This is a genomic window from Parafrankia elaeagni, assembly GCF_000374165.1.
In the GTDB taxonomy this organism is placed as follows: domain Bacteria; phylum Actinomycetota; class Actinomycetes; order Frankiales; family Frankiaceae; genus Parafrankia; species Parafrankia elaeagni.
In genome coordinates, this window is sequence record NZ_KB893715.1 from 1 (window position 1) to 57,671 (window position 57,671).

General features: G+C 69.0%; 48 protein-coding genes and 2 pseudogenes (1 of these 50 running past the window's edge). 23 read left to right on the plus strand and 27 right to left on the minus strand.

Going from position 1 to position 57,671, the window contains the following annotated elements:
* On the minus strand, positions 1 to 728 hold a 728-nt coding region (locus B207_RS33220; protein ID WP_035740403.1), incomplete at its 3' end, for a histidine kinase.
* Positions 729 to 1,041: 313 nt separating this feature from the next.
* Here B207_RS33220 and B207_RS33225 point away from each other — a divergent pair.
* From B207_RS33225 to B207_RS41235, 6 genes are all read left to right on the plus strand, one after another.
* Positions 1,042 to 1,131 (plus strand): potassium-transporting ATPase subunit F, encoded by a 90-nt coding sequence (locus B207_RS33225; RefSeq protein WP_018636294.1) that lies wholly within the window; start codon positions 1,042 to 1,044, stop codon positions 1,129 to 1,131.
* Positions 1,131 to 2,840, plus strand: coding sequence for a potassium-transporting ATPase subunit KdpA (gene kdpA / locus B207_RS0109520; protein ID WP_018636295.1), 1,710 nt, complete (start codon positions 1,131 to 1,133; stop codon positions 2,838 to 2,840). Before B207_RS33225 ends, kdpA begins: the two co-directional genes overlap by 1 nt.
* A 2-nt stretch (positions 2,841 to 2,842) precedes the next feature.
* Positions 2,843 to 5,068: a potassium-transporting ATPase subunit KdpB gene (gene kdpB, locus B207_RS0109525; protein ID WP_018636296.1), complete on the plus strand. Its 2,226-nt coding sequence runs from the start codon at positions 2,843 to 2,845 to the stop codon at positions 5,066 to 5,068.
* A 3-nt stretch (positions 5,069 to 5,071) separates the two neighbouring features.
* Entirely contained in the window at positions 5,072 to 5,968 is an 897-nt protein-coding gene (locus B207_RS0109530; RefSeq protein WP_018636297.1) for a potassium-transporting ATPase subunit C, read from the plus strand.
* Positions 5,969 to 6,035: 67 nt separating this feature from the next.
* Positions 6,036 to 6,746, plus strand: coding sequence for a response regulator (locus B207_RS0109535; RefSeq protein WP_026310877.1), 711 nt, complete (start codon positions 6,036 to 6,038; stop codon positions 6,744 to 6,746).
* Between the two features lie 418 nt (positions 6,747 to 7,164).
* Positions 7,165 to 7,437 carry a hypothetical protein gene (locus B207_RS41235; protein WP_230204938.1) on the plus strand — a complete coding sequence of 91 codons (273 nt, stop codon included), beginning with the start codon at positions 7,165 to 7,167 and terminating at the stop codon, positions 7,435 to 7,437.
* Positions 7,438 to 7,751: 314 nt separating this feature from the next.
* On the opposite strand, the gene B207_RS33230 is transcribed toward B207_RS41235, so the two are convergent.
* Positions 7,752 to 8,414: a TetR/AcrR family transcriptional regulator gene (locus tag B207_RS33230; protein ID WP_018636300.1), complete on the minus strand. Its 663-nt coding sequence runs from the start codon at positions 8,412 to 8,414 to the stop codon at positions 7,752 to 7,754.
* A gap of 141 nt (positions 8,415 to 8,555) precedes the next feature.
* Positions 8,556 to 9,236 (minus strand): transposase, encoded by a 681-nt coding sequence (locus B207_RS38150; protein ID WP_154675246.1) that lies wholly within the window; start codon positions 9,234 to 9,236, stop codon positions 8,556 to 8,558.
* A gap of 265 nt (positions 9,237 to 9,501) precedes the next feature.
* Here B207_RS38150 and B207_RS43140 point away from each other — a divergent pair.
* A pseudogene (locus tag B207_RS43140) lies at positions 9,502 to 10,756 on the plus strand (IS110 family RNA-guided transposase).
* A gap of 224 nt (positions 10,757 to 10,980) precedes the next feature.
* Here B207_RS43140 and B207_RS0109565 read toward each other — a convergent pair.
* The 8 genes from B207_RS0109565 to B207_RS0109600 form a co-directional block, all read right to left on the minus strand.
* A complete protein-coding gene (locus B207_RS0109565; RefSeq protein WP_018636303.1) occupies positions 10,981 to 12,123 on the minus strand; it encodes an acyl-CoA dehydrogenase family protein in 1,143 nt (380 codons plus the stop codon).
* 7 nt (positions 12,124 to 12,130) lie between these two features.
* Positions 12,131 to 13,330: an acyl-CoA dehydrogenase family protein gene (locus tag B207_RS0109570; RefSeq protein WP_051102474.1), complete on the minus strand. Its 1,200-nt coding sequence runs from the start codon at positions 13,328 to 13,330 to the stop codon at positions 12,131 to 12,133.
* A gap of 8 nt (positions 13,331 to 13,338) precedes the next feature.
* Positions 13,339 to 14,826, minus strand: a complete 1,488-nt coding sequence (locus B207_RS0109575; protein ID WP_018636305.1) for a dihydrolipoamide acetyltransferase family protein — start codon at positions 14,824 to 14,826, stop codon at positions 13,339 to 13,341.
* A complete protein-coding gene (locus B207_RS0109580) occupies positions 14,819 to 15,805 on the minus strand; it encodes an alpha-ketoacid dehydrogenase subunit beta (RefSeq protein ID WP_018636306.1) in 987 nt (328 codons plus the stop codon). Before B207_RS0109580 ends, B207_RS0109575 begins: the two co-directional genes overlap by 8 nt.
* Before the next feature lie 4 nt (positions 15,806 to 15,809).
* Positions 15,810 to 16,889 carry a pyruvate dehydrogenase (acetyl-transferring) E1 component subunit alpha gene (pdhA, locus tag B207_RS0109585; RefSeq protein ID WP_018636307.1) on the minus strand — a complete coding sequence of 360 codons (1,080 nt, stop codon included), beginning with the start codon at positions 16,887 to 16,889 and terminating at the stop codon, positions 15,810 to 15,812.
* Positions 16,890 to 17,120: 231 nt separating this feature from the next.
* Positions 17,121 to 17,951 (minus strand): crotonase/enoyl-CoA hydratase family protein, encoded by an 831-nt coding sequence (locus tag B207_RS0109590; RefSeq protein WP_018636308.1) that lies wholly within the window; start codon positions 17,949 to 17,951, stop codon positions 17,121 to 17,123.
* 30 nt (positions 17,952 to 17,981) lie between these two features.
* A complete protein-coding gene (locus tag B207_RS0109595; RefSeq protein WP_018636309.1) occupies positions 17,982 to 19,172 on the minus strand; it encodes a thiolase family protein in 1,191 nt (396 codons plus the stop codon).
* 64 nt (positions 19,173 to 19,236) lie between these two features.
* Complete coding sequence (locus tag B207_RS0109600; RefSeq protein WP_018636310.1) at positions 19,237 to 20,376, minus strand: acyl-CoA dehydrogenase family protein; 1,140 nt, start codon at positions 20,374 to 20,376, stop codon at positions 19,237 to 19,239.
* Positions 20,377 to 20,937: 561 nt separating this feature from the next.
* Here B207_RS0109600 and B207_RS33240 point away from each other — a divergent pair.
* The 3 genes from B207_RS33240 (at position 20,938) to B207_RS0109615 (ending at position 25,538) form a co-directional block, all read left to right on the plus strand.
* Positions 20,938 to 23,778 carry a branched-chain amino acid ABC transporter permease/ATP-binding protein gene (locus B207_RS33240; protein WP_018636311.1) on the plus strand — a complete coding sequence of 947 codons (2,841 nt, stop codon included), beginning with the start codon at positions 20,938 to 20,940 and terminating at the stop codon, positions 23,776 to 23,778.
* 32 nt (positions 23,779 to 23,810) lie between these two features.
* Positions 23,811 to 24,506 (plus strand): ABC transporter ATP-binding protein, encoded by a 696-nt coding sequence (locus tag B207_RS0109610; RefSeq protein WP_018636312.1) that lies wholly within the window; start codon positions 23,811 to 23,813, stop codon positions 24,504 to 24,506.
* A gap of 270 nt (positions 24,507 to 24,776) precedes the next feature.
* Positions 24,777 to 25,538 (plus strand): SDR family NAD(P)-dependent oxidoreductase, encoded by a 762-nt coding sequence (locus tag B207_RS0109615; protein ID WP_018636313.1) that lies wholly within the window; start codon positions 24,777 to 24,779, stop codon positions 25,536 to 25,538.
* Between the two features lie 107 nt (positions 25,539 to 25,645).
* On the opposite strand, the gene B207_RS0109620 is transcribed toward B207_RS0109615, so the two are convergent.
* The 9 genes from B207_RS0109620 to B207_RS0109665 all read right to left on the minus strand — a co-directional run bounded on the left by B207_RS0109620 (position 25,646) and on the right by B207_RS0109665 (position 36,345).
* Positions 25,646 to 26,221, minus strand: coding sequence for a 3-phenylpropionate/cinnamic acid dioxygenase subunit beta (locus B207_RS0109620; protein WP_063820901.1), 576 nt, complete (start codon positions 26,219 to 26,221; stop codon positions 25,646 to 25,648).
* 85 nt (positions 26,222 to 26,306) lie between these two features.
* Positions 26,307 to 27,704, minus strand: a complete 1,398-nt coding sequence (locus B207_RS0109625) for an aromatic ring-hydroxylating oxygenase subunit alpha (RefSeq protein ID WP_018636315.1) — start codon at positions 27,702 to 27,704, stop codon at positions 26,307 to 26,309.
* Between the two features lie 256 nt (positions 27,705 to 27,960).
* Complete coding sequence (locus B207_RS0109630) at positions 27,961 to 28,806, minus strand: fumarylacetoacetate hydrolase family protein (RefSeq protein WP_018636316.1); 846 nt, start codon at positions 28,804 to 28,806, stop codon at positions 27,961 to 27,963.
* Between the two features lie 755 nt (positions 28,807 to 29,561).
* Positions 29,562 to 30,347, minus strand: a complete 786-nt coding sequence (locus tag B207_RS0109640; protein WP_018636318.1) for an enoyl-CoA hydratase/isomerase family protein — start codon at positions 30,345 to 30,347, stop codon at positions 29,562 to 29,564.
* Positions 30,348 to 30,451: 104 nt separating this feature from the next.
* Entirely contained in the window at positions 30,452 to 31,963 is a 1,512-nt protein-coding gene (locus tag B207_RS0109645; RefSeq protein ID WP_035740422.1) for an IS1634 family transposase, read from the minus strand.
* A 380-nt stretch (positions 31,964 to 32,343) separates the two neighbouring features.
* The gene (locus B207_RS36780; RefSeq protein WP_195905269.1) at positions 32,344 to 32,982 is read right to left on the minus strand and encodes a TetR/AcrR family transcriptional regulator; all 639 of its coding nucleotides are present in this window, start codon (positions 32,980 to 32,982) and stop codon (positions 32,344 to 32,346) included.
* Positions 32,983 to 33,127: 145 nt separating this feature from the next.
* Complete coding sequence (locus B207_RS0109655) at positions 33,128 to 34,042, minus strand: VOC family protein (RefSeq protein ID WP_018636321.1); 915 nt, start codon at positions 34,040 to 34,042, stop codon at positions 33,128 to 33,130.
* Positions 34,043 to 34,283: 241 nt separating this feature from the next.
* On the minus strand, positions 34,284 to 35,414 hold the full coding sequence (locus tag B207_RS33250; RefSeq protein ID WP_018636322.1) for a DMT family transporter: 1,131 nt from the start codon (positions 35,412 to 35,414) through the stop codon (positions 34,284 to 34,286).
* Positions 35,401 to 36,345: a quinone oxidoreductase family protein gene (locus tag B207_RS0109665; protein ID WP_018636323.1), complete on the minus strand. Its 945-nt coding sequence runs from the start codon at positions 36,343 to 36,345 to the stop codon at positions 35,401 to 35,403. Before B207_RS0109665 ends, B207_RS33250 begins: the two co-directional genes overlap by 14 nt.
* Positions 36,346 to 36,569: 224 nt before the next feature.
* On the opposite strand from B207_RS0109665, the gene B207_RS0109670 reads away from it, so the two are divergent.
* From B207_RS0109670 to B207_RS0109720, 11 genes are all read left to right on the plus strand, one after another.
* Positions 36,570 to 37,733 (plus strand): acyl-CoA dehydrogenase family protein, encoded by a 1,164-nt coding sequence (locus tag B207_RS0109670; RefSeq protein WP_026310883.1) that lies wholly within the window; start codon positions 36,570 to 36,572, stop codon positions 37,731 to 37,733.
* A gap of 55 nt (positions 37,734 to 37,788) precedes the next feature.
* Positions 37,789 to 38,736 (plus strand): VOC family protein, encoded by a 948-nt coding sequence (locus tag B207_RS0109675; protein ID WP_154675248.1) that lies wholly within the window; start codon positions 37,789 to 37,791, stop codon positions 38,734 to 38,736.
* A gap of 16 nt (positions 38,737 to 38,752) precedes the next feature.
* A complete protein-coding gene (locus tag B207_RS0109680) occupies positions 38,753 to 39,532 on the plus strand; it encodes an SDR family oxidoreductase (protein WP_018636326.1) in 780 nt (259 codons plus the stop codon).
* 7 nt (positions 39,533 to 39,539) lie between these two features.
* Complete coding sequence (locus B207_RS33255; RefSeq protein WP_154675249.1) at positions 39,540 to 40,361, plus strand: SDR family NAD(P)-dependent oxidoreductase; 822 nt, start codon at positions 39,540 to 39,542, stop codon at positions 40,359 to 40,361.
* Between the two features lie 261 nt (positions 40,362 to 40,622).
* A complete protein-coding gene (locus B207_RS0109690; RefSeq protein WP_018636328.1) occupies positions 40,623 to 41,849 on the plus strand; it encodes an ABC transporter substrate-binding protein in 1,227 nt (408 codons plus the stop codon).
* Positions 41,850 to 42,017: 168 nt separating this feature from the next.
* Complete coding sequence (locus tag B207_RS33260; RefSeq protein ID WP_018636329.1) at positions 42,018 to 44,111, plus strand: ABC transporter permease; 2,094 nt, start codon at positions 42,018 to 42,020, stop codon at positions 44,109 to 44,111.
* Positions 44,108 to 44,986: an ABC transporter ATP-binding protein gene (locus B207_RS0109700; RefSeq protein WP_018636330.1), complete on the plus strand. Its 879-nt coding sequence runs from the start codon at positions 44,108 to 44,110 to the stop codon at positions 44,984 to 44,986. Before B207_RS33260 ends, B207_RS0109700 begins: the two co-directional genes overlap by 4 nt.
* A complete protein-coding gene (locus B207_RS0109705) occupies positions 44,983 to 45,783 on the plus strand; it encodes an ABC transporter ATP-binding protein (RefSeq protein WP_230204939.1) in 801 nt (266 codons plus the stop codon). Before B207_RS0109700 ends, B207_RS0109705 begins: the two co-directional genes overlap by 4 nt.
* A gap of 142 nt (positions 45,784 to 45,925) precedes the next feature.
* Positions 45,926 to 46,459 (plus strand): alpha/beta hydrolase fold domain-containing protein, encoded by a 534-nt coding sequence (locus tag B207_RS0109710; RefSeq protein WP_154675258.1) that lies wholly within the window; start codon positions 45,926 to 45,928, stop codon positions 46,457 to 46,459.
* 81 nt (positions 46,460 to 46,540) lie between these two features.
* Positions 46,541 to 47,917 carry an aromatic ring-hydroxylating oxygenase subunit alpha gene (locus tag B207_RS0109715; RefSeq protein WP_018636333.1) on the plus strand — a complete coding sequence of 459 codons (1,377 nt, stop codon included), beginning with the start codon at positions 46,541 to 46,543 and terminating at the stop codon, positions 47,915 to 47,917.
* A 3-nt stretch (positions 47,918 to 47,920) separates the two neighbouring features.
* Complete coding sequence (locus B207_RS0109720) at positions 47,921 to 48,508, plus strand: aromatic-ring-hydroxylating dioxygenase subunit beta (protein ID WP_018636334.1); 588 nt, start codon at positions 47,921 to 47,923, stop codon at positions 48,506 to 48,508.
* Between the two features lie 162 nt (positions 48,509 to 48,670).
* Here the strand turns inward: B207_RS0109720 and B207_RS0109725 are convergent, their stop codons facing one another.
* Positions 48,671 to 49,648: a VOC family protein gene (locus B207_RS0109725; RefSeq protein WP_230204941.1), complete on the minus strand. Its 978-nt coding sequence runs from the start codon at positions 49,646 to 49,648 to the stop codon at positions 48,671 to 48,673.
* Between the two features lie 474 nt (positions 49,649 to 50,122).
* On the opposite strand from B207_RS0109725, the gene B207_RS0109730 reads away from it, so the two are divergent.
* A complete protein-coding gene (locus B207_RS0109730; RefSeq protein WP_018636336.1) occupies positions 50,123 to 50,437 on the plus strand; it encodes a UGSC family (seleno)protein in 315 nt (104 codons plus the stop codon).
* 12 nt (positions 50,438 to 50,449) lie between these two features.
* Positions 50,450 to 51,820, plus strand: a pseudogene (locus B207_RS36785) (UGSC family (seleno)protein); the annotation flags it as partial.
* Positions 51,821 to 51,965: 145 nt separating this feature from the next.
* Here the strand turns inward: B207_RS36785 and B207_RS0109740 are convergent.
* The 6 genes from B207_RS0109740 to B207_RS33285 form a co-directional block, all read right to left on the minus strand.
* Positions 51,966 to 52,274, minus strand: coding sequence for a putative quinol monooxygenase (locus B207_RS0109740; RefSeq protein ID WP_018636338.1), 309 nt, complete (start codon positions 52,272 to 52,274; stop codon positions 51,966 to 51,968).
* Positions 52,275 to 52,448: 174 nt separating this feature from the next.
* Positions 52,449 to 53,510, minus strand: coding sequence for an aldo/keto reductase (locus B207_RS0109745; protein ID WP_026310886.1), 1,062 nt, complete (start codon positions 53,508 to 53,510; stop codon positions 52,449 to 52,451).
* A 47-nt stretch (positions 53,511 to 53,557) separates the two neighbouring features.
* A complete protein-coding gene (locus B207_RS33270; RefSeq protein ID WP_018636340.1) occupies positions 53,558 to 54,778 on the minus strand; it encodes a cytochrome P450 in 1,221 nt (406 codons plus the stop codon).
* Positions 54,779 to 54,912: 134 nt separating this feature from the next.
* On the minus strand, positions 54,913 to 55,761 hold the full coding sequence (locus B207_RS33275; protein ID WP_230204952.1) for an LLM class F420-dependent oxidoreductase: 849 nt from the start codon (positions 55,759 to 55,761) through the stop codon (positions 54,913 to 54,915).
* Between the two features lie 268 nt (positions 55,762 to 56,029).
* Positions 56,030 to 57,046: an NADPH:quinone oxidoreductase family protein gene (locus B207_RS33280; protein WP_035740407.1), complete on the minus strand. Its 1,017-nt coding sequence runs from the start codon at positions 57,044 to 57,046 to the stop codon at positions 56,030 to 56,032.
* An 85-nt stretch (positions 57,047 to 57,131) separates the two neighbouring features.
* Positions 57,132 to 57,671, minus strand: partial view of a fumarylacetoacetate hydrolase family protein gene (locus tag B207_RS33285; protein WP_018636343.1) — the 3' portion only. 426 nt of this gene lie beyond the right edge of the window; the window shows 540 of its 966 coding nt (coding positions 427-966); the start codon falls outside the window, past its right edge; it ends in the stop codon at positions 57,132 to 57,134.

Genomic DNA, 57,671 nt, shown 5'->3' on the forward strand with positions numbered 1-57,671 from the left:
TCGGGCCCGCCGGTGAGCGCCACGACGACCCGTTCGCGGGTCTCCCAGGTGCCGCCGATGCCGTGGTCGGCGCGGTAGCGGTCGAGCTGGTCGTCGACCTTGCCGGCGAGCCAGAGCAGGGCGAGTTCGCGCAGCGCGGTGAGGTTGCCGACGCGGAAGTAGTTGGCCAGGGCGGCGTCCACCTTCTCGGGCCCGTAGACGTTGCCGTGGGCCATCCGGCGGCGTAGTGCCTCGGGGGCCATGTCGACGAGTTCGACCTGGTGGGCGCGGCGGACGACGTCGTCGGGGACGGTCTCCCGCTGCGGGACGCCGGTGATGGTCTCGACGACATCGTTGAGCGACTCCAGGTGCTGGACGTTGACGGTGGAGATGACGTCGATGCCGGCGGCGAGCAGTTCCTGGACGTCGAGCCACCGCTTGGTGTGACGGCTGCCCGGGACGTTGGTGTGCGCCAGCTCGTCGACGAAGGCGACCTCGGGATGTCGGGCGAGGACGGCGTCGAGGTCCATCTCGGTGAACGATCCGCCCCGGTGCTCGAGGATCTGCCGGGGGATGATCTCCAGGCCGTCGAGCATGGCGGCGGTGCGTGGCCGGCCGTGGGTCTCGACGAAACCGATGACGACGTCGGTGCCCCGGTCGGCGCGTCGGTGGGCCTCGTCGAGGGCGGCGTAGGTCTTGCCGACGCCCGGTGCGGCGCCCAGGTAGATCCGCAGGGTTCCTCGTGTCACCCGCCCATGGTGCGGTCGGCGGCACTCTGCCGGAAGGCCTTGTGGCTGCCTCATCCGGCAATTTTCATGATCGCTGTTAGTGTTCTGTGAGAAAGTGCCGCGTCGCTGTTAGAAACCTGTGAGAGATCACCAAAATCGGGACCGGTCGCGCTTTACTGGCGAGGCCGCGCGCCCGACCGTCCGTTCACGGCGGTATGGGCCGGATCGGCCGTCGTCGCTGAAGGGGAGGACTCGTGCTCGACGTGGTGTATGTGGCGCTGACACTGGGGTGTTTCGCGCTGCTGGCGCTTGTTCTGCGGGGGGTCGAGCGGCTGTGACCGCGGAGAACATCGCCGGTCTCGTTCTGGCGATCGGGCTGGGTATCCTGATGGTCGCGGCTTTGCTGTTCCCGGAGCGTTTCTAGTGTCGACCTCGACTGCTGGCATTCTGGTCGTTCTGCTGCTGGTCGCCGCGCTGGTGGTGACGTACCGGCCGTTCGGCGACCACATGTACCGGGTGTACGCGAGCGAGAAGCACCTGCCGGTGGAACGGGCGGTCTACCGGCTGACCGGGGTGAATCCGAACGCAGGTCAGCGGTGGACCGTCTACGCCCGCAGCGTGCTGGCGTTTTCGCTGGTGTCCGTGCTGTTTCTGTACCTGATGCAGCGGGTCCAGGGCCATCTGCCGTGGGATCTGGGCTTCTCCGGGGTCTCACCGGCGCTGGCCTGGAACACCGCCGTGAGTTTCACGACGAACACGAACTGGCAGGCGTACTCCGGTGAGTCGACGATGTCGCACCTCACCCAGATGGCCGGCCTGGCGGTGCAGAACTTCGCCTCGGCCGCTGTCGGCATCTCGGTGGCGATCGCGGTGGTCCGCGGCTTCGCGCGCCGCCGGGCGCCGGTCGCGGCCGGGCCGGGCAGCATGGACGGCGTCGTGGGCACCGGTGACGAGATCGGCAACTTCTGGGTCGATCTGACCAGGACGATCGTGCGGATCCTGCTGCCGATCTGCGTCGTCGGCGCGGTCGTGCTGATCACCGGCGGGGTGATCCAGAACCTGCACGGCAACCAGGTCGTGCCGACTCTGGTTGGCGGCGAGCAGGCGATCACGGGTGGGCCGGTGGCCAGCCAGGAGGTCATCAAGGAGCTGGGTACGAACGGCGGCGGTTTCTACAACGTCAACTCCGCCCACCCTTTCGAGAACCCGACGGCGTGGACGAACCTGTTCGAGATCTACCTCCTGCTCATGATCGGTTTCTCGCTGCCCCGCACCTTCGGTCGGATGGTGGGCGATCGCCGCCAGGGCCTGGCGATCGTCGCGGCGATGGCGCTGATCGCGCTGAGCAGCCTCGCGGTGAACATGGCCTTCCAGAGCGCGCACCACGGCACCGTCCCCGAAGCGGTCGGTGCGGCCACCGAGGGCACGGACGCCCGTTTCGGCGTCGCGAACTCGGCGCTTTTTGCCACTGCCACGACGTTGACATCGACCGGCGCGGTGAACTCCTTTCATGACTCCTACACGAGTCTTGGTGGCGCCACGCTGTTGTTCAACATGATGCTGGGCGAGGTCGCGCCGGGAGGTGTCGGTTCGGGCCTGTACGGAATGCTGGTCCTCGCCGTGGTGACGGTGTTCGTCGCCGGGCTGATGATCGGGCGCACCCCGGAGTACGTCGGGAAGAAGATCGGCACGCGGGAGATGAAGTTCGCGTCGCTGTACTTCCTGACCACACCGATCATCGTGCTGCTCGGCACCGGCACCGCCATGGCGATGCCCGGCCAGCGGGCCGGCATGCTCAACTCCGGCGCGCACGGCCTGTCCGAGGTTCTCTACGCGTTCACCTCCGCGGGGAACAACAACGGGTCGGCCTTCGCCGGAATCACGGTGAACACCACCTGGTACAACACCGCGCTGGGCCTGGCCATGATGTTCGGACGTTTCCTGCCGCTCATCTTCGTGCTCGGCCTGGCGGGATCGCTGGCCCGGCAGGCACCGGTACCCGTCACGGCCGGAACGCTGCCCACCCATCGGCCTCAGTTCGTCGGGATGCTCGCCGGCGTCACGCTGATCATCGTGGCGCTCACCTTCTTTCCCGCGCTGGCTCTCGGGCCCCTCGCGGAAGGGATCCACTGACCATGAGCACCACCACTCTCACCGCGCGCGCGGACTCCGCGGACGGCAGGCACCAGCCTTCCCCAGGCCAGCCACGCCGCGTCGGCGGCGGCCTGCTCGACCCGAAGCAGATGTGGACATCCCTGCCCAGCGCGCTGCGCAAGCTCGACCCCCGCACCCTGTGGCGCAACCCGGTGATGCTGATCGTCGAGGTCGGCGCCGCCTTCACCACGGTCCTCGCGATCACCGACCCGTCGACGTTCGGCTGGCTGATCACGGTCTGGCTGTGGCTGACCGTCGTGTTCGCCAACCTGGCCGAGGCCGTGGCTGAAGGCCGTGGGAAGGCGCAGGCCCAGGCACTGCGTCGAGCGAAGACCGACACGCTAGCCCGCCGGCTCGTCGGCTGGCGGCAGGGCCAGCCCGTCGAGACCACGGCCGAGGAGCTGGTTCCCGCCCCCCGGCTGGCTCAGAACGACCTCGTGGTCGTCGAGGCGGGGGAGTTCATCCCCGGTGACGGGGACATCGTCGAGGGCATCGCCAGCGTCGACGAGTCGGCGATCACCGGTGAGTCGGCGCCGGTGATCCGCGAGTCCGGCGGCGACCGGTCCTCGGTGACCGGTGGGACGAGGGTGCTCTCCGACCGGATCGTCGTGCGGATCACGCAGAAGCCGGGAGAGAACTTCATCGACCGGATGATCGCCCTCGTCGAGGGGGCGAACCGGCGCAAGACGCCGAACGAGATCGCGCTCAACATCCTGCTGGCCGCGCTCACCGTCATCTTCCTGCTGGCGGTGGCGACGTTGCAGCCGCTGGCGATCTACTCGAAGGCGCAGCAGCCCGCGCTGCCGGACACCTCGACGCTGACGGGCGACGGGATCACTGGGATCGTGCTCGCGTCGCTGCTGGTCTGCCTGATCCCGACCACGATCGGTGCGCTGCTCTCCGCGATCGGTATCGCCGGGATGGACCGGCTCGTCCAGCGCAACGTGCTCGCCATGAGCGGCCGGGCGGTCGAGGCCGCCGGTGATGTCAATACTTTGCTGCTCGACAAGACCGGCACCATCACCCTGGGGAACCGGCAGGCGAGTGCCTTTCTCTCGGTCGGCGACGTGAGCGAGGCCGAGCTGGCGGATGCCGCGCAGCTCTCGTCGCTCGCCGACGAGACGCCGGAGGGCCGCTCGGTCGTCGTGTTCGCGAAGGAGCACCACGGCCTGCGGGAACGCACTCCCGGGGAGCTGCGGCACGCCACGTTCGTGCACTTCACCGCCCAGACCAGGATGTCCGGCGTCGACCTCACCGCCGAGCCTGGGCAGGGCACGGCGCCTGCCGCCGCGGCGGGCGGACGGCAGGTCCGCAAGGGTGCGGCCAGCGCGGTCACCCGATGGGTGCGGGAGAACGGCGGTCACGTCCCGGCCCAGGTCGGCGAGATCGTCGACGGCATCTCCGCCTCGGGTGGCACCCCGCTGGTCGTCGGTGAGGTCACCGATACCCCTGCCGGCCCGGTCGCGCGGGTGTTGGGGGTCATCCAGCTCAAGGACGTCGTGAAGTCCGGGATGCGGGAGCGCTTCGACGCCATGCGGCGGATGGGTATCCGCACCGTCATGATCACCGGGGACAACCCGCTCACCGCGAGGGCGATCGCCGAGGAGGCGGGGGTCGACGACTTCCTCGCCGAGGCCACCCCGGAGGACAAGCTCGCGCTGATCCGCCGGGAGCAGGCCGACGGCAAGCTGGTCGCGATGACCGGCGACGGCACCAACGACGCACCCGCGCTCGCGCAGGCAGACGTCGGAGTGGCGATGAACACCGGCACGTCGGCCGCGAAGGAGGCCGGCAACATGGTCGACCTCGACAGCAANCCGACGAAGCTGATCGAGATCGTCGAGATCGGCAAGCAGCTGCTCATCACCCGCGGGGCGCTGACGACCTTCTCCATCGCCAACGACGTCGCCAAGTACTTCGCGATCATCCCGGCGATGTTCGCCGGGGTCTACTCCGGCCTGGACACGCTCAACGTCATGCGGCTGGCCAGCCCCGAGTCGGCGATCCTGTCCGCGGTCATCTTCAACGCGCTCGTCATCGTCGCGCTGATCCCGCTCGCCCTGCGCGGCGTGCGCTACACCGCCGCCAGCGCCTCGAAGCTGCTCAGCCGCAACCTTTATCTCTACGGCCTGGGCGGGATCGTCGTCCCGTTCATCGGCATCAAGGCCATCGATCTCCTCGTCCAGTTCATCCCGGGAGTGGGCTGAACCATGTCATCGCTTCCATCCTGGATTCGTCAGCATCTGGCCGCGCTGCGGGCGCTGCTCGTCCTCACCGTGCTCCTCGGCCTCGCGTACCCGCTGGCGATCCTCGCCATCGCCCAGATTCCCGGTCTGAAGGACAACGCGGACGGGTCCTTCGTCACCAACGCCGCGGGCCAGCGCGTCGGCTCTTCCCTGATCGGCCAGTCGTTCACCGACGCCGACGGCAACGCGCTGCCCGTCTACTTCCAGAGCCGGCCCTCCGCCGCTGGTGACGGCTACGACCCGACCTCCACCTCCGCGTCCAACCTCGGGCCCGAGGACGTGGTCGACAGCATCGACGATCCGGCCACCCCCGACGAGGACGAGAGGGGGCAGAGCCTGCTGACCCAGGTCTGCGCACGCAGCCTGGCGATCGGCGAGCGGGAGGGCGTCGACGGCAGCCGCAAGTACTGCACCGCCTCCGGCGTCGGCGCCGTCCTCGCCGTCCACCACGCCGGCCCCGGCTTTGACGGTGCCGCCACCCGCGTGGTCAGCGTCAACGAAGCCTGCCCCACCACCCCGTTTCTCGCCACCTACCAGGGAGTGGCCGTCGACTGCCGCACCCCCGACGACGACATCGCCGCCGGCGAGCGGATCCTCGTCCGCGGTGACGCCCCGGACAGGCCGGCCGTGCCCGCCGACGCCGTCACGGCCAGCGGCAGCGGCCTCGACCCGCACATCAGCCCGGCCTACGCCGACCTGCAGATCCCCCGGATAGCCCGGGAGCGGGATCTGTCCGAGGCCGAGGTCCGTGACCTGGTTGAGGAACACGGCACCGGACGGGCGCTGGGTTTCATCGGAGAACCGAACGTCAACGTCGTGGAACTGAACCTCGACCTCGACCGCGCCACGGCGGCCCCCTGAGCCGGCTCAGAGTCCGGTGGTTGGATGCGCCGGGAGGAGTACGCGGCACGCAGGTAGGAGCGGGCTGATGGGAAGCGGACCTGATCCACACCACGGTGGCCGCGTGCTGTTCGTCCAAGACGAACCGCAGCTGCTGCGAGCAATGCGCATCACGCTGCACGCCAAGGGATACGAGGTCCGCACGGCGGTCGACGGCGGGCACGCCCTGACCGAGGCCGCCGCGCACCCGCCTGACATCGTCGTCCTCGACCTGGGTTTGCCGGACATGGACGGCATCGACGTCATCCGCGGCCTGCGCGGCTGGACCAGCGTCCCGATCATCGTCCTGTCCGGCCGCACCTCCGGACACGACAAGATCGCGTCCCTGGACGCCGGGGCCGACGACTACATCACCAAGCCTTTCTCCGTCGAGGAACTCCTCGCCCGGCTGCGCGCCGTCAGCCGGCGAGGAGGCGGCGGCCGCGCAGGATCGATGGCCGACGTGGGCGACTACCGCGTCGACTTCGTGGCCAAGTCCGTCACCTCCCGAGACGGCGGCCACGAACCCGTCCATCTGACACCGACCGAGTGGCGGCTGCTCGAAGCCCTGCTCAGCAACCCGGGAACGCTCGTCAGCAGCCGGGCCCTGGTCACCCAGGTCTGGGGGAAGGCCTACGCGGACGACACCTCGTCCCTGCGTCTGTACATCAACAGGCTGCGACGCAAGCTCGAACCGGACCCCACCCGCCCTCGCTACCTCACGACCGAACCCGGGATGGGTTACCGCTACCAGCCGTAGACGGGCCGACGGCCGATAACGCCCCCACCGTCGGCCCGCCAACCACCGCACACCAAGGTCGTCCGGCTATCTTGCCTTTCCTGCGGCTGCTGATCCGGGATGGTTCGGCGGGCGCACTTTCGGCATGTCTCAGACGGTGATGTTAGAAGCCTGTTGAAATTCTCCACGCGGGTGTGAGAGCTCCGTGAGAAGCCCTTTCCTTCCCCTCTCCGCGGGCAGTCCCCGGCGCCGCTGGCGCTCGGGCAGACCCCGGCGGCCGTGCCGCGCGTAGTTCACAGTGCCTGCGTCCGTGTCGACGGTGATCCGCCCGTGGTGCAGCACCCGGCAGGATGAGGCGGTCTCAGATGGTCAGTGCATCAGTCCTGGTAGAAGGGTGATCTGCTGATCGGAGGGCTGGATGCGGGGTGGGGAGTTGACCTTGGAGGATTGGGAGCCGATCTCCAGGGGGCTGGTGGCGGAGTTGTCGCATCGGGCGATCGGGGTGCTGCTGAATCGCAGCCAGTTGTGGCCGTTCCGTGAGGTGACATGGAACGGCGGCAACGCGAACTACCGGGCGGCGGACGTGCAGAAGCTTGGCACGCGGGCCGTCGCGCGCTGGCTCGACTGGGAGCGCGTCGACTGGCTGGTGACCGCGCTCGACCCGCAGGACGACCGGTTGGTGCCGTACCGGCGGGTGACGCGGATCCGGTGACGCCGCCGCGCCCGCCAGCGCGACGGCTGAGGGTCTTTCCCTCTGGGCTCACGAACGCCCGGTTCACGGTTGTCGGCCATGAAAACTTATGTGAAGATTGACAAGATCTCACAGAGGCCGGCGGGGTTGGCGGCCGGAAGGGCTGGCAGTGATGCGGGCATTCGGTCAGACGACAGCGGACCTCGCTCGGCAGGGGGTCGAGCTGCTCTCGTGGGCGTTATTTGTACAGTCCCCGGCCGCGAGGAGTTCGCTGAGTTCAGCGAACTCAGCGAACTCAGCGAACTCAGCGAACTCAAATTGATTGTGGGTCGAAACTACCATGGTGGTGTCTGGAATGCTGGAACCAGGTCGGTCTTGGGTGGTGAACCCGTGGCAGCCGGAGTGGAGGTATCCGGAGCGGGCGCCGAATTCGGCGGCTGCGCTGCTGTGTCCGGGGTGAATATCGCGACTATTGTGTCGATTACTTCTTGGGCCTTCCGTGTGGGAATAAAAACTACGGACGTCGTCAGTCGCAGGAGAATTTCTGCCAGATCCTCCTCGCGGATGATGCCGGACTGCACCGCCGGTATCTCTTTGACCACAGGCTTGAGGAGCTCCGTCACCAGCTGGATGAACGACGGAAAGTGCTCCCGGATGAACGGTAGTGCAAAATTCGGCTCGGCCTCCGCCACCATGGCCACCTCGGGATGTAGATCGTGGTATAGAAGAATCGCCCCGCTCAGCACCCGAAAGCGATGCCTAGGGTCCGGATCTTCTTCTACCGCCGAGTTGATGGTATCGATGAGGGAATCCTGGACGTACTGTCCCAGTGCCGTTAGCAGATCATCCTTGCTTTTGAAGTATCTGTAGAGAGTGCCTCGGGAAACCCCGGCGGTGTCGCATACGTCACTCAAGGACAGTCGCTGGGGTCCGCGTCGCGCGATGGTCTTCATCGCGGCCTCGAGGATCCGGATGTCTGTCTCCTTCGAGCTCGCCACGGACCAGCGTCTCCCATCCTTGATCGGTACGGCGCCTGGCTGGCTAGCCGCGCCGTATGGCCTCCGGGCTGTACCCCAGTCCCGTTGACTGCCCCGAGTGTATTAAAGGTCGGGCGGATCAGAGGTCCTGGACATAGCGGTTCACTTGCGGTTAGGGCGGACGCCGGCGGGGCTAGTGCTGAGTCGAAAATAACTCAGGGTGAGGCTGTGAGGGTGACCTGGTGGCCGAGCTGTTGGAGTTGGTGGACGAGTTTGCGGGTCTGGTGTTCGGGGGCCTGGCGGCGTTGATGGTAGTCGGGGCCGAGGTCGCGGTAGGTGGATCTGGTCATGGAGCAAGCTCCAGGCGATCACGAGCATGGTGTGGGAGACCGCGACGCGGGCGCGCTTGCTGTCGCGGTGGGTAGCGATGCGCCGGTAGTGGGCGGACAGGTAGGTGGCCTTCGACCGAGAGGCGGAGGAGGCAGCTTCCCCGAGGGATCCGCGTAGCCAGGTGTCGTCGCGGCGGGTGCGGTCGGCGTGGTGCTTGCCGGCGGACTCGTTGTTTCCCGGACACAGGCCCGCCCAGGAGGCGAGGTGGCCTGCGATCGGGAACCGGGCCGTTCCTCCGCCGGTCTCGGCGATGATGATCTGCGCGATGCGGGCGTTGATCCCGGGGATGCCGTCGAGGCGGTCGACCGCCTCGACGAACGGGGCGATCTCGACCTCGATCCGGGCGGTGAGGTCGGTGATGGTGGTGGTCGCGCTGTCGATGCGGTCCAGCATGGTGGTGCAGAGGAAGACGGGGCCTGATACGACAATGAGGTGACCGGTGCCCTCAGGCAAGCATGATCGGTTTGAAGTGGACACTCAGGCCGAGGGCGGTTGGCTTCCTTGGTGATGCGGCGCAGGCACGTTCAGGGTTGCGTTTGGTGAAGTGCTCGGCGCCGAGGCCGCGGTGGGGACCTTGTCGGCTCTCTCTGGTGCGGATGAGCCCGTGTTTGAGTATGGCGGCGGAGGACTGGGGCACTTGTTCCTGCTGCCGTGAACGCGTTCCTCGGTTTCCGTGTTCAGGCTTCCCCGGGTAACGCACCTGAAGGGTGTTTCCTGGTTGGGAAGGGAGGTAGAGACGGAGGTAGTGTTCCCGCGCTGCGCGGGACTCGACGTCCATCGGGACACGGTGGCCGCGGCGGTGCGGATCCAGCCCGGAAAGGATCCGCGAAAGTCGAGGTCCGAACGTTCACCACGACCGGGGGTTCGCTGGGGCTCCTCGCGGACTGGCTGGCCCAGAACAAGGTCGCGGTCGTGGGAATGGTATCCACAGGGGTTTACTGGAAACCAGCTTTCCACATGTTGGAGGACCAGTTCGAATGCTGGCTTCTCAACGCCGCTCATGTGCGTAACGTACCGGGTCGGAAAACGGATGTGGCGGACGCCGCGTGGCTCGTGGATCTCGTCGTGCATGGCCTGGTCCGCCCGTCGTTCGTCCCTCCGAAGCCGTTCCGGGACCTGCGGGACCTCACCCGGGCGCGGCGTACGGTCGTGGAGGAGAAGACCCGTGAGGTGCAGCGGCTGGAGAAGCTGATGCAGGACGCCGGGGTGAAACTGACGTCGGTGGCCTCCCAGCTGCTGGGTGTGTCCGGCCGGGCGATCCTGGAGAAGATGATCGCCGGTGAACGGAACCCCGAGTACCTGGCCGAGCTGGCCCGGGGCCGGCTGCGCGGGAAGATCCCGGCGCTGACCGAGGCGTTGGCCGGAACGTTCCGCTCCGGCCAACACGGTTTCCTCGCAGCCCAGCTGTCGGAACGCATTGACCTGTGTGACGAGCAGATCGAGGAGCTCGACCACCGGATCGAGGTGATGATCACCCCTTTTGCGCAGACGGTGGACCGGGTGACGACGATCCGGGGGTGGGCAGGGTCACCGCGATCGTGCTGCTCGCCGAGGTCGGGATCGACATGTCCCGGTTCCCGACCGCGGCGCAGCTGGCGTCCTGGGCGGGGATCTGCCCGGGGAACCACGCCTCGGGTGGGAAAGGCCTGTCCGGTCGTACCCGTCACGGGAACAAGTGGTTACGTACCGCGTTGACGGAGGCGGCGTGGGCCGCGGCCCGGAGCAGGAACACCTACCTGGCGTCGCAGCATGCCCAGGTCCGGGGCCGCCGCGGGATCCAGAAGGCGATCGGGACGACCCGCCACGACATTCTCGTCGCCTACTGGCACATCGTCGCCGGTAACACCGTTTATCGCGACCTCGGCGGCGACTGGCACACCCGTCGCCGCCGGAAGCCGGAGAAACGAAAGAACACCCTCGTCGGCGACCTCGAAAAGCTCGGCTACACCGTCACGATCGAACCCGCAGCCTGACCCCAGACCCCCAGGTCAGCATCCGGCACGCGCGGACCAGCCAGCACTGGGTCCCCGCGCGATCCCGCACGCCCCGACCCAGCCCCTCCGTGGTCCGGTAATTCACTCCTCAGCACACTCCCACCCGCTGAATTCCAAGCTCTGATCGCCGCCATCAGCACAGGTCATGGCCTCCTGCTTCACCTACCACCCTGATCCAGCAAACCACCGCCGACTGGACCTGTTCAGGCCGAGGAGGTGATGAGAGGCCAGTACCCGCTGCGTCCCGCCGCGATCACCCGGTTTCCCAGCCCCGCGAGCCACTCTGCCTCGGTGCCGGCCTCGTCCCGCCAGGCCCAGAGCCGCATGGTCGTCAACCGCAAGGGATGCTCCTCGGTCACCCCGATGGCTCCGTGTATCTGATGCGCGATCCGAGCGATCACTCCCGCCGACCTGGTGGCCGTTACCCTGGCCGCAGCGACGGCGACGGTAGCCTGAGGGCTGGCGAACCCGCCGAGCAGACATTGCGTGACGGCGGCGTCGGCGGCGGCACGCAGCGCTGCCACCTCGGCGGCCATCTCCGCGACCTGATGCTGGACGGCCTGGAATCGCGCGATCGGACGGCCGAACTGCTCCCGTTCCCTCGCGTAGCGAAGGGTCAGATCAAGCGCCCGCATCGCCGCCCCGGCAGACAGCACGACGCGGGCGAGCGCCGCCCGGTGGCGCAGCGAGGTCGCCGCGTCCGTCGGCCCCCGGGCGAGATCCGCGGAGTCGATGACGCAGTCGACATGCAGAGAACCGCGGGGCTCCCCCGCGAGATTCGCCCCGGGAACGACGGTGCAGGCAGTGGGATCGATCGAGAGCACGACCGGGTGCTCGCCGAACGCGGCGGTCGGTTCGCCGTCGGCGGAGCGCGGCGCCGGCGCGAGAACCGCGACCCGGGTCGCCAACCCGGCGCCCGGCACCCGGGTCGCGGTTCCCGTGACGCGGAAGCGGTCGTTGCCCTCGGCCGACACCGTCATGTTGGTCTGATCGGTTGTGGCGGCGGTGAGCGGTCCACGCGGCACCGGCAGTCCCGCTGCCGCCAGCAGCCAGCCACCGAGCAGGCAGGTTTCCGCGACCGGTACCGGTGCGCTGAACTCGCCCGCCACGCCCAGCAGGGCCGCGGCCTCGCGCAGAGTGCCACCAGAACCTCCGGCGGACTCGTCGACCGAGATCAGCGTCAGGCCGGACTGTTCCAGAACCTCCCACAGAGCGGGGTCCCAGCCGGCGGCGCTCGCGGCGCTGACGGATTCCGGTGTGCACAGGTCGGTGAACAGGTCCCGGGCGGCTTCGGCGACGAGTGTCGCCTCGTCCGCGGAGTCCTCGGTGGTTTCGGTTGCTGTCATTGCTGAGTCACCGCATCCCGAGAGCGCGGGCAACGACCCCGCGCAGAATCTCATTCGTGCCGCCCCGCAGCGTGAATCCGGGCGTGTGCAGGATTGATTCCGCCAGCAGGCGGGGGAGCTCGGTGGGGGCCGACGGGTCCGGCTCGGTTCGGGCCACTGTCCGCGCGATGTCCACGATGTCCCCCTCCAACCGGGTGCCGAGGTCCTTGACGAGTGCCGCGGCGACCTCCGGCACCTCGCCCTGTGCCAGTGCGCCCGCCACGGCCAGGGACATCTGACGCAGGGTCCACACCCGAGCCGTGATCGCGCCGATCATGGCCGCGTCGACGTCCCGGACGGAATCGCCACCTGCGGCCAGCTCGCCCACGAGTGTCGTGAGCAGCGGCAAGGTGGACAGGTAACGCTCCGGCCCGCTTCGTTCGAAGGCGAGTTCGGAGGTCGCCTGCCGCCATCCGTCACCTACGGTGCCGAGCACCATGTCGTCGGGTATGAACACCCGGTCGAACACCACCTCGTTGAAGTGGTGTGCGCCGGTGAGTAGCCGGATGGGCCGGATCTCCACCCCGGGCTGATCCAGCTCGACGATGAGCTGGCTGAGGCCCGTGTGCCGGACGCGCCCCTCGGGTGGCCCGGTGCGGGCCAGCGCGAAGAAGGCATGGGCATGGTGGGCCCCGCTGGTCCACACCTTGCGGCCGGTCAGTTCCCAACCGCCGTCGACCCTGACCGCCTTGCTCCGGACAGCGGCCAGGTCGGAGCCGGCATCGGGTTCGCTGAGCCCGATACCCCAGTAGCTCTCGCCGCGGGAGATCGCCGGAAGGTACCGGTGCCGCTGCGCCTCGGTGCCATAGCGGAGAAGGGATGGCGCGATCTGGCGATCGGCGATCCAGTGCGCGGCGACCGGCGCGCCTGAGGCGAGGAGCTCCTCGGTGATGACGTAGCGGTCGAGGGCATCGGCCCCCTGGCCGCCGTATTCCTTGGGTACCGTCGTGCCCAGGTAGCCTCGGGCCCCCAGCCCGCGGCTGAAGTCCTCATCCCAGCTCGACAGCCAGGCGTCGTTGTGCGGGGTGTACTTGCCCTGAGCGAGCTGGTCCTGAAGGTAGCCGCGGACCTCCTCGCGTAGCTGCTCATGGCGGACACCGAGCCGGCGGCCGGGCGGAAAGAGCGTGGAGACCCCGGGGTGGGACGGGGAGCCGGGTCGATCGGTCATGTGTTCGCTCACGCCCTCAGGAGTGCCAGGTCGGGCTCTTCGATCAGAGCGGACAGGGTGCGCATGAATGCGCCGGCCTCCGCGCCGTCGGCCACCCGGTGATCGAAGGCGCAGGTGAGGGACGCGGTCCGGCGGGCCGTGACCTGGCCGTCGATGACGACCGCCCGTGGTTTCACCGAGCCGACCCCCAGGATCGCCGCCTCGGGGTAGTTGACGACGGGAATTCCCTCGTCGAGACCCAGCGCGCCGAAGTTGGACACGGTGAAGGTGGAGCCGGTCAGCTCGGCTGGGGTGGACCGGCCCTCGCGTGCCGCCGTGGCCAGCCGGGCGATCTCCTCGGCCAGTTGCAGGGTGGTCAGCCGCTGGGCGTCGCGCACCACCACGACGAGCAGGCCGCGATCGGTCGCGGTGCCGACGCCGAGGTGCACCGAGCCGTGTCGGCGGATGGCCGGGCCGTCCTCGACGAAGGTCGAGTTCAGCTCCGGATGGGCGACCAGCGTCTGTACCAGCAGCCGGGCGATGAGAGCGAACGGTGTGATGACCTTCGGGGCGCCGGCCTGCTCGGCCGCGGTGGCCAGCCGAGCACGCACTTCCAGCAGCCGCGTGCAGTCGACAGCGACCGTGCAGGTGGCGTCGGGTATCCGGGTCCGGGAGAGGGTCATGCGTTCGGCGATTCGCGCGCGGATACCCCGGACCGGGATCAACTCGTCCGCCCTCGGCCCGCTTCCGGCGGGCAGACGGGGGGCGGCACCGTCGACCGTACTGACCGGGCGGGGCTCGGCCGCGGCGGCGGTCTCGGCCATGGCAAGTACCTCGGCGCGGGTGATGATCCCACCCGCGCCCTTCCCTGGGGCGAGCGCGGCGAGGTCGACGCCGAGCCGACGGGCGAGGAGGCGGACCGGCGGCTTCGCCAGCGGCTGACCGGCCGACAGCCGGGTCCCGTTGCTGCCGGCCGGGCTGGTCTGCGGCGTCTGCGTCGTCTGCGGTGCCTTGGTGATCGGCGCCGGACCGCCCGGAACCGCGGACCTCTGGCCGACAGGTCGGCCGGTCCGGCGCCGTCGGCGCGTGCCGCGGTCCTGGTCCTCATCCACGCCGTAGCCGACCAGCGTGGGAGTGCGGCGGCCGGCCGCTCGGGTGCCTGTGTCGAACGTGGTGTCCCCATCGGCCGGGGTCGTGGGAGGGGCGGCAGGCCTGCCGGCCTCGGTGGCCCCGGATCCGACCTGGATCCGGACGAGCAGGGAACCGACCTCGAGGGTGTCGCCCGCCTTGCCGCGGCGCTCAAGCAACCGACCGGCGAACGGGGAGGGGATCTCGACACTGGCCTTCGCCGTCTCAAGCACGCACAGGTTCTGGTTCAGATCGACAGTGTCGCCGATCTCGGCCAGCCACTCGACGACGGTGGCCTCCTCGAGACCCTCTCCGAGGTCCGGTACCAGGAACTCCCGGACACCGGCCGACGCCGGCTCGGAGCTCAGCGTGCGCGCCTGATCAGACATCGTCGTATCCCAAGGAGCGCTCAATGGTGTCGAGGAGCCTGTCGGTGCCCGGCAGCCAGGCCTGTTCCAACCGGGCCGGTGGATAGGGCGTGTCGAAGCCGGTGGCCCGCAGCACCGGCGCCTCCAGGTTCCAGAAGAGCTCCTCCTGGACGCGCGCGGCGATCTCCGAGCCCATCCCGAGGGTGCGGGGCGCCTCGTGCATGACCACGCACCGCCCGGTCTTTGTGACGGACTCGGCGATGGTCTCGAAGTCCAGCGGAACCAGGGAACGAAGGTCGACGACCTCGACGTCCCAGCTGTACTCCTGCTGTGCGATCTCGGCGGCCTGCAGGGCGGTGCCGACCAGCCCGCCATAGGTGACGACTGTGACGTCACCGCCAGTGCGCCGCACGGCGGCCCGGCCGATCGGCTCGGTCCTCGTGTCGGTGTCCACCTCACCCTTGCCCCAGTACCGGCGCTTCGGCTCGAGATAGACGACCGGGTCCTCGGACTCGATGGCGTCGCGCAACAGAGAGTACGCGTCCGCCGGGGTGGAGGGGGCCACCACGTGCAGACCTGCGGTGTGCACGAAGTAGGTCTCGGTGGACTCCGAGTGGTGCTCGGGGGAGCCGATGCCACCGAAGGACGGGACCCGGATCGTCATGGCGCTGGACACGCCGCCCCGGGTGCGGTTGCGGTACTTGGCGACATGGCTGAAGATCTGGTCGAACGCCGGGTAGGAGAAGCCGTCGAACTGGATCTCCGGAACTGGCCGGAACCCCCGGATCGCGAGCCCCAGGGCAACGCCGATGATCGCCGACTCGGCGAGGGGGGTGTCGAAGCACCGCTTCGTGCCGAACTCGGACTGCAGGCCGTCCGTGACCCGGAAGACGCCGCCCTGACGGCCTACATCCTCGCCGAAGACGAGGACCTTGTCGTCGTCGGACATGGCGTCCCGCAGCGCGGTGTTGATCGCCTGGACCATGCTGAGTGTGGGCATGTCTTCACCCCCTCTGGGCGAGTTCGGCGGCGAGCTCGGCTCGCTGCGCGGAGAGAGCGGGCGTCGGCGCGGCGAAGACGTGGTCGAAGGCTTCGAGCGGGGACGGATCGGGAGCGTCGAAGACGACGTTCCGCAGCCGCGTGCGCAGTTCGGCCGCGCGGGCCAGCGCCCCCTGCTGCAACTCGGCACTCCACAGGTTCCGGTAGGCGAGATAGCGGCCAAGTCGGGTGATGGGGTCGCGCGTCTCCCAGTCGGCCAGTTCCTCGGCGGGGCGGTAGCGGGTGGGATCATCGCTGGTCGTGTGCGCGCCGATCCGATAGGTGACAGCTTCGATGAGGGTGGGTCCCCCTCCGGCGCGAGCCCGGGCGGCGGCCTCGGCGGTGACGGCGAGGCAGGCGAGCACATCGTTGCCGTCGACGCGGACGCCCGGCATGCCGTAGCCGACGGCCTTGTGCGCGATGGAGGGAGCGCGCAGCTGGTCTGCGAGGGGCACACTGATCGCCCAGTGGTTGTTCTGGACGTAGAAGATGCAGGGCGCCTCGTACACGGCCGCGAAGTTGAGGGCCTCGTGCACGTCGCCTTCGCTGGTGGCGCCGTCGCCGATGAAGGCGACCGCCACGCCGCCGTCGTTGTTGAGGGTACTGGCCATAGCGGCGCCGACGGCGTGCAGGGCATGGGTACCGATGGGGATGGAGAGGGGAGCGCAGTTACGTTCGGTGAAGCCAGCGCCGCCGTGGAGAGTGCCGCGCCACATGTGGCCGAGTCCACCGGGGTCGATCCCGCGGACGAGGAACACGCCCAGCTCGCGGTACTGGGGGAAGAGCCAGTCCGTGTCCTGCAGCGCGGCGGCGGCTCCGACCTGGGCCGCCTCCTGGCCGCGGCACGACGGGAAGAGCGCGAGCTGACCCTGCCGCTGCAGGTTGACGAACTCCGCGTCGAGCTCGCGAGTCGCAACCATCGTCTCGTACAACCACGTCAGTTGGTCGGGCGCGACGTCAGGGTCGTCGCCGATCGGAGCGCCGTCCGGCGCGATCAGCCCCACCAGCTCGACGTCGCCGGCCGGTGCCTCGATGACACCCACCATCACATGCCCCTCTCGGATCGGTCACAGGTCGCGTGGCGGTTGTCATGGCCCGTCGACTCGTCTGCGTATAACGTCTATCAGACAAATAAATCAAATTATGTTTAATTTGCTTTTTGAAGGGTCTCGTCGCGCGGACCGTAGGCGTGGAGTGCACCTCCACAGCCGCGGTCTGAGGGAACGGGGACGGCGGCGGCCGGTCACGGGGGGTCGTCCGAGCCTCGCGTCCGGCTGTCAACGCCCGTGCCAGACCGGCGGGCGCTTCTCAGCGAAGGCCCGGGCGCCCTCCTTGGCGTCGTCGGACTGCCGAACGGGCGCGACCAACACCTCCTGGCGGCTGAACGCCTCCGCAACGGGCCATTCGGTCGACTCGGTCAGCACCTTCTTGGACACGGTTACGGCCAGTGGCCCGTTGGCGGCCACCCGGCGGGCGAGGGCAAGCGCGGCGTCGAGCGTGCTGCCGGCCGGGACGACCCGGTTGACGAGCCCCAGTTCGTAGGCCCGCCGAGCGGAGATGTCGTCTCCGGTCAGCACCAGTTCCATCGCCTGCGCGGTCGGTAGCCGCCGGGCCAGGCGGATCAGCCCACCGCCGTTCGCCGTGAGCCCGCGACGCACCTCGGGCAGGCCGAAGCGGGCATCCTCGGCGGCAACGATCATGTCGCAGGCCAGCGCGATCTCGAATCCGCCGGCAAGGCAGTGGCCCTCCACCGCGGCGATCAAGGGCTTTGTCGGCTGCTGCCAGATGAGGCCCGCGAATCCACGGGGCGCGACGCGGGCGTCTTCGCCGCGCAGGAACGCCTTGAGGTCCATGCCGGCGCTGAACGTCCCGCCCGCGCCCGTGAGGACGGCGGCGGTGAGATCCTCCCGTGACTCGAACAGACTGAAGGCGGCGCCGAGGGCGGCGGAGGTGGCGCGGTCCACCGCGTTGCGGGACCGGGGTCGATTGATCGTGACGGTGAGAACTCCCTGGTCGGCACTGAGCAGCACGACCTCCGACAGGCTCGCCGGAACACCCTCGGACGCGGCAGCCTCACCTGAGACGGTACGGGACAGGGCCTCGGACATGGTTCCTCCGGGATCGTGACGCGGGCGCGATCAAAGCCGTTCGATGATCGTGGCGTTGGCCATGCCACCGGCCTCGCACATGGTCTGCAGGCCATACCTGCCGCCGGTGTCCTCCAACGCGCCGAGCATCGTGGTCATCAGCCGGGTGCCGGAAGCCCCGAGCGGGTGACCGAGCGCGATTGCGCCGCCCCTCGGGTTCACGCGGGAGAGGTCGACACCGAACTCGGCGGCCCAGGCCAGGGGCACCGACGCGAACGCCTCGTTGACCTCCACATGGTCGATGTCGTCGATCGACAGCCCGGACCTGGCGAGGATCTTTCTGGTCGCGGGAATCGGGCCGGTCAGCATGCTCACCGGGTCATCGCCGCACACCGCATAGGAGTGGAAGCGGGCCCGGGGCCGCAGCCCGAGGGAGGCCGCTCGCTCCGCGCTCATGATGAGGAGGGCGCTGGCTCCATCGGTGAGCTGCGAGGAGTTGCCGGCGGTGACGCTCCAGGAGATCTCCGGAAAACGTGCGGACATGGCCTCGGACTCGAAGGAGGGCTTGAGCTTTCCCAGCCTCTCGACGGTGGTCCCGGGACGGATCGTCTCGTCGGTGGTGACCATGCGCAGCCCCGCCTCGGTTCGGACGGTCACCGGCACGATCTCCCGGTCGAAGTGGCCGTCCGCGGCCGCGGCGGACGCACGGGCGTGCGAGGCCACCGCATAGGCGTCGAGGTCCTCGCGGCCCAGCTTCCACCGGGCGGTGACGAGTTCGGCGGCGACCCCCTGCGGCACCAGCCCCGGGGCGTAGCGCTCGTTGACCAGCGGGCCGTATGGATCAGCGCCCATCCGGGCCGAACCCATCGGCACCCGGCTCATGGACTCGATCCCGCCGGCGATCACGATGTCGTAGGCGCCGGCGGCGACACCGTGGGCGGCGAAGTGCGCGGCCTGCTGACTCGACCCGCACCGACGGTCGATCGTCACCGCCGGCACGTGATCGGGAAAGCCGGCCGCGAGCCAGGCCATCCGCCCGGGGCAGGCCGCCTGCTCGCCGCCCTGACTGACGCAGCCGATCAGCACGTCCTCGACCAGCCCCGGGTCGAGGCCGCTGCGGTTCACAAGCGCTTGGAGGACCTGAGCCAGCAGGTCGACGGCGTGCAGCGAGGACAGCGCCCCGCCCGGTTTGCCCTTGCCCATCGGTGAGCGAACGGCGTCGATGATCACGGCCTCGGCCACGGCATCCTCCTGTCTTCAGCACCCCCGTCGGGCGCTTCGCGCGCGGCGGGGGTGCGCGAGATGGTCACAGGCCCAGGGACTTTCCGATGATCGTCTTCATGATCTCGCTGGAGCCGCCGAAGACCCTGGCGACCCGTGCGTCCGCCCAGGCCCTGGCGACCGGGTACTCGGCCATGTAGCCGTAACCCCCGAACAGCTGCAGGCAGGAGTCGACGACCCGGCCCTGCATCTCGGTGCAGAACAGCTTGAGTGTGGCCGCGTCCACCGGGGTCAGCTCGCCTCGGTCATGCGCCAGCAGCGCCTGGTCCATAAGCGCCTGGCCAGCCGCCACGTCCGTGGCCGCAGCGGCAAGCACGAACTTGGTGTTCTGGAACGCGCCGACGGTGGTGCCGAAGGCGGCCCGGCCGCGAACGTACTCGACGGTTCTTTCTACCACCGCGGCTGCACCGGCCTGCGAGTTCAGGGCGATCGACAGCCGCTCCTGAGGCAGGTGCGACGTCAGGTACGTGAAGCCCCGGCCCTCCTCGCCGAGCAGGTCGGCCACCGGCACCCGGACGTCGTCGAGGAACAGCTCGACCGCCTCCTGCGCGTGCAGGCCGAGCTTGCGCAGCGGCTTGCCCCGTTGGAAGCCCGGGACGTCGGGACGCATGACCAGCAGCGAGATGCCGCGGTGGCGCTGGGCCGGGTCGGTCTTCACCGCGGTGATGAACAGGTCGGCGTTGAGGCCGCCGGTGATGAACGTCTTCGAGCCGTTGACGACGTAGTAATCACCCTCGCGGCGGGCGGTCGTGCTGATGCCGGCCAGATCCGAGCCCGCACCCGGCTCGGTGAGCGCCAGGGCCGCCACCAGCTCTCCGGTCGCGAGACCGGGCAGCCACCGCGCCTTCTGTTCCTCGTTCGCGTGGTGGACGAAGTACGGGACGCTGATGTCGGTGTGCACTCGCAGGCCGCCCAGCGCGTAGCCGGCCCGGCCGACCTCCTCGTTCACCACGGCGTTGAACAGGAAGCCGGCTCCGCCGCCCCCGTACTCCTCCGGGATGCCCAGGCCGAGTATGCCCAGGTCACCCGCGCGGTGGAAGAACTCCCGGGGCGGCCGACCAGCTTCCTCCCAGGTGGCGTAGCGCGCCCCGACCTCTTTGGCGAGGAAGTCGCGGACCGTCGTGCGGAAGGCTTCGTGCTCGTCGCCGAAGACAGTCCTCTTCACCCTGCCGCCCCTCATGCTACCCGCTCGACTAGTGAACGTAATATACAGTGATCGTTCAACTTGTTGCACCAGTCCGCGAGGCGGTGTGCTGGGGCCGTCCGGGTTCGCGGCACTGGGGGGTGCCGCCACAGGCGCGCGGGCGACGGGCGATCTTCCCAAGGGCTCGGCGAGTTGCCGGAGAGTGCGGAAGGTACATCTTGAGCACACAGTGTTCATCGCGTACTCTTCACCTGGTTGTGACGCCAGTCACCGGATGATGCCGTGCGGGCTGGACGCCGCGGACGCGAGGGGTGCCGATATCGACGCATACTGACCAGCGGAGATGGTGACGCGGGCAGCCGGCCGATGTCAGCCCTGCCAGTACCGCTCCCGTGATGGCCGTGACCGGGGTCCCCTTGCTTCGCGTGCCAGTTCAGCGCCGTCGGCAGCGGGATCCCGGTTCGTTGTCTCCTCAACGTGTTCGCAGCCGACGCAGGTACCCCGCCACCAGGACCCGAATCGGGCCCTGGTGGCCGTCGCAGCCCGCGCCGGTCGCGGGTCGGTCAGGAAGGCCCACGGGCAGTGGAAGAAATCATCAAGTTCATCGTTCTAGGGTTCGGGGTCGGGGCGATCTACTCGGTCGCGGCCCAGGGGCTCGTCCTCACATACCGAGGCTCAGGCGTCCTGAACCTCGCGCACGGTGCCATGGCGCTGCTGGCCGCCGCTCTGTTCGTCGAGTTACGAGAGCAGAACGGGGTTCCGCTGGCCCTGTCGTTCCTCATCGCCGTGGCCGTGGCGGCGTTGCTGGGCCTCGTCATCTACTTCGGAGTCATGCGACCCCTGCGCAAGGCGTCGCCGCTGGCCCGGCTGGTGGCCACACTCGGTGTGCTCGGCATCGTCCAGGCATCCGCCGACCTCCGCTACGGCTCGGACTTCCAGTTCGTCTCGGCTATCCTCCCGACCAGCACCTGGACCATCTCCGGTGACATCAAGGTCGGCTCCGACCGGATCTACCTGCTGCTCATCGCCATCGTGGCGACCGCCGCGCTGTGGGTGATCTACCGGTTCACCGCGTTCGGACGGGGCACCAACGCCGTCGCCGAGAACCAGCGCAGCGCCGCGGCGCTCGGCGTCTCGCCGGACGTTCTCGCCGCCGCGAACTGGGCGCTCGGCGGTGCGCTCGCCGGGGTCGCCGGCGTTCTCATCGTCCCGATCACAGGTCTCGCCCCGGCGTCGCTGTCCCTGCTCATCGTCCCGATGCTCGCCTGCGCCATGGTCGGGTCGTTCGCGTCGTTCCCGCTGACACTGCTCGGCGGTGTACTGATCGGTGTCGCGCAGTCGTTGATCGGCCGCTATGTCGAGACTCCGGGCTGGTCCGACGCGGCGCCGTTCCTCGTCATCATCGGTCTGCTGGCGGCCCGGGGACGGGCCCTGCCGCTGCGTGGCTTCCTGACGGACCGGCTGCCCAGAGTGGGGGACAGCAGCGGCTCTCGTGTCCCAGCCGCGGTCGGCGTCGTCGTTGCCCTGGTGCTCATCCTGACCCTGCCGGTCAACGGTGTGAACGCGGTCATCACGACCATCGTCGTGGCGATGATCGCGTTGTCGATCGTGGTGGTGACCGGATACGCCGGGCAGGTGTCCCTGGCCCAGTACGCGTTCGCCGGCCTCGGCGCGTGGATCTCGGCCCGCCTCGCCGACACCGCTGGCCTGCCGTTCCTCGCGGCCCTCGTCGTCGGTGTGGCCGCGGCGGTGCCGATCGGCCTGCTCTTCGCGCTGCCCGCGCTGCGCACGAGGGGTATCAACCTCGCGGTCGCGACGCTCGGGCTGGCGGTCGCCGTCGACCGGCTGATCCTGAACAACAAGGACCTCACGGGCGGATTCGAAGGAACCAAGGTCGACCCGCCGTCTGTGTTCGGTCTCAGCATCGACTCCACCGCGCACCCGGAACGCTACGCGGTGTTCTGCCTGGTGCTGTTCCTGCTCGCCGCGTTCGGAGTGACGAACCTGCGTCGCGGCCGGGCGGGCCGCAGGCTGCTCGCGACCAGAGCGAACGAACGTGCCGCCGCCTCTCTGGGCATCAGCACGATCGGGGCCAAGCTGTACGCGTTCGCGCTGGCCGCGGCGATCGCGGCCGGTGCCGGAGTGCTGCTGGCCTTCCGCTACAGCAACGTGGGCTTCTCCGGATACACCGTCTTCGATTCGATGAACATCGTCGTCCTGAGCTTTCTCGGCGGTGTCGGTTACATCGGAGGCGCCGTATTCGCCGGCTCGCTGGGTGTCGGTGGTGCGCTGACCGAGTTCATCGGCCAGGTCATCGACTTCAACAGGTACGCGACGCTGGTGACGTCGGCAGGGCTCGTGCTCATGGTCATCAACGATCCGAACGGGGCGGCCTTCCGCGCCGGACGGATCGCCACCGCCGTGCGCAACCGCGTCGCGACCCGGCGGATCGGGTCAGCGACCGAATCGGCGGTCGACAGCTCCGCGGAGCTGGTGGCCGAGCGATGCGAGCCCGCGGTGCTCTCCGTCGAAGGCATCTCCGTCCGCTTCGGCGGCGTGGTGGCCCTGAACGATGTCAGCGTCCAGGTCCGGCCTGGGGAGATCGTCGGGCTGATCGGGCCGAACGGCGCCGGGAAGACGACCTTCATCGACGCCGTCACGGGTTTCTCCCGAACCGGCGAGGGCCGGGTCGTGCTGAACGACGAGGCGATCGGGCACCTGTCGGCCCGCGCGCGGGCCCAGCGAGGTCTTGGCCGCAGCTTCCAGAACCTGGAACTGTTCGAGGACATGACGGTCGCGGACAACCTGCGCGCCGCCTGCGATGACCGGGACCGGCTCGCCTACTTCAGCGACCTGGTGCGCCCGGGCCGCCGGCCGCTGCCCCCCTCCGCGCAGCGGGCGGTCCGCGACTTCGGACTGGGCGGCGACCTCGACCGCACCCCGGGCGAACTGCCCTACGGACGGCGGCGTCTCGTCGCCATCGCCCGCGCGGTGGCTCGCCACCCCTCGATCCTGCTGCTCGACGAGCCGGCCGCCGGACTCGACGAGACGGAGTCCGCGGAGCTCGGTGGACTGCTGCGCCGCATCGCGACCGACTGGGGCACCGGCATCCTGCTCGTCGAGCACGACATGGGGCTGGTCATGTCGCTGTGCGACCGGGTCGTCGTCCTCGATTTCGGCACCCTGCTGACCGCCGGAACCCCGGCTGAGGTCCGGGCCGACGATCGGGTGCGGGCGGCCTACCTCGGCCGTTCCAGCGGCGAGCCGGCCGGTGGGACGGCCGGTGGGACGGAGGGCCCGGCCGCGGTGGCCTCGTTCTCCGCGCCGGCGCGCGCGAGTGGGACGACGGCGGTGGTTGCCGCCGAGTCCGGGTCCGGGCCTGCGAGCCCCGAGGCCGTCACCTCCATCCCGGTGAAGCAGTGACCGACAGGACCGCGAAAAGGGAGAAGGGAACCATGCCGGTGGGTACTGCTGCCATCGAGGCTGTCGAGCTGTGCGCGGGCTACGACCGGCAGCCCGTGGTCAAGGATCTGAACCTGTCCGTGGCTCCGGGGGAGATCGTGGCATTGCTGGGGCCGAACGGCGCAGGCAAGACCACGACGCTGCTCACCCTGGCCGGCGAACTCCCCTCGATCGGCGGTCAGACGCGGTTGTTCGGCGAGCGGGCGTCCGGCCCGTTGCACCGACGTGCGCGACGCGGCCTGGCGCTCATCACCGAGGAGCGGTCGGTCTTCATGGGGATGTCGGTCCGTGACAACCTGCGGATCGGGGGTGGCTCGGTCGAGGGGGCCCTGGAGATCTTCCCGGAGCTCACCGATCACCTCGGCCGCAAGGCCGGGCTTCTTTCGGGCGGGCAGCAGCAGATGCTCACCCTCGGGCGCGCGCTCTCCCGCCGTCCCAGGGTGCTCCTGGCTGACGAGCTCTCCCTGGGCCTGGCGCCGGTCATCGTCGACCGGCTGCTCGACCAGGTCAGCGGCGCCGCCAAGGATGGTCTTGCCGTGCTGCTCGTCGAACAGCACGTCTCCGCGGTGCTCGGGGTGGCCGACCGGGGGTATGTGCTGGTCCACGGTCGGGTGCAGCTGGAGGGGACGAGCGCCGAGCTCTCGGCGGACGGGAGACTGGAGCAGGCGTACCTGGCATCGGCCTCGTGACGGGCGTCGGTGCGCGGGTCACGGACTCCACGCTGCGACCAGGCCCTCGAGGCGTAACCGGGCAGATGGAGATCATCTCGATGTCGCGGTGCTCGATCAGACACCGGGTGAGCGGGTGACCGCCCTCCCGAGCCCGCCTCACATCGTCGCCGTCGGATGACCGGGCCGGGCTGATCTCCTGGGAGCTGTCCCGGGTCAGCCCCGCCGGGCGCGGCATTCCACGCGTGCCGCCGGTCTTGGAACGGGCGGCCAACAAGAGAGGTTGCACGCATGGTCGGAAGACTTGCCGGCAAGGTGGCCCTGATCACGGGGACGGGCGGCGGGCAGGGGCGCGCTGCGGCCCTGCGCTTCACCGCCGAGGGCGCTGTTGTGGTCGGCTGCGATGTCAACGTGGCGGGCAGTGAGGAGACCGTCGAACTGGTCACGAAGGCCGGCGGCACGATGGTCGCCATGGCCCCCGTGGACCTGGGCGATCCCGAGGCCGCGAGGACCTGGATCGACGAGGCGGCCGGAGTCCACGGCCGGGTCGACGTGCTCTACAACAACGCCTCGGCGGCCCGGTTCGGGAGCATCGCCGAGCAGAGCGTCGAGGACTGGCAGTTCACCGTACGCAACGAGCTCGACCTCGTCTTCTACGCGACCAAGTTCGCGTGGCCGTACCTGGTGCGGTCCGGCGGGGTGGTGCTCAACACCGCCTCCGTCGCCGGCCTGGTCGGTAACCGGACCCACCCGATCGGGGCGCATGCCGCGACGAAGGCCGCGGTCATCGCACTGACGAGGCAGACGGCCGCGGAAGGTGCCCCGCACGGCATACGCGCGGTGGCGATCAGCCCGGGGACGATCGAGACTCCGGGGACGGCGGAGCTGTACGCGGATCCGGCGATGCGCGACGCGCTGTTCGGCAGCAGCCTGATCACTCGGGCGGGGAGGCCGGACGAGGTCGTGAACCTGGCGGTCTTCCTGGCTTCCGACGAGGCGTCCTTCATCACCGGGAGCAACGTCGTCGTCGATGGCGGGCTGACGACGCTCTGAGCCGGGCCGCGGCGGGGTCGGGCCAGCGCGGCGTGTGAGCCCGGCCCCACCGCAGCCTGATCGCCACAGCTCATCCCGGTTGCCGCGGGGCGGCCGGGGATGGCCTGCTACAGGAAGATGGCCAGGTTTGGCGTACTCAGGATGCTCTCGTCGAGAAGGATCACACGGCGGGCGACGCGCCAGCCGTCGGGCGTGCGGCGCACCACGTCCCGGCGCTCGGCCGGGATCAGCACGAACCCGGGTACCGAACCCCTGTTGCGGGTCACCAGAAGGTTGCTGACCACCGTCACCTCCTCCGCCTTGTCCGTCCTGGTGACCAGGATGTTGGTGACGAAGCGCCGAGTCCGCGACGGCGGGTCCTCGGCCCACGGGCTGGTGGTGTGGGTCAGCCGGGTCACCCGAGCCGACAGCGAGCCGAAGTCCTCCTCGAAGTGGCCTACGACGCTGTCCACTCCGTCGCCCTCCTGGCGGGTCACGGTGACCCGCAGCGGCGCCCGGTAGACGAGATCGGGGGCGAGGACTCCCAGCCACTCGGTCAGGCGGTTGGTGTCGAGCAGTCGTGCCTCCTCGTAGAGGAACTGCACCACCTCGTTGTAGAGCGGGTCGCCGACGGGGATCGAGGCTCCGGTCATCGTCGCTGTTCCGGTCGAAGACGCGGGCGTGGCCGCGGTGTCGACGCTCATCCGCCGTTCCTCCTCATCGTCCTGATGCACCTCTCGTCTCGGTGCCTGCGGCACCTGAACGTCCTCCTCACAGCCGAGGAAGGTGTCACCAGGGCCTGCCCAGCAGGAAGTCCCGATACCGAAGCCACCACAGCCACTGGTTGTCGTCCTTGGTGAAGCCGTCGAAGACCTGGCCGCCGCCAGGCCAGTCCTGTGGCCTGTTCTCGCCGAGCAGGGCGTGGTACTTGATCGTCTGACGGCGTCCCATTCCGCCAAGTCCGGCCCGGCTCATCGCCGGCCACGCCTCGGCGTCATCCTGCTCGATGGTTCCGCTGGTGCCCAGCGTACGAACGGACACCTTCAGAGCGTCGTTCTTCAACTGCTGCGGTGCATCCTTCTCGACCAGCAGATAGTTGATGAACTCGAGTTTGTCGACCCCGCAGGGCTGGTACGTGTGGATACTCGTGGCCGCGCTGAGTCGCGTCTGCCCATCGGGTCCGACGAACGGCTGGTAGATGAACGCCACCAGCATGTTCGGAAACATGCCGCCGACCTGGGGAGGACATTCTGCGAGCAGGCGGATCTGCGTTTCGGACAGCTGGTTCGGCAGGTCCTCGACCATCTCCGGGGTGAGGCCGGCCGGGGGCAGCATGCGCAGGCGGCTCATGGAGTCCATACCCTCGGCCGATGTCCCCATCAGCAGCGAGAAGACGGTCTCCAGAGGGATGCAGCGCAGCCCGTGGCCCTCCGCGCTCACGTCGACCCCGTACATGGCCGGGGCGAGTTCGGCGACCTGGTCGCCGGTCATCGTGGCGCCGCCGCCGATCACTCCGAGCTCGAGCAAAGACCGATGCAGCGACAGGGTGTGGTAACCATCCCCGGCGGACTGCTCGCCGGCCGCCTTCCAGTTGGCGTCGACGATGTAGCGCTGCGGCGGCCCGAGCACCTCCATCCCGCCAGCCGTGCGGTTGAACAGAAGATCGTAGTACCACTTGATGTCGCCGAGCCAGATGTCGAGGCTTGGCGCGTCGTGGTCCCACGTGGCGAAGACGAAGCCGCCGTAGACCTCCACCCGGGCCCGCACCAGCCCGAGCTCGGAGGTCGGGCGGACGTCGCCGTGCATCTGCTCCTTGCGTACCGGCGCACCGCGGAAAGCGCCCTGGTTGTCGTAGATCCAGCCGTGGTAGACGCAGCGGAACTGTCGGGTGCTCCCCTTCTCCGTGCGGCACACCTCCATGCCCCGGTGCGCGCAGACATTGAGAAGGACGTTGATCGTGTCGGTACGGCCGCGCGTGATGATGACCGGGTCCGCTCCAAGCTTGCGCGTGACGAAGTCACCCCGGTTGGGGATCTCGCTCTCGTGGCAGACGATGAGCCAGGCCCTGTTCCACAGCCGATCAAGCTCGAGCGAGTAGATCTCCGGGTCGCTCAGTAACCGCAGCGAGACCTCGCGCTTCTCGACATCGATGAGATCCTCGATCGCGGTCCCATCGGACAGCGTCATTCGTAACGGGCCACTTTCCGTCAACGCGGACATGATCACCTTTCCGGAGCCCCGTGTGGGTGTCTGAGACGAAAGACACCACATCGACGGGTTGAAAGTACGACATGTACACGATCGGTTCAACTTGTCTACGTCGAGGCCGTGATTCCGCCGGTGGCCATCCCGGAAACGGCCGTCGGCGCCGTCCGCCCGGGACGGGCCGGCGACAATTCGGACACGGACGGGCCCGACGGCGCGATCTCCTCCCTCGCCACCCTCACAGCTGCGGAGCGGCACCCACGATGTTGCGTAGTGTGCCGACTCCTTCGATGGTCGTCTCGACCACGTCGCCGGGCTGTAGGTAGCGGCCGCTGGCATGGGCGATGCCGGCCGGAGTGCCGGTGAAGATCAGGTCGCCGCTGCCCAGCGAGGTACGGGCATCGACGAACGCGAGCAGCTCGTCGATGTTCCAGACCATGGAGCCCGTGCGGTCCTTCTGCCGAACCTCGTCATTGACCCGCAGGGTCAGGTCGAGGTCGGGGTTGTCGCCCAGCTCGTCGCGGGTGACGATCCACGGCCCGATCGCGCTGGTGTCGTCCAGCGCCTTCGACGAGAACATGTCCATGCCGGTCACCGAACCGCCGAACTGCAGGTCGCGGGCGGAGACGTCGTTGCCCGCGGCGTATCCCAGCACATCGGTGCTGGTGGGCGTGTGCCCCCGGCTCTCGGCGGTACCGACGATGACGACCAGCTCGATCTCGTAGTCCAACTGGGTGGTGAGAGCGGGGTAGCGGATCTCGTCGGTGGGGCCGATGATCGAGCGGAACGGCTTCAGGAACGCGGCGGGCCGGGCCGGCATGTGCAGACCCAGTTCCTCGACGTGGCTGCGGTAGTTGGCGCCGGCGGCGACGATCGTGCGGCCGCGCTCCACCGGGGGCCGCAGCCGCACGCCTGCGAGCGGGCGGGGGTCTCCCGCGAACGTCAGTGCGGCTGCGCTGCCGGCCACGGTGACGGCTGGCGCCCAGGACTCGAAGGTACCGGCGATGGGCTGGACAGTGCCCGCGGCGGGATCGGCGACCCCCCAGTAGACCTTGCCGCCTTCGTCGCACAAAGCGATCTTCATGGTTCCTCCGCGATCGTGGTCAGATCACCGCCGCGCCGAGGGACTCGGCGAGCTTGGCGAGGTCGGTTGAGGGATCGACGAGCAGATCGATCTAGCGACGGCTGGGCAGCGCCGCGGAGCGAAGCTGCAACCGTGCCGCGGACACCTCGCCCCGCAGGAGTCCTTCGACGGCGGCACCCGTGACCGGGAGAAGGAAGCTCGCGGCCCGTCACTGACAAAGGAGGACGCGACCGTTGAAGCCCTCCGCCCCCAACGCGAACGCGGTAGTGGCGGAGGCGACCCTGGCACCGGGGACCCTGGCATCGGCGAGGGCAAGGCTCCGACAGCTTGCCTGGCGAAATCGCTGGGGGGACCAGTCACCGTCTTCCTCCAGTGTGCCGCAGGTCAGGACGGCCGTGTCAGCCCTCGCGGTCAGCGCACTCTCCACCGGCCGAGCTGTACGATACGGATGTGACAAAGTTTGTGCAAATAGGCTAGCATTTCTGATATTCGGTCGCCTGTGGACGTGATGTTCGACACTTCGGCTACTCGGGTCAGGGCAGTGGGCCCCTCGCGAACGCCACGCACGGGGGTGTCGAGGCCTGTCCGGAGCTTGCGATCAGCGTGCGTAGGCCGTCGCGGAGAGACGAGCCCGGCCAGGCCGGCCCCCTCTGGGCCGTGAGATCCGCCGGCCCGTGAGCAGTGCCCGCCGCGCCCCGCCTCCAGCGTCGAAACCGGGAGCCGCTGCCGTCGGTCCTGGATCGAGCCGCGGCGGGTCAGGCCCCGATGAAGCGGGCCGGCCGCTTCTGCTTGAACGCCTCCTGGGCCTCGGTGAAGTCCGCGGTGGACTGGACGATCGCCATGTGCGACGAGATCAGGTCCAGGCTGGCGCGCAGATCCATCCGTTCGGACTGGTAAACGGTCCGCTTGATGATCCCGGCCGCCACCGGGGAGACAGCGGCGAGCCGGGCGGCGAACGCGTAGGTCGCGTCCAGGAGTTCGGCGTCGTCGTAGGCGCGGTTGACCATCCCGATCCGCTCCGCCTCGGTACCGTCGATCGTGTCGCCGCTGAGGAGCAGCTCCAGCGCCTTCGCCGGACCGACCAGCCGGGGCAGGAAGTAGCACCCGCCGTCCCCGGGAACCAGGCCGACCTTGATATATCCCTCCGACAGCCGCGCCGAGCGGGCGGCGAACCGGATGTCGCACATGAGAGCCATGTCGAGGCCTGCGCCCACGGCCACCCCGTTCAGCGCGGCGATCAGCGGCTTGTCCAGATCGGCGACCGCGCGGGCGACCTGGTGCACGCCTTCGGTCAACATCCGTTTGCGGGCCAGCGGCGTCGGTTCGATGCTGGCCAGTACCGAGAGGTCGATCCCGGAACAGAACGCGTCGCCGGCGCCGCGCACCACGACGGCGCGCACTGCGTCGTCCGCCGCGGCGGCCCGCAACGCCTCGGCCCAGAGATCGATCATCTCGAGGGTGAAGGCGTTCTTGCGGTGGGGCCGGTTGAGCAGGATGGTCGCGATCGCGTCGTCGACGGTGTACTGCAGGTCCTCGGCCATCAAGCCTCCGAAGTCGGTGGTAGTGGGAGCCTCCATCCTACTTATGTAACAAAGATTGTTCACTATGTGTCATTGGCGGTCCGTGTGACCTGACTTGGCTCACGTTAGTGCGGTCCTCCGCGGGCCTGGACGATGTTGTCGATGGCCTCGCGGAGGTCGTCGGGTAGTGGGTCGGCGGCGGTGATGGTGTGCTCGCCGGCCTGGATCTGGATGGTGCGGTAGCGGCGGGTGGTGCGGACGAACCGGCGGATCGACCAGCCGGTGGCCTGCTCGACGAGGCGGGAGACCGCGAGGGCGGCGAAGACGATCGTCAGGTGGGCCTCGATCGATTCGCGTTTGCGGTGGTAGATGGGCCGGGCGGCGAGATCGCTCTTCGACATCCGGAACGATTTCTCGATGGTGTAGAGCCGGTGGTAGGAGTCGAGGACGAACTCCGGGGTCGGGTCGGGCAGGTTGGTGATGTAGCCCTTGAGGCCGGCCAGCGCCCGTGCCTTGGTCTCCAGCGTGCGGTTGACGGACTTGTCCGCGCCGGTGAGGCGGACGAACCGGTTGCGTTTGATCGGGGTTTTCCCAGCGACGGCCTTCTCGGCCTTGGCGACCTGTTCGTCGATGCCGCGCAGGGTGCGCCGGGCCCGGCCGGCGGAGTACTGGTAGTAGATGACCTGGTCACGGCGTTGGTCGGTGGGGCTGGCGGGCCAGGGCTGGGTGAAGACCTGCCCGTCGGGGAGGTCTTCACCGGGATGGTCACGCCGCCACGCGGCGACGACGTAGGGCACCTCGGGGATCTTCATGCCGAGGATGAACGACAGGCCTTCGGCCTCGATGGCCTTGCGGTTCGCCTCGGAGATCATGCCGGCGTCGGCGACGACGGTGACGTCGGGTAGTTGGTGGGCGGTCTTGAACGCCCGGATCACGGGGAGCATGGTGTGGGTCTCGGCCTTGTTTCCCTCGAACGCGTCGACCATGAGCGGGAAGCCTGCGGCGTCGGTGAGCAGCCCGATCGTGATCTGTGGTTCCAGGCGGCGTTCCTTGGAGAAACCCGGCTCACGGAACCCGTCGCCCTCGTCGGTCTCGAAGTAGAGCGTGGAGACGTCGTAAAGCACCAGAGAAGCTGGTCCCAGCGCCGCGTGCGCCGCGGCCCGCCGTGACAGCGACTGCCGCCAGGCGTCGGTGCCGTAGACCGGCAACCGCCGCTTGACCGTGGCGTACGAGGCCGGCTCGATCCCGGTCTCCTCCAGGACCCGCAGGCTGTCCTGCTTGGACGTCGGTTCGATGATCCGCGCCAGCACCAACTGGCGGAACACCTCGTCGCCCTCGGACGCCTCACCGAATCCCAGCAGGTCATAGGCACGGCCGAGCGCGTCCCACAGCGCGGCGGACCGCGTCGAGGTGATCGGTAGCGGCCCACCCGCCGCCGGCGCGTCCAGACCCAGGTCAAGCTCACCCTGACCGCGGGCGAGGCGCTGCCGCGCGACCGCCTTCAACGCCTCCAACGCCGCGTCGTCGTGCGCCGAACCGATGTGCTCCAGCTCCAACGAGCCCCCACGCGACGAGTACACGATCTGCACCGCCCGCGCCCCGGACTTCGTCTTCACCGTCCGCACATACGGAGACACCCAGCCAGCGTAGAGCCCGCCGGTTAGTGCGGACTTTTCACCTTCCCGTGCGACAACACCCCAGGTCACAGACCCGCGATCTTGTTGGAACGATCAACGTGAGCCAAGTCAGGTACTGCAGGTCCTCGGCCATCAAGCCTCCGAAGTCGGTGGTAGTGGGAGCCTCCATCCTACTTATGTAACAAAGATTGTTCACTATGTGTCATTGGCGGTCCGTGTGACGCGGGCGACCTCGGCGGCGGTCGGGCGCTGCGTTCGCCTTCCGGGTGGCGCCCTCTGGTGGTGGTGCCGTCGACGTCGAAGCCGCGGATCTGTCCGCTGGACGGTCAGATGGCGCGGATCGAGAACTTCCTGGAACCGGAGGTCAGGGTGAACCGGGGTCAGGGCACGGGTCGGGTCCGCCGCGTCGCGTACCCGTCGAGCAGCGCCTGGTCGAGTAGCGCTCCGTCGAACAGGCCGGCGGCGACGAGTCGTACCCGCGCACGCACCTCGTCCTGTTCCTCCGGTGCGACGTCCGCGAGCAGGAAGATGAAATCCTCCAGGGCCACCCAGCCGAGCTGGAGGGCGGCGGAGACGGCGACGGCCGTCTTCGCATCGAGATCCGGTGCAGGTAGCCCCCGCCGCGCGGCCAGGACTCCGAGAGCATGGCGCGGCACGGAGACACCTTCGTCGATCTCGACCCGGGCCGCTTCGATGTCGCCCTCGATCAGTAGCCGGATGACTGCCCGCCAGTAGCGGACGTCGGATGCCAGGGCGAGCGCGGGGGGGACGTCATGGAGGCCCGCCTGTTCCATCGAGCGTCGGTAGTGGTCCGCGGCGAGCTCCCGCATCGCGGCGCGGACCAGGGCGTCCTTGGAACCGAAATAGTGGTGGACCTGGCCGTGGTTCACGCCGGCCCGCCGTGCGACATCACGGACGCTCATCGCGCGGGCCCCGACCTCGGCCAGAAGATCTCCTGCGGCGTTCAGAAGCGCGGCCTCGACCGGTTGACGACCACGACCCACCGGTGACCCTGTCATCCTGCCGATTCTAGAGCGCATGCGGGACGGCGGTGAGGCGCTGTCCCGCTGAGGCCGCCGACGCTCCGTTCATTGTGCGGTCGCGGCGCACCTCACCGCTGCTGCGTGTTGTTCCGGCCTTCCGCGTGCGCGGCTCCGATCGCCGTCAGCCGCCGACGGGCCGGACGGACTTCGGCAGCTCGGGAGAGATGGCCTTGTGGCCCCATACGCTGAGCTCCTCCGGGTTGAGCTCGCTGAAGACGGGGGTGCCGCCGTCCTCGAGGCCGCCGCTGAGGTACTCGATGCCGAAGCCGCTGGGAGTCTTCAGGTAGACCGAGTAGACCGGGTCCTGGTTGTGGCGTCCCAGGGAGAAGTGGATCCCGTGACCCCGTTCCAGCGCGAGGTCCTGAGCGATGCCCACGTCGTCGAGGTCCTTGACCGCGATGCCGATGTGGTGAATACCGTGGTGACCCGGAATAACGGCGTAGGCGACGTTGTGGCTGGTGGGGTTGAGGCTGGCGGCCCAGAAGCCGATCTGGCCGCGCTTGCCGTTGTGGCCGTGACCGAACAGCCGGAACCCCATCACCTCGGACAGGAAGTGGTCGAGCTCGACGGGGTACTCGGGCATGGTCAGGACGAGGTGGCCGACGCCGGTGAGGCCGGCGAGGAACCCGCTGTGCGGACGGCCGGGCAGGAAGGAGTGCAACTGGTACTTGAGACCATAGAAGATCTCGTTCTGGTAGCCTGCCGGATCCTTGAACCTGGCGACCTCCATGACCCCACGCTTCTCGGCGAGCTCCTCGCCGCCGAGCTCGACGTCGACACCGGCCTTCTCGAGAGTGGCCAGCGCCTCGTCGTAGGCGCGTCGACCGGTCAGCTCCCAGCCGAAGTACGAGATCTTGTCGGTCTCGCCCGGGTGCACGGCGATGCGGTAGCGGCGGTCGTCCATCCGCAGGTAAATCGTCTCGTCGTCCGGGCGGGGGTCGGCCAGGCCGAGCCCGAGGACCTCCGGACCGAATGTCGCCCACTCCTTGAACGTGGGCGACTCCACGCCGACGTAGCCAATTCCGAGAATATCCATTTCTCTGGTCCTCCCGCGGGTTCCAGTAGCTGAGCGGCCCCTGCCCTGGGGCACTCGCCCTCCGTCCGGAGGGAACAAGCCGACGCAACATAGTCACTTAGGGCATTATTTGTCTAATCCGTGTAGCGATGGCCTCGGGTCAAGGCGGCGGATCGATCCGGTCCCACCCCCAGCCCTCGCCCTCGCCCTCGACCTCGACCTCGACCTCCGGTGCCACTGTGACTAATTATGTTACATCTGTTCATCTAGTCAGGGGAATTCCGCGTCCGCCGGACTGCTCGGGGACCTGCCCGGACCCGGCGGTGTCCGTAGCCGAATGATCTTGGCCGCCCTCGGCGTCCACGTTCTGTTCCGGTGCCGGGGGGCGCTGTCCCCGCGGGCGGAGACTGGCGACCGCCGTGCCGACCAGGGCCACGATCGCGCCGAGAACGGTGCTGACAGTGAGGTGGCGGCCGGACACCGGCATGACCAGGTCCAGCGCCGCGGCACCGATGAGCTGGCCGGCGATCGTCGCCATGGAGACGCCGAGCGCACCCAGTCTCGCGACCACGGTGGTCGCCGCGCACACGTAGATCGCTGCGATCACCCCGCCGGTGTACAACCAGACGTCCGTCGGCCAGGCGAGTGCCGGGTGGGTGACCGCCAGAATGACGAGGGCGGCCACCAGACCCACGTAGAAGGAGGCCAGGGAGGCCACCAACGGCGTGCCGACGGCCATGCTCAGCCGGCCGTTGACCGGCTGCTGGAGCCCGGCGACGAATCCCCCGGCGACCAGGAGTGCGAGGATCGGCAGGTTACCACCGTTCCCCAGGCCGTCGGAGGTCGCCAGCAGGACCGCCCCGATGGCCAGCGCGGCCCCGCCGACCCGCGTCCTGGTAACGGGGTGCCGCCCTGATGGTCCGAAGCCGATCCTGTCCGCGGTCAGCCCCCCGGCCACCAGGCCGGCCGCGGCGCACACGCTGACCAGGGAGACCCCGACACGCGGGGCACCCGCGGCATTGGCAGTCGCGGCCGACACGCCGGCGAGGCCACCGGTCCAGTACCACCAGCGGGTGCCGGTGGATCGCAGCCGGCGCAGCGCGGCGCGGGGGCGGAGGGCGAGGACTACACCGGTAGTCAGCCCCGCGGCGACGGCGAACGAGACTGTGGTCGCAGCCAGCGCCGAGTGCATCCGTACCCCGAGCTCGCCGTTCAGACGGGCCTGGACCGAGACAAGACTGCCGGCCAGCGTCACCAGGACGAGCAGGGGAACGGTCGACCCCGCGCCTGGGGACCACCGGCGCGGGGCGTGGGCGGTCCGGGCGTCCCGCCGGACCCGCGGCGGGCGCGTCGATTGATCCGGCCGGTTCGCGGCCGGTTCACGAACGGACATCTAGTATGATCTTCCCGATCGCGGCACGCCCGCGTAGCAGGGTCAAGGCCGTCTCGATCTCGGTCAGCGGGACGACGTGGCCGACCGGAACCCGAATGTGCCCGTCCGCGATGGCCGTCAGGACGGCAGTGATCCCTTCCGCGGCACGTGCGGGGGCCGCGCGCATCCCGGCGTAGCCGAGCAGACGCAGCGCGTTGCGGTAGAAGGTCCGGGCGGAGAAGGCCGTCTGCGGGCCGGCCGACACTCCGTAACTCACGATGCGTCCGGACACCGCGGTCAGCTCGACTGCCGCCGCGAGGAAGTCGCCGCCGAGCGGGTCGAGGACCACCGTCGGACGGAGGTCCGCAACCGTCGCGACCAGGCCTGCGGCGTCACTCACCAGGACACCGTCGGCTCCCAGCTCGGCGGCGGCATCCCGCTTCGCCTCGCTTCCGACCTGCGCGTACACGGCAGCGCCGGTCAGCTTCGCGAACTGCACCGCGATGCTCCCGACGCCTCCGGCGGCGCCCAGGACCAGGACCCGGTCGCTGGAATCGACCTGGGCGACGGTCTGGACGATGCGCAACGCGGTGACTCCGGCGACCGGGACACCGGCCGCCGCGGCGAGATCAACTCCCTCCGGTACGGGGTAGACGCACGCGCGGGGTACGACGACGGCCTCCGCCCACGTTCCGTCCCGGAGCATGCCCAGCCCGGCACCCTGCACCACGACCGGATGGCCGTCGAGGTACCCACTGCCCTCGATGCCGAGAGTCCGTGGGAGTCGCCTGGTGTCGCCCACCTGCCCGGCCGCGGCGTAGGTGTCGAGCGGATTCACCGCCGCATAGGAGAGCGAGACCAGGACCTCGCTGTCGCCGGGCTCGGGAAGCGTGACCTCGTCGACCCGCGGCGGTGCGCCGGGGGCGAACACCCGGACCGATCGTGCGATCACTGTCGCTCGCTCCCTTCCGATCGGCGACGCCTGGTGTCAAGGAGGCTGCGCCGTCCCTGGCGCGAGAGTCGCGGCAGACCTTCACCATATACATGGTGAACATGATCTGTTCTAGAGGTTGAAGGGCTGGTCTCCTGGGCTCGGGCCCAGGAGGTCGGTGCCCGAAGTGCGGCATGCGCCGCCGACGGTGGCGCAGACCTAGTCAGCTGACTAGACTCCCTGGAATGGGTCGTGACATAGCCACTCTGGTGGGGGAGATCGACGCGGTGCGGGCGGAACTGGGGGCGACCGCTCAGCAGGCCGAGGATGAGCGCACGGCGCCCGGCGCCCTGGTCGAGCTGATGCGGGGGCTGCGGGTGCCGATGGTCAAGGCGCCCGAGTCGGTGGGTGGCGATGAGCTGTGTCCTCCGGATCAGGTGCGGTACTTCTCGGCGTTGGCGTACGCGAACCCGACCGCCGGCTGGATCGGGTTCGTCCACGCCGGGGCGACCGGGATGATCGGAGCGGGTCTGCCGGAGGCTGGTGTCGAGGAGGTGTTCCGATCAGGCGTGCCCTTCTGTGCCGGGGTGGCGGCCGCGTCGGGAACCTGCCGGTGGGTCGGGGGTGGATGGCTGCTCGACGGGCACTGGCGGTTCGCCAGTGGGGTGCGCCATGCGGAGTTCGTGATGTTGGGGGCCCGGGCGGCGGAGGTGGAGCCCGATGGCGTGCCGGGTTTCCGGCGGCTGGTGGTGCCGATCTCCGCGGTGACGCTGAAGGACGACTGGCACGTCATGAGCCAGAAGGGGACGGGCAGCGTCGACGTCCTCGTCTCGGACGTCTTCGTGCCGGACCATATGACGCTGCGGCAGGGCACGGACATGCCGCGCGGGGGTCCGCTGCACAGCGGGCTTCCCGGCATTGTCTATGTGGCGGGCGAGAACTTCGGCTTCACCCATGGGGTGGCCACTCGTTTCCTTGACGAGCTGGCCGAGCTCGCGGTGAACACGTCTCGGGGGTCGGAAGGGACGTTGGCTGACCGTGGGGCGTTCCGGTACGAGTTCGGGAGGGCGGTTCTGCGGGTCGAGGCGGCTCGGACGTTGGTGGTCTCGGCCCTGACGGAGGCGTGGCGGACCTGTCTGGAGGATGGTGCGGTGAGCCCCCGTCAGGCCACGTTCGTCGCCGGCGCGCTGGCCGCGGGTACCGCTGATGCGGTGGAGGCGGTCACCCACCTCTTTCCGTTCGCGGGCGGGAGCGCGTTGCGGGAGTCCAGCGTGCTGCAACGGTGTCTGCGCGACGCGCAGGGCTCGCAGCAGCACATCCTGGCCTCCAGCATCTCCTACGAGAAGGTCGCAGCCGCCTTTCTGGAGAAGGTGGCGTCCTCACAGCGGCGTCCTCACAGCGGCGTCTAGTCGTCTGACTAAGTCCGGGCTAGGGTCGAGGTGGTCCCAGGATGAAGGGCGGTACGTGGTGGCGCTGAACGGGGTGCTTGACGTCGAGCTGACAGTGCCGGACCCGGAGGAGCTGGCGTCCTTCTGGCTTCGGCGTGGGCTGGCCCGTGGCGGTGAGGGGGTTCTCGGTACCGAGACGCGCCCGGTGCAGCTTCGGCTGGCCGACGGTCCCTACCGCCATCTGAGCGACCTGCACCTCGGCTGTGACGAGGAGGCCGACCTCGTCGGCGTCCGCGACCGGCTGGTGGCCATGGGGGTCGAGACCCGGCTGGGTGACGGCGTGCTGCGGTGTGTCGATCCGATCTTCGGCCATGCTGTGACGATCGAGGTCGGCAAGCCCGAGCCGGTCCGGTCGGAGAACACGCGGCCGGGTAACCGCCCGGGGGAGACCGGTCGGTGGGACGCCGCCCCGGACGCGGTCATGGAGGAACGCCCGCGGGTGCCCCGGCGACTGGCCCACGTGGTGCTCTCCACTCCGGATGTCCCGGCTTCGGAGCGGTTTTACGTCGACGGGATCGGGTTCAAGGTGACCGAGCGGGCGCCCGGTGGGGCCGGCGTGTTCACACGCTGTTCGCCGGAGCACCACAATCTGCTTCTGCTACGCACGCGGGCTGTCCCGCACATCAATCACTACGCCCTGGAGATGGATGACGTGGACGCGATCGGCAAGGCGGCCCAGGCGACCCTGGACGAGCGGCCTGAGAGTCATGTCGTCGGCCTCGGGCGCCATGTCGCGGGCGGCAACCTGTTCTGGTACCTTCTCGACCCCGCGGGGACGATGTTCGAGTTCTTCAGTGACATGGACCAGATCCGCGACGAAGACCGTTGGGCCGCGGAACTTGCCAGGCGGCCCGCGCCGTCCGCCTCGCCCGTCAAGACGTGGGGTCCTGAGCCGCCGAGGATTTTCTGGGTTCCCGCGGATCTGGCGGAGATCGCGGCCGGCCGTGAGGCGGAGGGACTCTGATGGGTCAGGGAAACTGATGGACCTGGGTATCCACGGTCGCCGGGCGATGGTGTGCGCGTCGAGCCGGGGGCTTGGCCGGGCGTGCGCGAACGCGCTCGCCCGGGAGGGCGCCGCCGTCGTCGTCAATGGCCGGACCGCGGCCGATGTCGCGGAGACCGCGGCCGCGCTGGAAGCCGAACATGGGGCCGAGATCATCCCGGTGGTCGCCGATGTGACGACGGCCGAGGGTCGGGCGGCGCTGCTCGTCGCCTGCCCGGAGCCCGACATCCTCGTTCTCAACAGCGCGGGCCCGCCTCCGATGCCCTTCAGTCGGATCGACGGCGAGATATGGGAGCGGGAGCTGCACGCGCTGATGGTCGCGCCGCTGCTCCTGCTGCGGGAGGTGCTTCCCGGTATGCGCCGTCGGGGTTTCGGTCGGATCGTTGCGATCACCTCGGCGATGGTGAAGTCGCCGCATGCGCTGATGAGCCTTTCCCACGCATCCCGCACCGGCCTCACCTCCGTCCTGAAAGGCCAGTCCCGGCATGTCGCGCGGGACAACGTGACGATCAACCAGCTCCTTCCCGAGCGGATCGACACCGGCCGGCAGCGTGAGCTCGCGGAGCACGCGATGAAGGCTCGGGGAATCACCTGGGAGGAGGTGCGGGCCGAACAGATCGCCTCGATCGCCGCGGGCCGACTTGGAACTCCCGACGAGTTCGGGGATGCCTGTGCCTTCTTGTGTTCGGCGCAGGCCGGATACATCAGTGGCCAGAGCTTGCAGCTCGATGGTGGCAGTTACGAAGGGCTGTGGTGACTTTCTGATGACAGGACGACTGGCAGGCAGGATTGCCATGATCACGGGTGGTGCCCAGGGGCAGGGCGCGAGCCAGGCCCAGCTGTTCGTCGAGGAGGGCGCGACGGTCGTCATCGCCGACATCCACGACGAGGCGGGCGAGCGCCTGTCCGCCGAACTCGGCGAACAGGCCGTGTTCCAGCATCTCGACGTGACGGACGAGGAGGGCTGGGCCCGCGCGGTCGGTCGCGTGCTCGAGGAGTTCGGCCGGATCGACATCCTGGTGAACGGCGCGGGGATCAACCTGACGGCCTGGCTGGAGGACACCTCGGTGGAGGACTTCCTGCGGCTCGTCAAGGTCAATCAGCTCGGGCCCTGGCTCGGCATCCGCGCGGTCGCCGCGCCGATGCGCGCCGCCGGCGGCGGCGTCATCGTCAACATCGGCTCCGCCTCGGTGGCCGCCGGCCTGATCGGGAAGACGGCCTACGCCGGCAGCAAGCACGCGCTGCGCGGCATCAGCAGGATCGCCGCGGGTGAGCTCGGCCGCTGGGGAATCCGGGTGAACGCGGTTCTGCCCGGTGGTATCTACACCCAGATGTCCGTTGACGACGGAAGTCTGCCCCCGGACATCAACAAGAACTTCGCCGGGCAGCCGATCCCCCGTATCGGTTATCCCGAGGAGGTCGCCCGAGCCGTCCTCTTTCTCGCCTCGGACGAGTCCTCGTACAGCAGCGGTGCGGAGATTCTCGTCGACGGGGGCATGACGGCCGCGCCGTTGAAGTCACCCATCCCGAAACATGTTCCGCGTGACGTCGCCGAGCTCGTTCGAGAGAAGAGCGCGGGCCGATAGCCTGAAAAGGACTCACTGAAGGCAGCGAGCCGGCGGGGGATTGCCCCGTCGGCCTCCTTGCCGTTCCGTCGGAGGGATCGCATGGGCGGCCTCGGCGCGAGGGCTTCCAGAGCTGCTGAGTCGACCACGTCCGTCGCTGAGGCGGGTTGAACAGATTTCGAATTAGTTGTACTGTCTGCTGCGCCGCCCAGGAATATGGGGTGGATCACACGGACAGGGGAGGGGCCCCGTCCGCGTTTTCAGTAATTGAGGAGATACCCTGTGCGTCGATTAACCCTGGGAATTCTCGGTACCGCGGCATCGCTGGTTCTGGTCACGGCCTGCGGCGGCTCGTCCGGCTCGTCCGGCTCGTCCGGCACTATCAAGATCGGACTCATCACGTCGCTGAGCGGACCGTTGGCGGCGCAGTTCGTCGGTGTGGACAAGGACTTCAAGGCCCGGATCGAGGTGGAGAACGCCAAGGGTGGGGTCAACGGGCGCCGTATCGAGGTCGTCGTCGCAGACGACGCCGGTTCTTCCCAGGGCAATCTGACGGCCGCACAGAAACTGGTCCAGTCGGACCATGTGGTGGCGGTCGCCAATGAGTCGGCGTTCGTCTCGGGGTCCATCCGCTACCTCAACCAGGCGAAGATCCCGGTGTTCGGCGGCCTGTACTCAGGGCCGTTCTGGGGCAAGGAGCCCTACCGGAACATGTTCGGCAGTTGGGGCAGCGCCGACCCGGACAGCGTGCCGTTCACGACGATCGGTGCCTACCTGAAGTCTATCGGATCGAGGTCCGTCGGGTCGATCGGCTACTCCGACTCGCCCTCGTCGAAGGTGGACGCGGAAAACCAGGGTGCATCGACCACCGCGGCCGGACTCGCCACGCCCATCATCAACACGAGCACCCAGATCGGCAGCAACGACTTCTCCGGTCTCGCGCTCAGCCTCAAGGATGCGGGTGTCGACACCGTCATCACCGCGCTGGGCGGCCCCGCGAACGTGGCGCTGATCACCGCGGCCAAGCAGGCCGGCGCGCCGATCACACGCGGGTTCCTCATCTCCACGTACTCCCCGTCGATCCTGGGCTCGGCGGCAGAGAGCGTTCTGCAGGGCATGGATTTCGGGCTCTACTACGCTCCGCAGCAGCTCGGCTCCCCGGCGACGAAGGCCGTCCAGGCGGCGCTGGAGAAGTATGCGGGCCTGGGTAAGGACACCTTCTATGCCTTCGACATCATGGGCTGGCTCTCCGCCTCGGCGATCATCGCCGGGCTCACCGCGGCCGGGGACGACCCGACACCGGCGTCGATCATCTCCTCGATGCGCACCGTCAGCGATTTCGACGCCGACGGACTGCTGCCCGCCAAGGTGAACTTCGCCGACTTCGGCAAGGGCAGCTCCGAGGGCCTCGGCGCGAACGGCTGCACCTTTGTCGTCCGGCTCACCGGCGACACCTTCGTGCCACAGAACGGTGGCAAGCCGATTTGCGGCGAGCCGATCAGCGAGTGACCGCCGAGCAGCGAATGGCCCCGAGCTGGGGCCGGCTCTGAGGCAGTCCTCCCGCGCACCGTGACCTGTGGCACGCCGGAGGACCCGGACGGGCAGCAGCACCTGCCCCACCCGGCACCCAGCGTTCGATCCGACGCATCTGATCCGACGTCCAAGGAGCAGCCGGACGTGACCCAGTACATCATCGCCGGGTTGGTGAGCGGCAGCATCTACGCGCTGGCGGCACTCGGCCTCGTCTCGACCTATCTGTCGGCCGGCGTACTCAACTTCGCCTACGGCGCCTACGCGTTCTTCGCCGCGCGGCTCTACTTCTACCTGCACGTCGAGCAGGGGTGGGGCATCCTCCCCGCCGCGGCGCTGGTCATCCTGGTGGTGTCGCCGCTGGCCGGGCTCGTGCTGTGGGCACTCCTGTTCCGCGGTCTCGCCCGCTCGCCCACCCTGGTCAAGGTCGCCGCGACCATCGGGCTCTCCGTCGCCATCCCGCCGGCGGCGCAACTGCTGTTCGGCAAGGAAGAGATCTACGGTGCCCCACCCGGCCTCGCGCCGCGGCCGGTCGACGTGTATCACCCGTTCGGCGTCGCCATGACCCTCGACCAGGTCATCGTAATCGCCTGCCTGGTCGCCGTGCTCGCCGTCGGCGCGTTCGTACTGCGATTCACCAACGTCGGTCTGGTGGTACGAGCCGTCGTCGACTCAGAGACCATGACGACGCTGACGGGAGTAAATCCGCAGGTCGTCAGCGCCGGGGTGTGGTCAGTGAGTTTCGTCCTCTCCGGGCTCGCCGGGATCCTGGTCGCGCCGACCCTCGGACTGCAGTCGGACAGTTTCACGCTGTTGACGGCCACGGCGTTCACCGCCGTCGTCATCGCCAGGATGCGGTTCCCCGGCCGTGCCGTCGTCGTCGCGCTCCTGATCGGCGTGGCGACCGCGTTGGTCCGCAAGTGGGCGCCCGCGGACAGCTCGCTCGCCGACAAACTGATTCCCTCGGTGCCGTTCATCTTCGTCGTGCTGTTCATCCTGCTCGGATCGCGCCAGGTCCGTGAGCCGCGGGGCGAGCACGAGACCGCCCTCGGCGTCGCCCTGGCCCGGGAGGACGAACGCCGGGCGAGGCGGGCCACGGGCGCGCGCCGCGGCCCGCTCGGCATCGCGGTGGGTAACCCGGGTGCGGTGGCGGCGATCGTGGCCGTTCTCGTGCTGCCGGCGGTGCTGAACAACTTCTGGTTGGGCCTGGTGGCCTCGGGGCTCGTCCTGGGCATCGCCATGCTGTCGTTCACGCTCGTGACCGGTGAGGGTGGCTTCATCTCGCTGGCGCAGGTGTCCTTCGCCGGGCTCGGCGCGGCCGCCGTCGGCCAGCTGACCGCCGAGAACGGCTTTTCCCCGCTGCTGGCGCTGGTCTGTGCCGGGGCGGTGGCGCTCCTGCTCGGGTTGCTGGTCGGCGTGCTGACGGTGCGCCTGGGCGATCTCTACATCGCCGTGATAACGCTGACCTTCGGTCTGTTGCTGGACAGCCTCGTGTTCCGATCCGAGCACTTCTACCGCAGCGGCGCCGGGGTGGACGTCGCGCGCCCCTCTTTCGCCTCCGGTGACGTCGCCTTCGCCTACTTCGCCCTGGTGGTGTTCGCGTTGCTGGCGCTGTTCGTCGTGAACCTGCGCCGGTCCACGACCGGCCTGGGAGTCGTGGCGGGCCGGTGGAGCGTGCCCGGAGCCCGGACGCTCGGCCTCAACACGACCGCGTTGCGCGCGCTGCTCGTCGGGGTCGGCGCCGGTGTGGCCGCGATCGGCGGCGGCATGCTGGCCATGTACCAGCAGGCCTCGCTGCTGGACTCCTTCGCTACCCCGATCGGACTGATCTGGCTGACCGTCGCGGTGGCGGTGGGCATCCGCAGCGTGCCCGGCGCGGCCGCGGCCGGCCTGTCGCTGACAGTCATTCCCGGGCTGGTGACCCAGTACCTGCCCGCCTCCTGGACGCCGGTGCCCACGTTGTTGTTCGGCCTGGCCGCGATCGGCATGGTGCGACAACCGGACGGCATGGCGGCCGATCTCGGCTCGCTGGCTGACCGGGTGGCCCGGGGAGCGCGGCTGGTCTTTGGTCGTGGCGCCGGCGGGACGCCGACCATCACCCCGTCAACGGCAGTGGCCACAGTTCCGGTGGCCGGAACGGACAGTGAGCCGGTGAGCACGCGTCCGGGCGGCGCCGTCGGTGCCATCCGGGGGGGCGGCTCCGCGCCGCGCGAAAAGCTGGGTCCGGAGGAGCGAGCGTGAGCGAGATCGTGCGGGACGACTCCGGGCAGCAGCACGGGAGGGCGGCCGAGGGCGATCCGGCGGCAGGCTCCGCGCCGCCAGCCCCGCTTCTCGAGGCCCGCGACGTCGTGGTGCGCTTCGGTGGTCTGGTCGCGGTGGACACCGTGTCGCTGAAGGTGCCGACCAGGTCGGTGGTCGGGCTCGTCGGGCCCAACGGAGCCGGTAAGTCGACGCTGTTCGCCGTGCTGTCCGGACTGCAGCGGCCGCAGTCGGGCCAGGTGCGACTCGGTGGCGTGGACGTCACCGGGGCCACCGCCCAGGCCCGTGCTCGCCGCGGCCTGGCTCGCACCTTCCAGCACCCGGAGATCTTCTTCACGCTGACGGTCCGGGAGCACCTGCTCGTCGCCTACCGCGCCCGGCACGCCCGGCGGCGTCTCGTCACCGACCTGCTGATGACGCCCTCGCGGTGGCGACGCGACGTCGGCGAGGAGGATCGGGTCGACAGCCTGCTCGACCAGCTGGAGCTGCGGGGCGTCGAGGATCGTCGCGCCGCCGCGTTGCCGCTGGGGATGCTCCGGCGCCTTGAGGTGGCTCGCGCGCTCGCCGCCGAGCCCACCCTGCTGCTGCTGGACGAACCGTCCTCCGGCCTGGACGTGGGGGAGACCGAACGGCTCGGCGAGGTCCTGCGGGCCGCGGTCGATTCCGAGGGGCTGTCGCTGCTCATGGTCGAACACGATCTGGGCCTGGTCCTGGGTCTCAGCGATCACGTGTACGTCCTCGACTTCGGCAAGCTCGTCGCCGACGGCACTCCCGCGGAGATCCGGGCCTCCAGCGTCGTGCGGGACGCGTATCTCGGAACCGCCGGGGACCTCGACCAGAGCCAGGGAGCGTCATGATGAACCCGCCAGGCGCCAGTACGTCCTCCGTCGACGCGTCGTCCGAGGAACCGGCGGGCGAAGCGGTGCCGTTGCTCACCGTGGAGGGCCTGTCTGTGACCTACGGGGCGGCCCAGGCGCTGTTCGGGGTGTCGCTCCAGGTACGACGGGGACAGGCCGTCGCCGTCCTTGGAGTGAACGGCGCGGGGAAGTCGAGCCTGGCGCAGGCCGTGTGCGGCCTCACTCCGCCGTCGGCCGGCCGGATCGTCTTCGACGGAGCGGACGTGACCGGCCGGTCGGCGGCGCGGATCAGCCGGCTCGGTCTGGCCTATCTGCCTGAGGGACGCGGGATCTTCCGTGGGCTGTCGGTACAGGACAACCTCCGGATGTTCTTCCGGGGCGCGGGGAGGGCCGGCTCCGCGCAGGCATGCGTCACCGCGTATGAGATGTTCCCGCGCCTCGCCGAGCGCCGTCGACAGACGGCCGGCACGCTCTCCGGCGGCGAGCAGCAGATGCTGGCGCTCGCGCGGGTACTCGCCGCGGGACCGCGGCTGGTCATCGCCGACGAACCGTCGCTCGGTCTGGCACCGAAGCTCATCGACATGGTTTTTGAGGCCCTCGCGACCGCGCGTGACGCGGGAGTCTCGATCGTGCTGATCGAGCAGTACGTGCACCGGGCACTGGCCTTCGTCGACACCGCGGTCATCCTCAACCGGGGCGCGGTGACCTGGAGCGGTCCGGCCGCCGAGGCCGGTGACGAGGTGCTCGTCCATTACCTGGGCGAGAAGCCGACGGCGGATGTCAGCCGGTCCGGCTGAAACTGGCCGGACAGGGTTCGGGTCGACGCCGCAGGAAACGCGGCGCATCCAGGTGAGTTCGACATGCGTTTGTTGTGGACGACAGTGAGCCACGCGGCATCGTCCTCAGGTGGAGGAGTACGCGGATGCAGGTACCGAGCCGATGGTGGCGTACCGGGCGTTGCTGGAGACCTGTCCGGCGGACCGCATCGTCATGGGCGGCGTCTCCGCTGGGGGGAACCTGGCGGCGGCAATGACGTTGCGTGCCCGCGACGAGGGCCTGCCGTTTCCCTCGGCGGCGATTCTTCTGATGCCCGAGGTCGACCTCACCGAGTCGGGGGACTCGTTCCAGACAAACCTTGGTATCGACACGGTCCTGATCAGGAGCCTGATGCCGGCGAACCAGCTTTACGCAGCCGGCCACGATCTCAGCGACCCCTACCTGTCACCGCTGTTCGGTGACTTCTCCAAAGGCTTCCCGTCAACCTTCCTCGCCACGGGGACCCGCGACCTGTTCTTGTCGAACACGGTGCGGATGCACCGAATCCTGCGCGGCGCCGAGATCACCGCTGACCTGAACGTGTTCGAGGCGACGCCCCACGGTGGTTTCATGGTTCCCACCGCCGAGGCCGAGGAGTTGAGAGCGGAGGTGAACCGGTTCATCCAGATTCAGTGCCCAGGTGTTGATGTCTCGTGATTCAGAAGAAAGGCCGCATGAATGTTAAGTGATCAAGGGTTTCGGGTTCACCGTGGACCGGCGCTTTCGGACGGAAAGCGCATGGCTGACATGCTGAGCATCGAGACGTTCGAGGTCTCGATGAGGGTCCTGCAGGATCCGGAGATCTACCAGCTGGAGCTGGCGAAGCTCTGGTCGAGAACCTGGGTCCTCCTCGCCGCGGAGAGCGAGATACCGAACCCTGGGGACTACGTGACCCGCCAGATCGGTGACGACCCGGTCATCGTGGTGCGGGACCGGGACGGCAGTGTCAACGTGATGCTCAACGTCTGTGCCCACCGAGGGATGCAGGTGTGTCGGGCGGAGGTCGGCAACGCGTCCCACTTCCGCTGCGTCTACCACGGATGGGTGTATGGCAGGAAGGGCGACTTCCGCGGTGCGCCGGTGGCGCACGAGCAGATGTGGGGTGACATCACCCCCAAGTCGGGACTTGGCCTGAAACGCGCTCGGTCCACCACGTACGCTGGAATGATTTTTGCGACCTGGAACCTTGACGGTCCGTCACTCGATGAGTTTCTCGGTGATATCAAGTGGTACACGGACCTCATGTTCGACCGGTCCGAGCAGGGCATGGAGGCCGTAGGGCCGCCGCAGCGCTTCGTCATCGACGCCAACTGGAAGACCGCCGGTGAGCAGTTCAACGGTCCGGATGGGTATCACAGCCTCACGCTGCATCGGTCGTTGCTGGAGCTGAAGGAGGGCGGGCGCCGTATTCTGGGCCCCACCGACGAGGACGGGCTCTCTCGTGACGTGGCACCCGGGCTGTACGGCGTCGATGTCAGCGCCAACGGACACGGTCTTCGTTGTACCCCGCTCGACTTCGTCTACCCGATGGTGGCCGGGGATGTCGACGTGGCCGCGCTCAGTCCGATCGGGAAGCTGCGCCTGCTCCCGCCCCCCGGTATGACCCATGACATGCTTCCCGAGATCGAGCGGCGTTTCACTCCCGACCAGATCAGGATTCTCGCCGAGTGCCCACCGGTGGTCGGTGGGTTGTTCCCCAACGTCGGGGTCACGAACTTCCACCTGCCGATGCCGGACGGCACCTGGTCGGCCGCGACGAGCTGGCACGCCTTCGTACCCCGGGGAGTCGACTCGTTCGAGTTCATCAACTGGGTGACGGTCGAACGTGGCATTCCCGAGGAAGCCAAGCGGGAGGTTCGGCAGGCGACGCTGCACAGCCTCGGAACCAGCGGCGTGGTGGAGCAGGACGACGCGGAGATCTGGCCGTCGGTGCAACGCTCCGCCCGCGGGTGGATAGGTCGGAACCAGACGCTGAAGTACCAGGCGCGGGTAGGTCTCAACAAGCCGGACGACTGGCCCGGTGGTGGCCTCGTCTACGAAGGCGCGAGCAAGGACGACGGCAGCTGGAACTTCTGGCTCCAGTGGCTGAAGTACATGGTCGGCGAGGAGGCCTGAACGATGACGACGCGGACGATCGAGGGCACCACCACCGTCGGGACGCCGGAGGTCTCGGGGGCCAGGCGGGGCGCCCGGGTCCCGGCGCGGGATCCCATCTACCTTGACATCCTGGACCACCTCGACGAGGAGGCGTTGCTGCTCGACCATGACGACCTGACCGAGTGGCAGCAGCTTCTCGCGCCGGACTACACGTACAAGGTGCCGGTCCGTCTCACGCGCAGGCGAGGGGAGGGCCTCGGTTTTGACGACACGATGTACCACGTCGAGGACGACTACACGACGACGGGCCTGCGGATCGCCCGGCTGACCGCGACCGAGAGCGGGTGGGCCGAGGACCCGCCCTCGCGGATGCGTCGGTACGTCACCAACGTCCGGGTCCACCGGGCAGCGGTGGCCGGCGAGTTCGAGGTGACCTCCTACCTGCTGGCGCTGCGCAACCGCTGGGACAACTCGCACTCGGAGGTCATCTCGGGGGAGCGGCAGGACCTCCTGCGCCAGCTCGACGGCGGCGGTTTCCAGCTGGCCCGGCGGGTGCTCTACCTGGACCAGTCAACGCTGGGAACACCGAACCTGGCCGTTTTTCTCTGACCGGACGGCGTCCCACCGCACGCTGCGTCGGCCGTTCCGGCCCGCGCGGCGCGGGGTGGAACGCCATCCCTGAGCCCGCGGATTGGTCGGCCGAGGCGTCGTTACATGCCCGAGCGGGGTGACGGTCGTCGTTGACCGTCACCCCGCTCGCCGGCTGTCGCGTCAGGACAGCGGCGAGTACTCCACGAACTCGAAGAGAAGGTTCTCGACGGCCTTCGGGTCGACCTGAATGCGTTCGCCGGGCACCGCCGCGCTCGGAGCCATCTCGGTGAAGCCGGTGCCCCGCGCCTCGAGGTCCTTGCGCTTGGCGTCGAGATCGGTCACCGCGATCCGGGTGGCGTAGGGCCCCGGGCCCCAGGTCGCCAGGTAGCGCCCGACCGCGCTGTCGCCGTCGAACGGTTCGATGAGCTCCACGACCGAGCTGTGGCGCAGGCCCATCCGCATGCGCGCACGCCGGTAGCCTTCTTCGGCGATGACCTCCACCGGCCCGTCCGGCTCCCAGTCGAGGTAGAGGGACACCCGCCGCAGCGTGTCATCGAGATCGCGAACGATGTGGCTGCGGGCGACGACCCGGATGATCTCGCCGGGGGCCGCGTCGCGAGGCTCGGGCGGCGGGTCCTGGAGCGCCGCGTCGGGTAGCCGCAGGGCCTGCAGCGGGAGGACCTCGATAGCGAGGCCGCCGTCGTAGCTGGGGTCGTAGCGCAGGGATTCGGGCGGTATCCCGATCCAGATGCGGTCCATCGGCATCTCTTCGGACGTGGGCGCCAACCGGTAGGGCACCCGCCGGCGGACCAGCTTCCCGATCAGCTCATCGAAGTCCCTCGTGGCCAGGAGGGTGGCGTGCAGCTTGTGGGGGCGGAACCCGCCCTGGAAACGATCCAGTTCGGCGAGGTGCTGCGGGAAGAAGGGATCGTCCGGCTGGTCCAGGTCGCGGTGACCCTGCGGCTCGATCACGGTGGGTGCCACCGCGAAGGATGGATGTACCCGGGCGAACCAGGCCACGTAGGCGTGCCGCTGCGGGGCCTGCCGCCACTGGGGTTTCGGCTCGCGCAGGCCCAGGGCCTTGACGAACGTGGTCATGGTGGCGTCAGGATCGGGAACCATGAAATCCGCGCCGATCATCAGATCGAACACACGCACGCTCCACTGTGGTCGGGTGGCGTTGAAGTCGAGCTGAGCCGAGCCGAGCCGGCTCGAAACGGAAGTCTAGTCAGTTGACTAGACTTTGCGCCAGGCCTGCCGCCATCCGGCATCGTCCGGTGGCCGGGCTCGTCGGAGTCACGCTTCGTGCGCCGCGGGGCCGGCTGATCGGCTCCGCCGACGTCGGGTTTCCTCGCCGCCGCGTGACGGATCCACTCCACCGGGAGTCGGCTGGCCGAGCCGTCCCGCCGTGGCGATCTCACCTGTCGCGGGCCTGTCGCTCAGTCGTTGACCCGAAGGTGGGCCGGGTCGACGCGCCTGGTCCGGCCGTATCGAGGTGCTGGAGCAGGGGCGCCGCGGATCCGGGCGCCGTCGGCGGGCTGCCCGTGGCGCACTGAGCCGGGTGAAGCTGAGCTGGGTGAACTGGCGGCCGGGCTGTGGAAACCTCTTCCGACGGGTGCTAGTGTCCGAACAATGGACGCGCAGTATGAGGTTGTATGGCCGCTGGGGCGGCGGGTCGCCGACGTCGGAGTTCCGGCCCTGCCACCGCGGGTCGCCGATCTGAACAGCGCCGTCGTCGTCGAACTGTGGGACCACGTCTTCCGCGGCGACGAGGTGTTCCCCGCGGTACGCGAAGAGATGCGTCGGCGTTATCCCGGTATTCGCTTCGTCGACTACAACGCGTTCGGTAACTTCCACGTCGCCGACGAGGAGGAGACGCTGGCGCGTCTTCCCGAGTTCCTGCGCGCGCAGAAAGCGGACGCCGTCATCGCCGGCGTCGGTCATTGAGGCTCCTGCACGCCTGCCGTGTTGCGGGCTTCTTTCACCGCCGAACAGGCGGGTGTTCCGGCGATCTCGGTCGTCGGTAGCCTTTTCCAGTCGGCGGCCGTCATCGTCGCGCGCTATCTCGGCTTGGAGGAGGTTCCGCTCGCGGTGTATCCGGGTCGGATCACGGCCGACTCCGCCGAAGAGCTGACGGAGAAGGCGCGGACCACCCTGACGGACCAGATCGTGGCCGGTCTCACCGCGGGGTCGCCGCGGCTGGCGCCGCCGCCGCCGGAGCCGGAGCCACGCGAGATCGTCTTCCGCGGTTCGATCGACGAGGTGAACGACCACTTCTACGACCGGATGTGGACCGACGGCCTGCCGGTAATGCCACCGACCATCGACCGGGTCGAGCAGTTTCTCGCCCACACCGACCGCGCCCCCGACGAGATCATCGCCGAGATGCTGCCGGACCGGCGCGCCGCGACGGTCTGGAACGTGGCGGCCAACGGGGTCATGGCCGGCTGCCGACCGGAGTACATGCCGGTGCTGCTGGCCGCGGTCGAGGCGATCGCGGACCCGGCGTTCGGCCTGAAGGACAGCGGCGGCGGCGCCGGCTGGGAGCCCTTGGTGATCATCAACGGGCCGGTGATCAAGGAGCTCGACTTCAACACCGGCACCGGTGCGCAACGGATGGGGCGGCGTGCGAACACCTCGATCGGCCGGTTCCTGCGTCTCTACATCCGCAACCTGGCCGGGGTCCGCATCCCTCCCGGGGAGAACGACAAGGCCGGGCTGGGGCGCAGCTTCCACGTCGCGATCGCCGAGGACGAGGACACCGTGGACTCGGTCGGCTGGCCCACCTACGCCGAGGATGTCGGCGTCGCCCGGGGGCAGAGTTCCGTGACGGTCCACGGGATACTGGGCGAGACCGTCCCCTACGGCGACCACGAGGGGTCGACGAACGACCCGGAGACCTATCTCGTGCCGCTGGTCGAGTCCTTCGGCAAGGGGATGCTCGGGCAGTGGGTCTGGATCGGCCTGGCCTGGGCGGAGTGGCATCCGATGCTGCTGCTCAGCCCGCACTGCGCCCGGGTGCTCTCCTCGCACGGATGGACCAAGGACCGGGTTCGCCAGCGCATCTGGGAGGATGCCAGGGTTCCCGCCCGCCGGGTTCTCGCCAACGGGCGCTGCGTCAATCTCGACCTGGCGGAGCAGGTCCGGTCCGGAAAGGTGTCGCCCGAGTTCCTGCTCTCTGACGACCCAGACCGACTGATCCCGACGCTGTTGCGGCCCGAGGACCTGCGCATCGTCGTGGCGGGCAACCCGGACATGTACTGGCAGCGGGGATTCTGCGGCCACGTCCACGGCAATCCGGTGACGAAACTGATCGTCCCGAGACGCTGAAGTGGGCCGCATACGGTGGGCCGAAGATGTCCTTCGGTCCACCGTGTGCGGCCCGGCCGGAGAACTCAGGCCGGGGCCTGCATCTCCGGGGGATCAATCGGTTGGAGCACTTCCATCAGGGTCGGTCGACCGGCGGAGACCTCGCTCAGACCGCGCCCTTGCCGTCGGCGGACTCGGGATACGGCTTCATGATGACCGCCTGGGTCGGGCCCTCCACGAGATCGGCCGTGCGGGCCCGAATGACCCTGACCCCCTCGCCCTCCGCGTGCGTACGCAGGGCCGCGCCGTTCGTCCACTTCTCCACCAGGTAGACACCGTCCCGGTTGGTGTGTACCGCGTAGAGCTCGCAGCCTTCCTCCTTGTGCACGTCCACGGCGGCTTCCGCGTAGATCGCGGCTACCTGTTCGGCCAGGCCGGGCTTTGGCCTGATCGTGGCGGTGACGACTATGGTCATGGCTCTGGTTCCCTTTCGTTCGTATTCCTGGTGCCGCACCGGGGCATCGCGGTTGTCCGCGTTTCTCGCCGGAGCCGCGGATGTGATGAGCCGGGTGGGGATCGATCCCCACCCGGCTCATCACATCCGCAATCCCGCCCGTCGGAGCTGATGTCCCGAAGGGTGAACGGTGGCCTACGGTCTGCCGTGGCGTCGGCGTAGTCCGGCGTCGGCGAGCGCGGGTGGCTGGTAGCCGCCGTCGGCCGCCGTGGCGTTGAACCCTGGTGGCGCGATTGTGTCGAGACGGTTGAGTGTCTCCGCGTCGAGCCGGACCTCCGGGACGCCGAGCAGGTCCTCCAGGTGCGCCTGCGTGCGTGGGCCGATGAGCACGGAGGTGACCGCGGGGTGGTTCAGAGCGAAGCCGATCGACAGTTCGGCCATCGTCAGGTTCGCGTCCCTGGCAATCTCCGCGATCTGCTCGACGGTGTCGAACTTCCGCTGGTTCTCGGGGCGTGAGAGGTCGTAGCGGGCGAACATGTTCCGGTTGCGGGGCGCCGAAGGCTGCTCCATGCCGCGGCTGTACCGCCCCGACAGCCAGCCGCCGGCCAGCGGCCCCCAGGTGATGACCCCCAGGCCGTACTGCTCGCACACGGGGAGCACGTCGCGTTCGATCCCGCGGGCCAGCAGCGAGTAGGGCGGCTGCTCGGTGAGGAACCGCTCGCGCCCGCGCCGATCGGCTACCCACTGCGCCTCGACGATCTGGTGGGCGGGGAAGGTGGACGAGCCGATGGCACGGACCTTGCCCTGCTGGATCAGGATGGACAGGGTGCCGAGCAGCTCGTCCAGGCCGGTGTTCGGGTCAGGCCGGTGCGCCTGATACAGGTCGATGTAGTCGGTGCCGAGCCTGCGCAGGCTGTCCTCGACCGCGCGGATCACCCACTTGCGCGAATGGCCGCGGTCGTTCGGCCGGCCGCTCATCGGGATGGTGAACTTCGTGGCGATCACGACGTCGTCCCGGCGGCCCCTGACGGCCTTGCCAACGATCTCCTCTGACTCGCCGACCGAGTACTGGTCGGCGGTGTCGATGAAGTTGACGCCTGCGTCCAGCGCGCGGTTGACGATCGCCACGCACTCGTCGTGGTCGGGGTTCCCGTACTTTCCGAACATCATCGCGCCGAGGCACAGGGAGCTGACCGCGATCCCGGAGTCGCCGAGGATGCGGTATTCGGTCCGGGGGCGGACGGTGGGGACGTCGATCGCCCCTGACGCCGCCCCCGGCTCCACGACAGAGGTCGTGGTGGCGCTCACACGTCCCACTGGAGCCAGAGTTCCTTCAGGCCGGCGACATTGCCGCCCTGGCTCGTCACCGTGGTGCCGGGCTTGAGCCGGTAGCTGGGGATGCGACGCAGGATCTCCTGGTGGGCGATGGTGAGCTCGAGACGCGCCAGGTGGGACCCGACGCAGCGGTGCGGGCCGGCGGCGAAGGCCAGGGTCCGGCCCGGGGGACGGTCGAAATCGACGATCTCCGGGTTGTCGTACACCCGCGGGTCGCGGCCGGCGGCCCGGCTGACGAAGACGACCCGTTCGCCCTCCCTGAACGAGATGCCCTTGTAGTCGAAGTCCCGGGTGCAGGTACGGCCCGCGGTCACCAGCGGCTCCCAGCGCAGCAGCTCCTCGACGGCGCGCGGGATCACCTCAGGCTCGGCGATCATCCGGTCCCGCTGCTCGGAGTGCGCGGCGAGATAGGCGAACTGGTAGCCCATCGCGCCCTGCACCGTGTCCAGACCGGCCAGGAACAGCAGATAGGCGATGTCGAGGAGGTGCTCGTCGTCGAGCTTCTCGCCATCCACCTCGGAGTCGATGAGCACGGAGATGATGTCGTTGTCGCGCTTGGCCTTGCGCTCCTCCAGCAGCGCGGCGAGGCGGCCCCGCGTCGCCACCCCGATCGCCGCCCGCTTGCTGCCGTCCGGGTCGTCGGCGACACCGTGCAGGAGGCCGTGGTTCCATTCGGTGAACTTCTCGGCCTCCTCCAACGGGATGCCGAGCATGTTCACAAACATCTGTGTGGGCAGCGGCTTCGCGAACTCGCTGATGAACTCGCACTCACCCTTGTCGATGAAGGAGTCGATGAGGTCGTTGCACAGGGTGCGGATCTCCGGTTCCAGGGCGCGCATGCGGTTGGGAGCGAAGACGGGGGAGAGCAGCGTCCGGTACTTGGTGTGCACCGGCGGGTCGACCTCGAGCGGCAGCATGGGCCGCTTGGCACCCTGTCCGGCCGGCACGCTCACCGACGGCGACGTGGACAGCAGCTGATAGTTCTGGTAGCCCCACAGGACTTCCTCATGGCCGGTGAAGAGCCAGAATCCGCCGTAGTTGTCACTGTGCTTGATCGGGCACTCCCGCACCAGGCGGTCATACACCGGGTAGGGGTCCTTGCCGAAGTTCGGGTCGTGATGGTCGAACTTCCTGACGAAGCCGTCGATCTCCTCCGTCGAGAGCTCTCTGGTGACCGGGAAATCAGCCATGAATTTTCTCCTCTGGGACCGGACGACCGCCTCATCCGGGTTGACAACGTTTTCGTGACGACGTTCCTGCGCTCCGAGGGCGGCCCCCGGCGCCCGGGTGCGCCGCATCCGGTGCTGAGCCGCCTGGAGGTGCTCTAGGCGGGCGCGTCGGCGGTTGCCGGAGCCCGCCTGGCGAGCCAGTCCTCGATTTCCGGCATCGTCCGGTTCGTCGGCATGGCGAGGACGATGCGGTCCACCCCCAGCTCGGCGTAGCGCTCGAACCATCCGGGCTTGAGCCCTGGCGGCGAGACGCTCACCTCGAGCGCCGGCAGATCGGCCCGCCGCTTGACCTCCTCGGCCGCCTTCCGCAAGCCGGCCAGGTTCTGGCTGGTGGCGTCCGGATCGAGCATGAAGCCGTACCAGCCGAGGCTGTCGGCGACCGCCCGCCGATGGGCCGGCACGCTGCGGCCCCCCATCACGATCGGGATGTCGCCACGGACCGGTCGGGGATGGGCGTCGACGCCGTCGAAGGAGACGTAGCGCCCGTGAAACGTCGGTTCCGGCTGCGTCCACAGCGCCCGCATCGCCGCCAGGTACTCGGCCGTCCGGCTCCCGCGGTCGGCCATCGGCGCCCCCACGGCCGCGAACTCCTGCTCCAGGTAGCCGACGCCGACGCCGAGCTGCAGCCGCCCCTCGCTCAGCACGTCCAGCGACGCCGCCTCCTTGGCCAGCGCCACCGGATTGCGCTGCGGCAGCAGCAGAACTCCGGTGCTGAGCAGGATCGTGGAGGTCGCCGCGGCCGCGAAGGTCAGCGCGCAGAGTGGGTCGAGCATCCGGTCCGTCGGTTCCATCGGGGACGGTGGCACCCGGGGGGAGGGCAGCACCATGTGCTCGCCCGCCCAGAGGGAGTCGTAGCCGAGTTCCTCGGCCAGCCGCGCGACCCTCGTCAGGCCGGCGGGGTAGGAGCAGAGCCCGAGGTTGATCCCGAACAGGCCGATCTTCATCGACACACGGCCCTCCGGCGTAACACCGGGAGACCTCGGGGATCCCGTACCGACATGATCAACCTCTCGGGTCGCATCCGCTCCGGCCCGCGGACCGGGAAGCGGCGATGGCCGCACCGAAGCCTGCCGCCGTACCGGCCGACAGCCCGGATGACGGTCAGGGGCGACTGCCCTGTTCGAAACATATTAAACTGAAGTTGTTTAAACCGTCTATTACTCTTCGCGGGTCGTGGCACCTGTCCGTTGTCCGATTCCCGGGCGGCAGCCGCTAGGGCTCCTCCACGGCGATGGGGGTCGCGACCGGAGACGCCGCCACGTCCACGAGGATCTTGCCGATCGCACGGCGGTCCGCCACCTCCCGCAGCGCGCGGGCGACGTCGTCCAGGGGATACACGCCGCCTATGCGCGGCCGCAACCGGCCGGTGGCCAGCAGATCGAAAACCTCCGCCCGATGCTTCGGCGCGACCTCGGGCAGATGCGTCATGATCGTGCGGTTCTCGAAGCCGGTGATCACTACTCCCTTGAGGAGAACGAGATTGAGAGGAATCCGCGGGATCTCCCCCGACGCGAAGCCGACGACCACGTACCGTCCGCCCCATCGCAGGGCCCGCAGGCTCTGCTCCGCGGCCGGTCCACCGACAGGATCGAGAACCACGTCCGCGCCGGCACCGGTGATCTCCTTGATCCGCTTCTTGAGATCTTCGGTGGCGTAGTTGACGGTCGCCTCCGCACCTGCGGCCCTGGCGACGGCGAGCTTCTCCTCGGACGACGCGGCCGCGAGCACCCGCGTTCCCATGGCCACAGCGATGTCGACGGCCGCGAGCCCGATTCCGCCGGCGGCGCCGAGAACGACCACCCAGTTGTCCGGCCGGACGTGGGCGAAGGTTCGCAGCGCGTGGTAGCACGTCGTGTAGGTGACGCCGAAGGCAGCCGCCTGCCGCCAGTCGATCCCCGCCGGCAGCCTCGTCAGCCGCCACGCCTCGAGCACGGTCTCCTCAGCGAAGGCCCCGTGGGTGGTGACCCCGATGACGGCATCACCGACGCGGACGTTCCCGACATCCGGTGCCACGTCGACCACGGTGCCGCTGAACTCACTGCCCGGGACGAAGGGGAGCGGAATCGACACCTGATAGGTGTCGGCGATGCGCAGCAGGTCCGGGTAGTTCACCGCGGCAGCCCTGACGGCAACCCTCGCTGTCCCGGGCGCCAGCACGACGTGTCGATCGATCTCCTCGACGACGACGCCCTCGGGTTCGCCGTACGTGTGCACTACCGCGGCTCGCATCCGACCGCTTCCCTTCGTGTCTCCCCGTGACGGCTCTCCCGAGGCGCCGAACAGCACGCTGTCGCCCGGTCGGCGCCGGCCGCGATCAGGCGGGGCGGGCCAGGCAGGGGCCGATGTCCAGGAGCGGCGGGCCTTCGACGATGCGCTGGGTTATCTCGCCGAGGTGCTCCACCCGGAAGGTGAGGACGTCGCCCACCCGCAGGCCCTCCTTCGGGAGGGCGGCGTCCTGCCTGCCCCACTTCTCCGCGAGGCAGCCGTTTCCGCAGGTGCCACACCCCAGCACGTCCCCGGTGACGACCCGGGTGCCACGGGCCGCGTAGGCGACCATCTGCGCGAAGCTCCAGCCCATGTTGTCCAGGCGGTCGGCGCCGAAGGGCTTGCCGTTCACCTCGATCTCCATCGCCAAGGAGAACGAGGGGCCGCTGGCGAAGGGTGCGAGCTCGTCGGCGGTCACGAGGTAGGGGCCGAGCGTCGTAGCGGTGTCCTTGCCCTTGGCCGGGCCCAGATCGCCCTGCATCTCCCGGAACTGCAGATCACGCGCCGACCAGTCGACGAGGATGGTGTACCCGATGATGTGTTCGCCGGCCTGCTCCACGCTGAGGTTCGCGCCGGGCCGGCCGATCAC

What these genes read in the sequence shown, in the direction of transcription:
- B207_RS0109620 (WP_063820901.1), bottom strand. Translation starts at nt 26,221, where the DNA reads ATGAGCGTCGACACCGCGGCCACGCCCGCGTCTTCGACCGGAACAGCG.
- B207_RS33250 (WP_018636322.1), bottom strand. Translation starts at nt 35,414, where the DNA reads ATGTCCGTTCGTGAACCGGCCGCGAACCGGCCGGATCAATCGACGCGC.
- B207_RS0109610 (WP_018636312.1), top strand. Translation starts at nt 23,811, where the DNA reads ATGCCGGTGGGTACTGCTGCCATCGAGGCTGTCGAGCTGTGCGCGGGC.
- B207_RS0109720 (WP_018636334.1), top strand. Translation starts at nt 47,921, where the DNA reads ATGACGACGCGGACGATCGAGGGCACCACCACCGTCGGGACGCCGGAG.
- B207_RS0109535 (WP_026310877.1), top strand. Translation starts at nt 6,036, where the DNA reads ATGGGAAGCGGACCTGATCCACACCACGGTGGCCGCGTGCTGTTCGTC.
- B207_RS0109575 (WP_018636305.1), bottom strand. Translation starts at nt 14,826, where the DNA reads ATGTCTGATCAGGCGCGCACGCTGAGCTCCGAGCCGGCGTCGGCCGGT.
- B207_RS0109730 (WP_018636336.1), top strand. Translation starts at nt 50,123, where the DNA reads ATGGACGCGCAGTATGAGGTTGTATGGCCGCTGGGGCGGCGGGTCGCC.
- B207_RS0109640 (WP_018636318.1), bottom strand. Translation starts at nt 30,347, where the DNA reads ATGGCCGAGGACCTGCAGTACACCGTCGACGACGCGATCGCGACCATC.
- B207_RS0109530 (WP_018636297.1), top strand. Translation starts at nt 5,072, where the DNA reads ATGTCATCGCTTCCATCCTGGATTCGTCAGCATCTGGCCGCGCTGCGG.
- B207_RS0109715 (WP_018636333.1), top strand. Translation starts at nt 46,541, where the DNA reads ATGGCTGACATGCTGAGCATCGAGACGTTCGAGGTCTCGATGAGGGTC.
- B207_RS0109615 (WP_018636313.1), top strand. Translation starts at nt 24,777, where the DNA reads ATGGTCGGAAGACTTGCCGGCAAGGTGGCCCTGATCACGGGGACGGGC.
- B207_RS33270 (WP_018636340.1), bottom strand. Translation starts at nt 54,778, where the DNA reads ATGGCTGATTTCCCGGTCACCAGAGAGCTCTCGACGGAGGAGATCGAC.
- B207_RS33280 (WP_035740407.1), bottom strand. Translation starts at nt 57,046, where the DNA reads ATGCGAGCCGCGGTAGTGCACACGTACGGCGAACCCGAGGGCGTCGTC.
- B207_RS0109580 (WP_018636306.1), bottom strand. Translation starts at nt 15,805, where the DNA reads ATGCCCACACTCAGCATGGTCCAGGCGATCAACACCGCGCTGCGGGAC.
- pdhA (WP_018636307.1), bottom strand. Translation starts at nt 16,889, where the DNA reads ATGGTGGGTGTCATCGAGGCACCGGCCGGCGACGTCGAGCTGGTGGGG.
- B207_RS0109625 (WP_018636315.1), bottom strand. Translation starts at nt 27,704, where the DNA reads ATGACGCTGTCCGATGGGACCGCGATCGAGGATCTCATCGATGTCGAG.
- B207_RS0109655 (WP_018636321.1), bottom strand. Translation starts at nt 34,042, where the DNA reads ATGGATATTCTCGGAATTGGCTACGTCGGCGTGGAGTCGCCCACGTTC.
- B207_RS36780 (WP_195905269.1), bottom strand. Translation starts at nt 32,982, where the DNA reads ATGACAGGGTCACCGGTGGGTCGTGGTCGTCAACCGGTCGAGGCCGCG.
- B207_RS0109570 (WP_051102474.1), bottom strand. Translation starts at nt 13,330, where the DNA reads ATGACCGATCGACCCGGCTCCCCGTCCCACCCCGGGGTCTCCACGCTC.
- B207_RS0109565 (WP_018636303.1), bottom strand. Translation starts at nt 12,123, where the DNA reads ATGACAGCAACCGAAACCACCGAGGACTCCGCGGACGAGGCGACACTC.
- B207_RS33255 (WP_154675249.1), top strand. Translation starts at nt 39,540, where the DNA reads ATGACAGGACGACTGGCAGGCAGGATTGCCATGATCACGGGTGGTGCC.
- B207_RS0109680 (WP_018636326.1), top strand. Translation starts at nt 38,753, where the DNA reads ATGGACCTGGGTATCCACGGTCGCCGGGCGATGGTGTGCGCGTCGAGC.
- B207_RS0109630 (WP_018636316.1), bottom strand. Translation starts at nt 28,806, where the DNA reads ATGAAGATCGCTTTGTGCGACGAAGGCGGCAAGGTCTACTGGGGGGTC.
- B207_RS0109670 (WP_026310883.1), top strand. Translation starts at nt 36,570, where the DNA reads ATGGGTCGTGACATAGCCACTCTGGTGGGGGAGATCGACGCGGTGCGG.
- B207_RS0109705 (WP_230204939.1), top strand. Translation starts at nt 44,983, where the DNA reads ATGATGAACCCGCCAGGCGCCAGTACGTCCTCCGTCGACGCGTCGTCC.
- B207_RS0109590 (WP_018636308.1), bottom strand. Translation starts at nt 17,951, where the DNA reads ATGTCCGAGGCCCTGTCCCGTACCGTCTCAGGTGAGGCTGCCGCGTCC.
- B207_RS33275 (WP_230204952.1), bottom strand. Translation starts at nt 55,761, where the DNA reads ATGAAGATCGGCCTGTTCGGGATCAACCTCGGGCTCTGCTCCTACCCC.
- B207_RS0109710 (WP_154675258.1), top strand. Translation starts at nt 45,926, where the DNA reads ATGGTGGCGTACCGGGCGTTGCTGGAGACCTGTCCGGCGGACCGCATC.
- B207_RS0109740 (WP_018636338.1), bottom strand. Translation starts at nt 52,274, where the DNA reads ATGACCATAGTCGTCACCGCCACGATCAGGCCAAAGCCCGGCCTGGCC.